The sequence below is a fragment of the Cobetia sp. MC34 genome, from assembly GCF_018340035.1.
GTDB lineage: Bacteria > Pseudomonadota > Gammaproteobacteria > Pseudomonadales > Halomonadaceae > Cobetia > Cobetia amphilecti.
Genome location: NZ_JADPPY010000007.1, coordinates 56754 through 114424 on the forward strand (window position 1 = coordinate 56754; position 57671 = coordinate 114424).

Annotated in this window: 42 protein-coding genes and 4 tRNA genes (1 of these 46 only partly in view); 29 read left to right on the plus strand and 17 right to left on the minus strand. The window is 62.7% G+C overall.

The window, feature by feature from the left end:
• Positions 1-144: 144 nt before the first annotated feature.
• Positions 145-2532, plus strand: a complete 2388-nt coding sequence (gene ppsA / locus IZU87_RS05780; protein ID WP_043331316.1) for a phosphoenolpyruvate synthase — start codon at positions 145-147, stop codon at positions 2530-2532.
• Between the two features lie 383 nt (positions 2533-2915).
• On the plus strand, positions 2916-4208 hold the full coding sequence (locus tag IZU87_RS05785) for a dicarboxylate/amino acid:cation symporter (RefSeq protein ID WP_213113965.1): 1293 nt from the start codon (positions 2916-2918) through the stop codon (positions 4206-4208).
• Between the two features lie 91 nt (positions 4209-4299).
• On the opposite strand, the gene rraA is transcribed toward IZU87_RS05785, so the two are convergent.
• Positions 4300-4800 carry a ribonuclease E activity regulator RraA gene (gene rraA / locus IZU87_RS05790; protein WP_043331314.1) on the minus strand — a complete coding sequence of 167 codons (501 nt, stop codon included), beginning with the start codon at positions 4798-4800 and terminating at the stop codon, positions 4300-4302.
• A gap of 333 nt (positions 4801-5133) precedes the next feature.
• Here rraA and IZU87_RS05795 point away from each other — a divergent pair, with 333 nt between their 5' ends.
• Positions 5134-5754, plus strand: coding sequence for a porin family protein (locus IZU87_RS05795; protein WP_213113966.1), 621 nt, complete (start codon positions 5134-5136; stop codon positions 5752-5754).
• A 160-nt stretch (positions 5755-5914) separates the two neighbouring features.
• Here IZU87_RS05795 and acnB read toward each other — a convergent pair whose 3' ends face one another.
• Positions 5915-8518: a bifunctional aconitate hydratase 2/2-methylisocitrate dehydratase gene (acnB, locus tag IZU87_RS05800; RefSeq protein ID WP_043331313.1), complete on the minus strand. Its 2604-nt coding sequence runs from the start codon at positions 8516-8518 to the stop codon at positions 5915-5917.
• Between the two features lie 420 nt (positions 8519-8938).
• Here acnB and IZU87_RS05805 point away from each other — a divergent pair, with 420 nt between their 5' ends.
• The 3 genes from IZU87_RS05805 to IZU87_RS05815 all read left to right on the plus strand — a co-directional run bounded on the left by IZU87_RS05805 (position 8939) and on the right by IZU87_RS05815 (position 14255).
• Entirely contained in the window at positions 8939-9433 is a 495-nt protein-coding gene (locus IZU87_RS05805; RefSeq protein ID WP_213113967.1) for a DUF1289 domain-containing protein, read from the plus strand.
• 16 nt (positions 9434-9449) lie between these two features.
• Positions 9450-10262, plus strand: a complete 813-nt coding sequence (locus IZU87_RS05810) for a MiaE family protein (protein ID WP_213113968.1) — start codon at positions 9450-9452, stop codon at positions 10260-10262.
• A 78-nt stretch (positions 10263-10340) separates the two neighbouring features.
• Entirely contained in the window at positions 10341-14255 is a 3915-nt protein-coding gene (locus tag IZU87_RS05815) for an ATP-binding protein (protein ID WP_213113969.1), read from the plus strand.
• A gap of 99 nt (positions 14256-14354) precedes the next feature.
• Here the strand turns inward: IZU87_RS05815 and IZU87_RS05820 are convergent, their stop codons facing one another.
• Together IZU87_RS05820 and IZU87_RS05825 are read right to left on the minus strand one after the other, a co-directional pair.
• Complete coding sequence (locus IZU87_RS05820; protein WP_213113970.1) at positions 14355-15128, minus strand: UDP-2,3-diacylglucosamine diphosphatase; 774 nt, start codon at positions 15126-15128, stop codon at positions 14355-14357.
• A 152-nt stretch (positions 15129-15280) separates the two neighbouring features.
• Entirely contained in the window at positions 15281-15775 is a 495-nt protein-coding gene (locus IZU87_RS05825; protein ID WP_043331309.1) for a peptidylprolyl isomerase, read from the minus strand.
• Positions 15776-16013: 238 nt separating this feature from the next.
• Between IZU87_RS05825 and IZU87_RS05830 the strand changes: the two genes are divergently transcribed.
• Together IZU87_RS05830 and cysS are read left to right on the plus strand one after the other, a co-directional pair.
• Positions 16014-17693: a glutamine--tRNA ligase/YqeY domain fusion protein gene (locus IZU87_RS05830; RefSeq protein ID WP_043331306.1), complete on the plus strand. Its 1680-nt coding sequence runs from the start codon at positions 16014-16016 to the stop codon at positions 17691-17693.
• A 202-nt stretch (positions 17694-17895) separates the two neighbouring features.
• Positions 17896-19278 (plus strand): cysteine--tRNA ligase, encoded by a 1383-nt coding sequence (gene cysS, locus IZU87_RS05835; protein ID WP_213114014.1) that lies wholly within the window; start codon positions 17896-17898, stop codon positions 19276-19278.
• Between the two features lie 119 nt (positions 19279-19397).
• On the opposite strand, the gene mtnN is transcribed toward cysS, so the two are convergent.
• A complete protein-coding gene (mtnN, locus tag IZU87_RS05840; RefSeq protein WP_213113971.1) occupies positions 19398-20108 on the minus strand; it encodes a 5'-methylthioadenosine/S-adenosylhomocysteine nucleosidase in 711 nt (236 codons plus the stop codon).
• Between the two features lie 85 nt (positions 20109-20193).
• Entirely contained in the window at positions 20194-21063 is an 870-nt protein-coding gene (gene folD, locus IZU87_RS05845) for a bifunctional methylenetetrahydrofolate dehydrogenase/methenyltetrahydrofolate cyclohydrolase FolD (protein WP_054555494.1), read from the minus strand.
• 605 nt (positions 21064-21668) lie between these two features.
• Here folD and IZU87_RS05850 point away from each other — a divergent pair.
• The 10 genes from IZU87_RS05850 to IZU87_RS05895 all read left to right on the plus strand — a co-directional run bounded on the left by IZU87_RS05850 (position 21669) and on the right by IZU87_RS05895 (position 31187).
• Positions 21669-21745, plus strand: a tRNA-Pro gene (locus IZU87_RS05850).
• An 86-nt stretch (positions 21746-21831) separates the two neighbouring features.
• Positions 21832-21908, plus strand: a tRNA-Arg gene (locus tag IZU87_RS05855).
• Positions 21909-22001: 93 nt separating this feature from the next.
• Positions 22002-22076 (plus strand) — tRNA-His (locus tag IZU87_RS05860).
• 68 nt (positions 22077-22144) lie between these two features.
• Positions 22145-22219 (plus strand) — tRNA-His (locus IZU87_RS05865).
• A gap of 315 nt (positions 22220-22534) precedes the next feature.
• On the plus strand, positions 22535-23887 hold the full coding sequence (gene tig, locus IZU87_RS05870; protein ID WP_213113972.1) for a trigger factor: 1353 nt from the start codon (positions 22535-22537) through the stop codon (positions 23885-23887).
• Positions 23888-24009: 122 nt separating this feature from the next.
• Positions 24010-24630, plus strand: a complete 621-nt coding sequence (clpP, locus tag IZU87_RS05875; protein ID WP_043331300.1) for an ATP-dependent Clp endopeptidase proteolytic subunit ClpP — start codon at positions 24010-24012, stop codon at positions 24628-24630.
• 84 nt (positions 24631-24714) lie between these two features.
• Positions 24715-26004: an ATP-dependent Clp protease ATP-binding subunit ClpX gene (gene clpX, locus IZU87_RS05880; protein WP_043331299.1), complete on the plus strand. Its 1290-nt coding sequence runs from the start codon at positions 24715-24717 to the stop codon at positions 26002-26004.
• 232 nt (positions 26005-26236) lie between these two features.
• Entirely contained in the window at positions 26237-28645 is a 2409-nt protein-coding gene (lon, locus tag IZU87_RS05885) for an endopeptidase La (RefSeq protein WP_043331298.1), read from the plus strand.
• A gap of 177 nt (positions 28646-28822) precedes the next feature.
• A complete protein-coding gene (gene hbs / locus IZU87_RS05890; RefSeq protein ID WP_043331296.1) occupies positions 28823-29095 on the plus strand; it encodes a non-specific DNA-binding protein Hbs in 273 nt (90 codons plus the stop codon).
• Positions 29096-29372: 277 nt separating this feature from the next.
• A complete protein-coding gene (locus tag IZU87_RS05895; protein ID WP_213113973.1) occupies positions 29373-31187 on the plus strand; it encodes a SurA N-terminal domain-containing protein in 1815 nt (604 codons plus the stop codon).
• Positions 31188-31431: 244 nt separating this feature from the next.
• Here IZU87_RS05895 and IZU87_RS05900 read toward each other — a convergent pair whose 3' ends face one another.
• On the minus strand, positions 31432-32388 hold the full coding sequence (locus IZU87_RS05900; RefSeq protein ID WP_213113974.1) for a LysR family transcriptional regulator: 957 nt from the start codon (positions 32386-32388) through the stop codon (positions 31432-31434).
• Positions 32389-32652: 264 nt separating this feature from the next.
• Here IZU87_RS05900 and IZU87_RS05905 point away from each other — a divergent pair, with 264 nt between their 5' ends.
• The 3 genes from IZU87_RS05905 to IZU87_RS05915 all read left to right on the plus strand — a co-directional run bounded on the left by IZU87_RS05905 (position 32653) and on the right by IZU87_RS05915 (position 36677).
• Positions 32653-33651 carry an NADP-dependent oxidoreductase gene (locus IZU87_RS05905; RefSeq protein ID WP_213113975.1) on the plus strand — a complete coding sequence of 333 codons (999 nt, stop codon included), beginning with the start codon at positions 32653-32655 and terminating at the stop codon, positions 33649-33651.
• 422 nt (positions 33652-34073) lie between these two features.
• The gene (locus tag IZU87_RS05910) at positions 34074-35225 is read left to right on the plus strand and encodes an iron-containing alcohol dehydrogenase (protein WP_043331292.1); all 1152 of its coding nucleotides are present in this window, start codon (positions 34074-34076) and stop codon (positions 35223-35225) included.
• Between the two features lie 225 nt (positions 35226-35450).
• Entirely contained in the window at positions 35451-36677 is a 1227-nt protein-coding gene (locus IZU87_RS05915; RefSeq protein WP_213113976.1) for a CobW family GTP-binding protein, read from the plus strand.
• A 28-nt stretch (positions 36678-36705) separates the two neighbouring features.
• Here IZU87_RS05915 and IZU87_RS05920 read toward each other — a convergent pair whose 3' ends face one another.
• From IZU87_RS05920 to queC, 4 genes are read right to left on the minus strand one after another with little or no spacing between them, the layout of a single operon-like run.
• Positions 36706-36993 (minus strand): YkgJ family cysteine cluster protein, encoded by a 288-nt coding sequence (locus IZU87_RS05920; protein ID WP_213113977.1) that lies wholly within the window; start codon positions 36991-36993, stop codon positions 36706-36708.
• Positions 36990-37889 (minus strand): 6-carboxytetrahydropterin synthase, encoded by a 900-nt coding sequence (locus tag IZU87_RS05925; RefSeq protein ID WP_213113978.1) that lies wholly within the window; start codon positions 37887-37889, stop codon positions 36990-36992. The genes IZU87_RS05920 and IZU87_RS05925 overlap by 4 nt, the downstream gene beginning before the upstream one ends.
• 8 nt (positions 37890-37897) lie before the next feature.
• Positions 37898-38590 carry a 7-carboxy-7-deazaguanine synthase gene (queE, locus tag IZU87_RS05930; protein ID WP_213113979.1) on the minus strand — a complete coding sequence of 231 codons (693 nt, stop codon included), beginning with the start codon at positions 38588-38590 and terminating at the stop codon, positions 37898-37900.
• On the minus strand, positions 38590-39333 hold the full coding sequence (queC, locus tag IZU87_RS05935) for a 7-cyano-7-deazaguanine synthase QueC (RefSeq protein WP_107336281.1): 744 nt from the start codon (positions 39331-39333) through the stop codon (positions 38590-38592). The genes queE and queC overlap by 1 nt, the downstream gene beginning before the upstream one ends.
• A 768-nt stretch (positions 39334-40101) precedes the next feature.
• Here queC and IZU87_RS05940 point away from each other — a divergent pair.
• On the plus strand, positions 40102-41829 hold the full coding sequence (locus IZU87_RS05940; protein WP_213113980.1) for a putative bifunctional diguanylate cyclase/phosphodiesterase: 1728 nt from the start codon (positions 40102-40104) through the stop codon (positions 41827-41829).
• Positions 41830-42020: 191 nt separating this feature from the next.
• On the opposite strand, the gene IZU87_RS05945 is transcribed toward IZU87_RS05940, so the two are convergent.
• A complete protein-coding gene (locus IZU87_RS05945) occupies positions 42021-42983 on the minus strand; it encodes a LysR family transcriptional regulator (protein ID WP_043331288.1) in 963 nt (320 codons plus the stop codon).
• A 452-nt stretch (positions 42984-43435) separates the two neighbouring features.
• Between IZU87_RS05945 and IZU87_RS05950 the strand changes: the two genes are divergently transcribed.
• The 4 genes from IZU87_RS05950 to IZU87_RS05965 all read left to right on the plus strand — a co-directional run bounded on the left by IZU87_RS05950 (position 43436) and on the right by IZU87_RS05965 (position 48419).
• Complete coding sequence (locus tag IZU87_RS05950) at positions 43436-44767, plus strand: MATE family efflux transporter (protein ID WP_213114015.1); 1332 nt, start codon at positions 43436-43438, stop codon at positions 44765-44767.
• Between the two features lie 397 nt (positions 44768-45164).
• A complete protein-coding gene (locus tag IZU87_RS05955) occupies positions 45165-46424 on the plus strand; it encodes a D-amino acid dehydrogenase (protein WP_213113981.1) in 1260 nt (419 codons plus the stop codon).
• A 136-nt stretch (positions 46425-46560) separates the two neighbouring features.
• The gene (locus IZU87_RS05960) at positions 46561-46944 is read left to right on the plus strand and encodes a RidA family protein (protein WP_213113982.1); all 384 of its coding nucleotides are present in this window, start codon (positions 46561-46563) and stop codon (positions 46942-46944) included.
• 248 nt (positions 46945-47192) lie between these two features.
• The gene (locus IZU87_RS05965; protein WP_213113983.1) at positions 47193-48419 is read left to right on the plus strand and encodes a LysR family transcriptional regulator; all 1227 of its coding nucleotides are present in this window, start codon (positions 47193-47195) and stop codon (positions 48417-48419) included.
• A 137-nt stretch (positions 48420-48556) separates the two neighbouring features.
• Here IZU87_RS05965 and IZU87_RS05970 read toward each other — a convergent pair whose 3' ends face one another.
• From IZU87_RS05970 to phhA, 3 genes are all read right to left on the minus strand, one after another.
• Complete coding sequence (locus tag IZU87_RS05970) at positions 48557-49750, minus strand: amino acid aminotransferase (RefSeq protein ID WP_213113984.1); 1194 nt, start codon at positions 49748-49750, stop codon at positions 48557-48559.
• A 1-nt stretch (position 49751) separates the two neighbouring features.
• Positions 49752-50090 (minus strand): 4a-hydroxytetrahydrobiopterin dehydratase, encoded by a 339-nt coding sequence (locus IZU87_RS05975; RefSeq protein WP_054555480.1) that lies wholly within the window; start codon positions 50088-50090, stop codon positions 49752-49754.
• 104 nt (positions 50091-50194) lie between these two features.
• Complete coding sequence (gene phhA / locus IZU87_RS05980; protein ID WP_249330463.1) at positions 50195-50989, minus strand: phenylalanine 4-monooxygenase; 795 nt, start codon at positions 50987-50989, stop codon at positions 50195-50197.
• 521 nt (positions 50990-51510) lie between these two features.
• On the opposite strand from phhA, the gene IZU87_RS05985 reads away from it, so the two are divergent.
• Together IZU87_RS05985 and IZU87_RS05990 are read left to right on the plus strand one after the other, a co-directional pair.
• A complete protein-coding gene (locus IZU87_RS05985) occupies positions 51511-53064 on the plus strand; it encodes a sigma-54-dependent transcriptional regulator (protein ID WP_043331281.1) in 1554 nt (517 codons plus the stop codon).
• A 346-nt stretch (positions 53065-53410) separates the two neighbouring features.
• Positions 53411-54115: a MarR family winged helix-turn-helix transcriptional regulator gene (locus IZU87_RS05990; RefSeq protein ID WP_213113986.1), complete on the plus strand. Its 705-nt coding sequence runs from the start codon at positions 53411-53413 to the stop codon at positions 54113-54115.
• Here the strand turns inward: IZU87_RS05990 and cfa are convergent.
• Entirely contained in the window at positions 54097-55275 is a 1179-nt protein-coding gene (cfa, locus tag IZU87_RS05995; protein WP_054555479.1) for a cyclopropane fatty acyl phospholipid synthase, read from the minus strand. The genes IZU87_RS05990 and cfa overlap by 19 nt on opposite strands.
• A gap of 500 nt (positions 55276-55775) precedes the next feature.
• Positions 55776-56153: a hypothetical protein gene (locus IZU87_RS06000; protein ID WP_043331278.1), complete on the minus strand. Its 378-nt coding sequence runs from the start codon at positions 56151-56153 to the stop codon at positions 55776-55778.
• 441 nt (positions 56154-56594) lie between these two features.
• On the opposite strand from IZU87_RS06000, the gene fdhA reads away from it, so the two are divergent.
• Positions 56595-57671: the 5' portion of a formaldehyde dehydrogenase, glutathione-independent gene (fdhA, locus tag IZU87_RS06005; RefSeq protein WP_054555477.1), read on the plus strand. Its footprint extends 132 nt past the window's final position; the window shows 1077 of its 1209 coding nt (coding positions 1-1077); the start codon lies at positions 56595-56597; the stop codon falls past the right edge of the window.

Genomic DNA, 57671 nt, shown 5'->3' on the forward strand with positions numbered 1-57671 from the left:
GTAGTCCTCCTCCACTGACTAGCCGGTTAGACCAATGGCTAATACCAGAGAGAGCTTGTTAGGGTGGCGTCATTGCTGAACGGAAGGCGGTTCATCGTCCTCCATCGGTCATTCGTTTCCATCCATTGGTACCAGGGGGTTCCCTTGTCACAGCAAGCCACATCCGAATACGTCGTCGATTTCGATCAGCTCGGCATGAACGATGTTGATCGCGTTGGCGGCAAGAACGCCTCGCTCGGTGAGATGATCTCCAATCTGGCCGATGCCGGTGTCACCGTGCCCGGCGGCTTTGCGACTACCTCCTATGCCTATCGCGAGTTTCTGGCCCACGAAGGCCTCGACAAGCGTATCAATGCCGCCCTCGATGCCCTCGATGTGGACGACGTGGTCGAACTGGCACGCGTCGGTGCCGAGATTCGTCAGTGGATCATCGACACGCCGCTGCCGCCGGCCTTCGAAGCCGAGATGGAACGTGCCTACGCCGAGCTTCAGGCCAGGCACCCGAACCTGAAGGTCGCCGTGCGCTCCTCCGCCACCGCGGAAGATCTGCCGGATGCCTCCTTCGCCGGTCAGCAGGAAACCTTCCTCAACATCGAAGGCTTCGACAACATCAAGCGTGCGGTTCACGAGGTGTTCGCGTCACTGTTCAACGACCGCGCCATCTCCTACCGCGTGCACAAGGGCTTCGATCACTCACTGGTCGCGCTGTCTGCCGGCGTACAGAAGATGGTGCGCTCCGAGACGGCCGCTTCCGGCGTGATGTTCACCCTGGACACCGAATCCGGCTACCGCGACGCCGTCTTCGTCACCGGCTCCTGGGGCCTGGGCGAGACCGTGGTGCAGGGCGCGGTCAATCCTGACGAGTTCTACGTCCACAAGACCACGCTGGCCGCCGGCCGCCCGGCGGTACTGCGCCGCAACCTGGGCTCCAAGCTGATCAAGATGGTCTACACCGACGACACCAGTGCGGGTCGCTCCGTCGAGACCGTCGACGTGCCGGTGCCGGACCGTCACCGTTTCTGCATCAGCGATGCCGATGTCGAGGCACTGGCGCGCCAGGCCATGATCATCGAGAAGCACTACCAGCGTCCGATGGACATCGAATGGGCGCGTGATGGTGACGACGGCAAGCTCTACATCGTCCAGGCGCGTCCGGAAACGGTCGTCAGCCAGGAAGAGGGCGGCAACCTCGAGCGCTTCCAGCTGCGCGAGAAGGGCCGCACCCTGGTCACCGGGCGTGCCATCGGCCAGCGTATCGGCCAGGGCGCAGTACGCGTGATCGACAACCCGGAGCAGATGGACAAGGTGCAGGTCGGCGACGTGCTGGTCACCGACATGACCGATCCGGACTGGGAGCCGGTCATGAAGCGCGCCTCCGCCATCGTCACCAACCGTGGCGGACGTACCTGCCACGCGGCGATCATCGCGCGTGAGCTGGGCATTCCGGCCGTGGTCGGCTGTGGCGACGCGACCTCGGTGCTCGCCGAAGGCCGCGAAGTGACGGTCTCCTGCGCCGAAGGCGATACCGGTCACGTCTATGACGGTATCCTCAACTTCGATCGCACCGTCACCAGCGTCAACGAGATGCCGGAGATTCCGTTCAAGATCATGATGAACGTCGGCAACCCGGACCGCGCCTTCAGCTTCTCGCGTCTGCCGAATGCCGGCGTGGGCCTGGCGCGTCTGGAGTTCATCATCAACCGCATGATCGGCGTGCACCCCAAGGCGCTGCTCGACTACGCCACCCTGCCCATCGATCTGCAGCAGACCATCGATGCGCGCACCGCCGGCTACGCAAGCCCGGTCGACTTCTACGTCGACAAGCTGGTCGAGGGCATCTCCACCCTGGCAGCCGCCTTCCATCCGCAGAAGGTCATCGTGCGCATGTCGGACTTCAAGTCCAACGAGTACGAGAACCTGATCGGCGGCAAGATGTACGAGCCGGGCGAAGAGAACCCGATGCTGGGCTTCCGTGGCGCCTCGCGCTACGTGTCCGACACCTTCCGCGACTGCTTCGATCTGGAATGCCGTGCCCTCAAGCGCGTGCGTGACGAGATGGGGCTGACCAACGTCGAGATCATGGTGCCCTTCGTGCGTACCACCGGCGAGGCGGAGCAGGTCATCAAGCTGCTGGGCGAGAATGGTCTGGTGCGTGGCGAGAACGGCCTGCGCGTCATCATGATGTGCGAGCTGCCGACCAACGCGCTGCTGGCGGATCAGTTCCTCGAGCACTTCGATGGCTTCTCCATCGGCTCCAACGACCTGACCCAGCTGACCCTGGGGCTGGATCGCGACTCCGGCATCGTCGCTCACCTCTTCGATGAGCGTAACCCGGCGGTCAAGCAGCTGATGTCGATGGCGATCCGTGCCTGCAAGGCGCAGGGCAAGTACGTCGGCATCTGTGGTCAGGGCCCGTCGGACCATCCGGAGCTGGCCAAGTGGCTGATGGAAGAGGGCATCGACAGCGTCTCCCTCAACCCGGATTCCGTGCTGGAAACCTGGTTCATGCTGGCGGACAAGGAGCTGGTGTAACCCAGACTCCCCAGGATGGTGACCTGACGCGCTGAGGCGCAGACGGTCGTTGTCACCCAGGGCGCCCATCGCACTCAATGTGCGGTGGGCGCTTTTCGTTTCGTGCCTGAAACCTGAATGATTGGTCAGCTCAGGTGTTAGACCAATGGGGGGGAAAGCAGCACAAAGACGTCAGTTGGTAACAAATAGCAACAAAATGATCTCGATTGCGCGACTAAATGATTATCTTTCTACCTTATGTAAAAAAGGCAGTCATTTATAATCCCAGCCACCCCGCTGACCACAATATCCATGGTGACTATGACGGCAGGCCTCACCGGTAGCCAGCACTGCGGTGGCACGCAACAACCGACCTTTCAGACACAATCCAAGGTAGTCGTAACGTGAAACAGTCTTTATGGAAAAACATCGGCGTCCAGGTAGTCATCGCCATGATCCTGGGTGCAGGTGTCGGGGCGTACATGGGCGAAGACGCCTCGATGTTCGCGCCACTGGGAGAGCTGTTCATTCACCTGATCAAGATGCTGGTCGTGCCGCTGATCGCGGTCTCCATCGTGTCGGGAGCCGCCAATCTGGGCGACAGCCCTTCTGCCGGCAAGATCGGCATCTCCACCTTCGCCTTCTTCATGCTGACCTCTGCCGTGGCCGTGATGCTGGCGCTGGTAATGGGGCATGTCTTCCAGCCGGGCAGCGGAGTGGACCTGGAAAGCGCCAAGGGCATGTTCTCCAATGCCTACGCTGACAAGGGCAGCGTGCCGGGCGTGATGGACACCATTCTGGGCATGGTGCCGACCAATATCTTCGGTGCACTCACCGATGCCAATATCCTGCAGATTCTGGTGTTCTGCCTGTTCCTCGGCATTGGCCTGTCCAAGACCGGTGAGCGTGGCAAGCCGCTGATCGAAGGCCTGAACACCGTCATCGAAGCCTTCGTGTGGATGATCAACGTGGTGATGCTGATCGCGCCGATCGGCGTCTTCGGCCTGATGGCGGACGCCGTCGGCACCTTCGGCTTCGATGTACTGACGCTGGTGATGAAGCTGTTCCTCGTTTACATGGGCGCCATCCTCATCTACGGCTTCGTGTTCTACCCGCTGGTGGTCAAGTTCGGCTCTGACGTGCCGCTGGGCCGCTTCATGTCCGCGATGAAGAAGCCGCAGGCCGTCGCGCTGTCCACGGCGTCCTCCATGGCGACCCTGCCGGTCAACATGGAAGTCTGCGAGAAGGAGCTGGGCCTCAAGAACGCCACCTCTGCCTTCGTGCTGCCGCTGGGCGCGACCATCAACATGAGCGGCAATGCCATCTATTACGGGCTGGTGGCGATGTTCTTCGCCCAGGTCTTCAATGTCGACCTCGGCTTCTCCGCCTACGCCGCCATCGTGTTCACCGCGACTCTGGGTGCCATCGGTCAGGCCGGGGTGCCGGGGCCGTCCTTCCTGGTGGTCGCCGTACTGCTGGCCGCCGGTATTCCCATCGAGGGCCTGCCGCTGCTGTTCGCGCTGGATCGTATCTTCGACATGACGCGCACCGCGCTCAACATCACCGGTGACGCTGCCTGCGCCGCCGTGGTGGACCGCTTCGCGCGTGCCGATGATGCGGCTGCGGCCTCTCAGGCCAGTGCTCAAGCCGGCTCACAGACCGACTCATCCAACGTAGAGCCTGCCAGCACTCGCTGAGTCCGCGACTTTGAACGCGAAACGCCCCCGCAACCTGCCTGGTTGCGGGGGCGTTTTCATTGCGGCGTGCACCGCGGCGCGAGACGGCGACTCAGGGAGTCGGCTGGGTACGGATCAGCGCTTCCTTGGCGGTGATGACGCCATTGTTGTCGGCGTAGAGATAGTCGCCCGGCACGATGGTGACGCCGGCGAAGGTGACCGGGATATCGCGCTGGCCTTCGCCGCGCTTGATGCTGGGTCGCGGGTAGCAGCCCAGTGCCTGCACGCCGAGATTGGTGGCGTGGATCTCATCCACATCGCGGATGCAGCCATACATGATCACGCCGGCCCAGCCACTCTTGGCGGCCTGTTCGGCGAGCATGTCGCCCAGCATGGCGCAGCGCATCGAGCCGCCGGCATCGACGACCAGGACGCGGCCTGCGCCGGGTTCCGCGACGGCTTCCTTGACCAGCGAGTTGTCCTCGAAGCACTTGATGGTCACGACTTCGCCGCCGAAGGACTCGACGCCGCCGTAGTTGATGAACAGTGGCTCGAGCACCTGCACGTCGGGGAACTCATCGCAGAGGTCGGGGGTGGAGATGGGATGCGTCATGTCGGATTCCTTGTGCTGGGCGGCCGGGGCAGGCCGCTTGAGGGACGGAGCGCTTTGATTGCTGCAATGCCACAACCCCGAGAATGCCCGATACGCCAGGGCTTTGCATCTGTGCGAAGGGCTAAGCGGGCCTCGGGCACGCGCAAGCGGGGGGAGCGGGAAGGTCATGAGGACATGTTGCTGACTGGCGACGTGACAAGTAGTCAAAACGCCACTCTTGAAACACTGTTCTATATCTACCACGATGCTCCTGCAACCCATGACAGGCGCGGTCTTGCCGTCAGTACCTGGCCGGCAGCTGCCTGTGCCGCCCATTGGATCAAGGAGCAATACATGAGCAAGTCACGTCTTCTGGCCGCCCCGTTGGCTACCGTTTCCTTCGCCGCTCTCGCTCTGGCGCTCAGTGGTCATGCTCAGGCGGCAGGCAATGCCAACGAAGGGCTCTACATCGGTGCCGGTACCGGCTTCTCCAGCCTTGAGAACGATGATTCCGATGAGGCCGGTGACTTCATCGAATCCGGCAGCGATGACTTCGATGTGGATGATGACGACAACGTCTACAAGGCCTTCGTGGGCTATCAGTACAATCCGTACTTCGCCACTGAGGCCTTCTACACCGACCTGGGGACTGTCCAGCTCAAGGGCAATGACTTCAGCAATACCGATCTCGAGTCCAAGGCCTACGGTGTCAACGTGGTGGGTATCCTGCCCATCGGTCAGTACTTCTCGCTGTTCGCCAAGGCGGGGATGGCCAAGTGGGAAACCGATGTCGATGGCAATCTGGGCAATTCCAGTGTCGATCTGAAGGACAACGACGGCTTTGATCCGGTCTATGGTGCCGGTGCACAGGTCAATCTGGACCCGTTCCTGATCCGTGCCGAGTACGAGCGCTATGACTTCGACAGCGATTATCAGGTGGATGCCTTCACCGCCTCGGTCGGCTACAAGTTCTGAGGCAGGGCGCTTGCGCCTACTGAGCTTGTCGCAGGCATGAAAAAACGGGCCGTCCCTTGAGGGGCGGCCCGTTTCGTTGTCTGGCATGACACCAGTTGGCATGACGCCAATTGCTGCTGTCAGAGGGGAGTCATGCAGTGGTGCATGACTCCCCGCCTGATCAGGCTTCCTGGGTGACCGGAATCACGTTGGAAGCGGCGTTCTGGAACTCTTCGATCTCATGGAAGTTCAGGTAGCGATAGATCTCGCCCGCCATGGCATCGAATTCGCCCATGTAGCCCTGATATTCCTCGACGGTCGGCAGACGACCGACCACGGCCGCGATGGCCGCAAGCTCGGCAGAGGCCAGGAAGACGTTGGCGCCGTCGCCCAGACGGTTCGGGAAGTTGCGCGTGGAGGTGGACACCACGGTGGACTTGGCGGCCACACGTGCCTGGTTACCCATGCACAGTGAGCAGCCCGGCATTTCCATGCGCGCGCCGGCACGGCCGTAGATGCCGTAGTAGCCTTCCTCGGTCAGCTGGTGCTGGTCCATCTTGGTCGGCGGTGCCAGCCACAGCTTGGTCTTCAGGCTACCGGCCGGCTGTTTCTCGAGCAGCTTGCCTGCGGCGCGGAAGTGACCGATGTTGGTCATGCACGAGCCGATGAAGACTTCGTCGATCTTCTGACCGGCGACGTCGGACAGCAGGCGGGCATCGTCGGGGTCGTTCGGCGCGCACAGCACCGGCTGATCGATCTCGGCGAGGTCGATCTCGATGATCTCGGCGTATTCGGCGTCCTTGTCGGCACGCATCTGGCTCGGGTTGGCCAGCCACTCTTCCATGCCCGCGATACGACGCTCGATGGTACGGGCATCGCCGTAACCGTTGGCGATCATCCACTTGAGCAGGGTGATGTTGGACTTCAGGTACTCGGTCACGCTCTCGTCGGACAGCGTGATGGTACAACCGGCGGCGGAACGCTCGGCAGAGGCGTCGGAGAGCTCGAATGCCTGTTCAGCCGTCAGATCTTCCAGACCTTCGATTTCCAGAATGCGGCCAGAGAAGGCGTTCTTCTTGTTGGCCTTGTCGACGGTCAGCAGGCCCTGCTTGATGGCGTACAGCGGGATGGCGTGGACCAGGTCACGCAGGGTGATGCCCGGACGACGTTCGCCCTTGAAGCGCACCAGGATGGATTCCGGCATGTCCAGCGGCATCACGCCAGTGGCGGCGGCGAAGGCCACCAGGCCAGAACCCGCCGGGAAGGAGATGCCCATCGGGAAGCGGGTGTGGGAATCACCACCGGTGCCGACGGTGTCCGGCAGCAGCATGCGGTTCAGCCACGAGTGGATGATGCCGTCGCCCGGACGCAGGGAGACGCCGCCGCGGTTCATGATGAAGTCGGGCAGGGTGTGGTGAGTCTCGACGTCGACCGGCTTCGGGTAGGCAGCGGTGTGGCAGAAGGACTGCATCACCAGGTCGGCCTGGAAGCCCAGACATGCCAGATCCTTCAGCTCGTCGCGGGTCATCGGGCCAGTGGTGTCCTGGGAGCCGACGGTGGTCATCTTCGGCTCGCAGTACATGCCCGGACGCACGCCTTCCAGGTTGCAGGCCTTGCCGACCATCTTCTGTGCGAGGGTGAAGCCCTTGCCGGTGTCCTTCGGCTGTTCCGGCAGGCGGAAGACGTCAGAGGCCTCCAGCCCCAGCTCGGTACGCGCCTTGTCGGTCAGACCGCGACCGATGATCAGCGGGATACGGCCGCCAGCACGCACTTCGTCCAGCAGGACCTGAGTCTTGAGGGAGAAGGTGGAGATGACTTCGTCGGTGTCGTGACGGCAGACCTTGCCTTCGTACGGGTAGATGTCGATGACATCGCCCATGGCCATCTTCTCGACGTCCATCTCGATGGGCAGGGCGCCGGCATCTTCCATGGTGTTGAAGAAGATCGGCGCGATCTTGTTGCCGATGCAGAAACCGCCGGCGCGCTTGTTGGGCACGAACGGGATGTCGTCGCCGAAGAACCACAGCACGGAGTTGGTGGCGGACTTGCGTGAGGAACCGGTGCCGACCACGTCACCGACGTAGGCGACCGGGAAGCCCTTGGCCTTCACTTCCTCGATCTGGGCCAGCGGGCCGACGACGCCATCTTCCTGCGGGTTGATGCCTTCACGCGGGTTCTTGAGCATCGCGTTGGCGTGCAGCGGGATGTCCGGACGTGACCAGGCGTCAGGCGCCGGAGACAGGTCATCGGTGTTGGTCTCGCCCGGCACCTTGAAGACGGCCAGCGAGATCTTCTCGGCCAGCGCCGGCTTGGACAGGAACCATTCGGCGTCGGCCCAGGATTGCAGCACGGCCTGGGCGACGGCGTTGCCGGCCTTGGCGCGGTCAGCGACATCGTGGAAGGCGTCGAACATCAGCAGGGTGTGCTTGAGCTGTTCGCCGGCTTCCTTGGCCAGGCTTTCGTCGTCCAGCAGCTCGACCAGCGTGGCGATGTTGTAGCCGCCCTGCATGGTGCCGAGCAGCTTGACGGCATGTGTCTTGTCGATCAGCGGAGAAGCGGCTTCGCCACGTACGATGGCGGTCAGGAAGCCAGCCTTGACGTAAGCGGCTTCATCAACGCCCGGGGGAATGCGATTGGTGAACAGATCGAGGATGAACTCTTCTTCACCGGCCTGCGGATTCTTGAGCAGTTCGACCAGCTCGGCGGTCTGCTCGGCAGTCAGCGGCTTTGCCGGGATGCCCTGCTGGGCGCGTTCTTCAACCTGTTGACGGTAGGCTTCAAGCACGTGGGAGACCCTCATCTGTAATCGTGTCGAAATGCGCGGGCCAGTCGTCTTGAAGACGCAGGGCGGGGCACCTCGAGGCTTCTTGCGGGTAATTCAAGCGTCTTATTGCGAGCGAATCAGGCGCTACGGGGCGAATGCGAGTCTACTCAACTTTGTCGACAATGTTAAGGAGCGCCCAGTGGCGGGGGCTGAGACTTTGGTCGCCTATTGCGGCATAACATTCTGATATTTCATCTGATTGTCAGGAAATCACGCTGAGCAAACACTATGCGGCAACCCTGATGACGCGCTGATGACGCCCAGCGCGGTGCTGAGGCGAGGCCCTTTGGGCACCGACGGCGCGATGCTGTCGGCTCTCAGGTACGCACGGTATGATGGGGGTTACCCCGAATCACACTTTCCGCCTCCCCCGAGGGCAACATGAGCCGTATTCTTTCTCCTTGCGTAGGTGTCTGCTCCACTACGGTCGGCGATAGCGTCTGTCGCGGCTGCCAGCGTCATGATCATGAGATCCTGGCCTGGTTCGGCTATGACAGTGACCAGCGCGCCGAGCGCATGCTGGCACTGGACGAGCTGCGCAGTCAGGTCGCCGCCCGCTGGCTGCGCGTCGCCGATGACGCCATGCTGGTCGAGCAGCTGACCCGCCATCGCATCCGTTTCCGTGCCGATCAGTCGGCGCTGTCACGCGCCGTTGAGCTGCTGCGCGTCGGGCGCACCCGCATCGAGGACCTGTCGGCATATGGCATCGCACCACTGGCCCATGCGCGAGAACTTGAGCCCGAACAGCTTTTTGCCCATATAAACGGTGAAATCATGGTGGAAGCGGCAAAGCGTGCCGATAATGATATGAACTCCGTCGTTGAGGTGTCTCCTGTCAGTCAGCAGCAGACGCAAGCGAGCGAGACAAAAGACTGACGTGACAATGAATTCAATGACCGACGTGACCGAGCGCAATGTGATTGCGCCTGAGCAGAGCAAGCAGCATGATGATGTTCATGCTGGCCAGTATGGCGAGAGTGAGGCTGGGGCGCGCGTGATCGCAGCGTCGCAGGGACCAAGCGATGAAGATACCGATGCCTTGCTGCCGGCGTCGCTGCTGGCCTTTCTGCCCTGCAGGACGCCCCTGAGCTGGGTCGAGGCGGCGCTTGAGAATCCGGAGCTGTTGCTGATCGACCATGCGCAGTGCGAGAAGAAAGCCGCCTCCACCGCCATGAGCCTGATGTACCGCTACGTGAACCGGCCACTGCTGTTGACCAAGATGTCACAGCTGGCGCGCGAAGAGCTGCTGCACTTCGAGCAGGTGGTCGGGCTGATGCAGAAGCGGGGCATCGTCTATCGGCATATCAAGGCCTCGCGCTATGCCGAAGCCCTGCGCCAGCAGGTCAGGGACGAAGACCCGCAACGCCTGGTGGACATCCTGCTGATCGGCGCCCTGATAGAGGCAAGGTCGTGTGAGCGCTTCGCGCGCCTCATCCCGTATCTGGAACCAGAGCTTGCAAAGTTCTATCGCACTTTGGTTAAGTCAGAAGGACGTCACTATGAGGATTACCTCATGTTGGCAGAGCAATACACCAATGAACCACTGGAACCCCGTCTCGCGGTGCTACGTGAAGTGGAACGAGAGCTGATCGAAACCCCCGATGCTGTCTTCCGCTTCCACAGTGGTCAGCCGAGCGCACGACGGGCAGCGCGCGCCTCGGCCAGGATGGGTCGGGACGCGATGGGTCAAGGCACGAGAGACTAAGGCAAGGATCAAGGACAGGGGATCACCGGCGCCGTGGCAGGGCTGGCGTTTCGTTCGCGACTTTGAAATGGATGACACATGACGCAGGAAACATCTGGTCAAGCTCAACTGGCACTGCTGGGACATTTCCAGCTGACGTTGGGTGATGACACGCTGACTCAGTTCAGCTACGACAAGGTCAAGGCGCTACTTCTGCATCTGCTGCTGCATGATCAGGCCGTCTCCCGTGCCGGGTTGGCGGAGTTGCTCTGGCCGGATCAGGGACTGTCCTCCGGACGGACCAACCTTCGCCACGCCTTGCACTGTCTGCGTCAGAGTCTCGGCGAAGAGGCCGACAACCTGTTGACGGTGTCGCGTCAGACCATCGCGCTCTCGCTGCCGGAACACTGGGAGCTTGATCTCGACGAGCTCAACGGCCTGCTGCTGGCGCCGCCCTCCGTCGCCATCCTGGGGGAGATTCTCACCCTGTATCGTGGCGACCTGGTCGAGGAGCTCTCCTTGACCCAGTGCCCTGACTTCCAGCGCTGGATGATCAAGGTGCGTGGCGAGTGGCGTCAGCGCGTCATCCAGTTCGCCGAGCGGGTGCTGGCCACGGACGAGCCGCTGCCCGATGACGTGCTGCGCACGCTGGTCAGCCGCTTCTCCGGTTACGGCCCCTTCCATGAGCGTCTCGTGCGTCAGCTGGCCGAAGGCGGCCAGTCGGCCGCGGCCCATGAGCAGTTCAATGCCTTCCTGCAGCAGCTGGCGCTCTCCGGTCAGCAGCCGGACCCCGGTTTCCTGCAGCTGGCGCGCTACTGGTCCGATGGCAAGAGCGAGACCATGAGTGCCATGACGCCGCAGGGCGCCATCTCACGGACCCTGTCGCTGGATAGCGCGCCGCTGCGCGAAGAGGAAATCGATCACCGTCAGCTGTCGGTCATGGCCATTCGTCTGAGCGTCAAGGACAGTCATCGTGACCGCGTCTGGGCGCGTGCCTGTCTGACGCTGCAGATCGAACTGTTGCGCTGGCTGGAGCAGCAGTGTCATCACCTGGGCGGCTTCTGGCTGCCGGGCGCCACGGGTGGTGTGGGCCTGGCATGTTTCGGCACCCACGGCCCGGCGCATCAGCTCGCCGAGCTGGTCGCGCTCTATGAGCACTGCAGCAAGGCGATCCCCGACGAGATAGCCAAGCTGTGGGATGGCGAGGGCAAGCCGCCGGCCTTCTCGCTGTCGGCGGGCCTGCACTCCGGTCAGGTCATCTACCTGCCGGAGCGTCAGCTGGGCGACCCGCTGGGTCAGGTCACGCAATATTCCCTCGAGTTGATGACCGCCGCCGAAGGCAGCGAGCTGGTGATCTCCCAGGAAGCCAGTCAGCACATGCCGCCGGCACTGGACCTGCAGCCCCGCTTGACCTCGCGCCTGTTGGCCGCTGACGGTCGCGTGCGTCTGCGTGCGCTGGTGCTGGGCAGCAGTGTCGCCACCCGCGAATCCTCATTGCCGACCTTGATCGGTCGCGAGGGCGAGCTGCGTCGTCTGCGCGATGCGCTGGCCCGCGCCAGCATCGGCCTGCGCCAGAGCGTGCTGGTCAGTGGCAACTCCGGCATGGGCAAGTCGGCCCTGATGGTCAATTTCCGTCAGCTGGAGCAGAGCCAGGATGTCGGGCTGTGCTGGATGCCGACCACGCGCCTCTCGCAGCTGGAGCCCTACAGTGTCGTCACGGCGCTGATTCGCTGGCGTCTGGACGGCAATATCGATCGCGAAAGCGTCGAGCAGTTGTTCGAGTCTTCCGAGGCGTTGCAGGGCATCAGCGAGGAAGTGCGTCTCTCTTTCCATGCGGTGCTCGGCACGGCGGAAGATACTGCAGAAGATGAAGTGCTGATCCAGTCCAGCGAGACGGTCGAACGCGTCGTGCGCGTGCTGCATCTGGTGATCGAGAAGTCAGCCAGCCTGCGTCCGCTGGTGATGATGATCGATGACCTGCAGTGGCTCGACGAGCCGTCGCTCAAGGTGCTGGCTGGCCTGCAGGCGCGTCTGCCGATCAACATCGGCTTCATGCTGGCCGCGAGCCACAACGGCCGCGACAGCCTGGCGGTCAAGCTCAACTGGGACCAGCACATCGCACTGGGTCGCCTGGACCCGATGCAGGTCTCGCGCCTGCTGTCGCACCTGTCACGTCGCTATCGCCTGCACCTGAGTCCGCGCATGCGCAGTCAGCTCATCGAGCGCTGCGATGGCGTGCCGCTCTACCTGCAGGAAATCTGCCGTCGTCTCGACATGGACCGCCGCGAAGGGCGTCCGGTGCAGCTCGACGAGTTGCCCAAGGGCCTGATCGGCCTGCTCTCCAGTCGTATCGATCAGCTGGAAGAAGGGCGCGATGTCGCCCACGCCGCCGCGGTATTGGGGCGTGTCTTCAAGCTGAGCTTCGTGCGCCAGAGCTGTGAGTTCGAGGAGGGCCGCCTCAAGCGCGCCATCGAGAACATGCAGCGCCTGGAGATCATCGAGGCCTGCAGCAGCGACAGCGAATTCGACTACCAGTTTACCCATCAGCTGATCCAGGAAGCGGCCTACCTGTCGTGTCCGCGGGATGTGCGGCGCCGGATTCACCATCAGGTGGTCGCGCTGATCGAGGACAAGTATCCTGCCTGGATCAGTCGTCACCCCGGCTACTTCGCCGTTCACCTGCGCAAGTCGCAGAACTTCAGCCGTGCCGCGCGTTACTTCGAGCTCTCGGCGCGTGAGGCGCTCAAGATCAGCGCCAACCGCACCGCGCTCAAGATGGCGGACAACGGCCTGGCCTGTCTCAAGCATGTCGATGGCCAGGAAGAGCGCGAAGTCAGCCTGCTGACGGTACGTGGCCAGTCCGGCTTCGCGCTGGAAGGCCATGGCTCACGCATCGCCCACGAGAGCTTCGTGCAGGCGCGCAACCTGCTCAGCAGCCCGGCGCTGGTCGAGGACGACGAGCCGGACCTCGAGCAGGCCTTCATCGTCAAATGGGGCCTGTGGGTCGGCTGCAGCGAGCGCCATGCCCACGCCGATGCCTTCGCGCTGGCCTCGGGCCTCAGCGAGCTGGCGGAAGAGCTTTCCGATGATCGCTATCGTCGCCTGGCTGACTATGCGCGTGCCCACTGCGAGTTCTGGACTGGTCGCGTGCGTGTGGCGGGCGAGCACCTGGATGAGATCGATCCGGTCAACCATCCGATGGTGCTCGAATGGCTGCCGTTCAGCGATCACCCACAGGTGGCGGCTTCCTGTCTGCAGAGCTGGACATCGTGCCTGCGCTGCGACTACGTGAAGGCCGAGCAGCAGGCCGAGGCGGCGATTCGCATGGCCGAGCAGATCGGTCAGCCCGGTTCGCTGGCGATGGCGCTGATGTTCTCCACCTCCCTGTATCGCCAGCTGGGTCACACCCATCTGGCGACCCAGCGCGCAGAGCGGGCCCTGGAAGTGACGCGTTCAGCGGACCTTCACCTGTGGCACATGGCCGCGCATGGCGTGCTGGGCTGGGCGCGGGCGATGAACGGCGACCGCGATGGCCTGTCCATGCTGCAGTCGAGCATGAACGAGTTCGCCGAGCTGACCGGACGCGAGCGTCATCAGCGTCCCAACCTGTGGTACATGGACGCCGTGATGGCACTGGGCGAGCACGCTGCCGCTGAGGAATACATGGAGAAGGTGCTGCTGGTCGCCCAGGAGCGCAATTCCTTCTACCTGTCAGAAGTCAGCTATCTGGTCGCGAGCCTGCGCAGTGCTCAGGGCCTGCCGCTGGAGAAGGTGCGCTCCCTGATCGAGCAGGGGCTGTCCTACTCCATCGAGCAGGAAAACACTCACCATGAGGCCATGGGGCTTGCCACTTGGCTGCGTCTGGTCGATGCCCATGATGCCGAGCGGTGTCAGCGTCTGAAGGTATTGCTGGAAGAGCTGCCGAGCGCCGATGCCCCTGCGGTACTGGGCTGGCATCAGCTGGTGGAGATCGCCGAGGGGCGTGCGCGCCGCAAGGCGTCGTCCCCGGCCTGAACGAAGCGTCTGGCGCAGCGAAGCGCCTGATACTGTGAGAGCGTAAGAAAAGCCCCGCTGCCGTGATCGGCAGCGGGGCTTTTTGGTGTGTGCAAGCGATCAGCCGTGGGTGATCGCATCCACCAGCGGCAGCGCAAATTCACGCAGCTCCGGCCCCCGGCCACGGGCGATGATGTCGAAGGCCTGAGTCGGGCGCCAGTCGCCGAGCACGATGCGGCGCGCCGGCTCGCCATCGATCTCGAGTTCATGCACCGCCGGGCGATGCGTATGGCCATGGATCAGCGTGCGCACGTCGTGCTCACGCATCTCGCGCACCACTTCCTCGGGCGTGACGTCCATGATCGCCTCGTCCTTCTCGCTGTTGGTCTCGCCGGACTGCATGCGCAGTGACTGGGCCAGCGCCAGACGCTGCTCCAGCGGCATGGCCAGAATCTGCGCCTGCCACTGAGGGTCGCGGGTCATGGCGCGGAACTTCATGTAGGCCTCGTCGCGGGTGCACATGCTGTCGCCGTGCATCAGCAACACGCGCTCGCCGTCCAGCTCGATCACGCTCGGGTCGGGCAGCAGCGTCACGCCGGCCTCGGCCGCGAAGGTCTCGCCGACCAGGAAGTCGCGATTGCCGTGCATGAAGAAGATCGCGGTGCCGCGCTCGGCGATGCGCTTGAGCGCAGCGCTCATGCTGTCGGTGAAGTCGTTGCGATAGTCATCGCCGACCCAGACCTCGAAGATGTCACCCAGCAGGAACAGGCGCTCGACGGCAGGCTGGCAGGTAGCCAGACGTGCCAGATAGTCGAGGAAGCCCTGGGCGATCTCGGGCGTGTCGGGTTGCAGGTGCAGGTCGGAGATGAAGAGGGTGGTGGCAGTCGTGTTCATGGTCGGGGTCCGCGAAGGTGGGCGGTCAGCAGGGCATCGCAAGGGCGCACTGCCGTGGGAGTTCATAACGCAAACCGCCCAGCCTGACACTCGCGATCACGAGGCAAGGCCGGGCGGCAGGCACGCCTTGCGGCGTGATCAGGCGAAATCGCTTATTCGGTGATTTCAGCGCTGGTGATGATCACGTCTTCCGCCGGCACGTCGGCGTGGCCGTCGCGACGGGTGGTCTTGACCGCTTCGATCTTCTCGACCACGTCCATGCCTTCGACGACCTTGCCGAACACGCAGTAACCCCAGCCTTGGCTGGTCTTGCTGGTGAAGTTCAGGAAGTCGTTGTCATTGACGTTGATGAAGAACTGGGCGCTGGCGGAGTGCGGGTCCATGGTGCGAGCCATGGCCACGGTGCCGCGGTCGTTCTTGAGGCCGTTGTCGGCTTCGTTCTCGATCACGCCATTGGTCGGCTTCTGGTTGAAGTCGGTGTCAAAACCACCGCCCTGAACCATGAAACCCGGAATGACGCGGTGGAAAAGGACATTGCTGTAGTGGCCTTCACGCACGTACTGCTCGAAGTTGGCCGCGGTCTTCGGGGCCTTCTCGTGGTTGAGTTCGAGGGTGATATCGCCGTAGTTGGTGTGAAGAACGATCATTCGGGCTTCCCGGTCATCTGTCTTGCTCAAGTGTCAGGCAGGCGCGGCTTCATGGCATCGCCTGCGGGCGTCGCGCTATAATAGCGGCTTTGCATCCAGACACGAAAGCCTGAGCGGGCGGCAGGCGCGTGGATGCAGCCCCGATCATCCGTCTTGTTGTCCTTGCGCACGTTCGTTCAACCACATGACGACCCGCAATACGACGCCCAGGAACCACACAGAGGTGCAGCGAAACTTCATGAGTACCGAGACCCAGAGCGCCCCGAACTTCGTGCTTAACCAGATCCGCGAAGAACTCGAGGCCGGCCGTGCCGATAAGGTTGTCACGCGTTTCCCGCCGGAGCCCAACGGCTTCCTGCATATCGGGCACGCCAAGTCGATCTGTCTGAACTTCGGTCTGGCGCAGCAGCTCGGTGGCGATTGTCACCTGCGCTTCGATGACACCAACCCGGCCAAGGAAGAGCAGGCCTATATCGACGCCATCAAGGAAGACGTCGAATGGTTGGGCTTCGAGTGGGCCGGCAAGGTGCGCTTCGCTTCCGATTATTTCGACCAGCTCTATGCCTGGGCCCAGCACCTGGTGCGTGAAGGCAAGGCCTATGTCGATGACCTGTCGCCGGACGAGATTCGTGAATATCGTGGCACGCTGAAGGAGCCGGGTCGCCCGAGCCCTTACCGTGAGCGTAGCCCCGAGGAAAACCTCGATCTGCTCGAGCGCATGAAGAAGGGCGAATTCGGCGAGAGCGAGAAGGTGCTGCGTGCCCGTATCGACATGGCGGCGCCCAACATCAATCTGCGTGATCCGATTCTCTATCGTATCCGCCATGCCAGCCATCACCAGACCGGCGACAAGTGGAAGATCTACCCGTCCTACGATTTCACGCATGGTCAGTCCGATGCGCTGGAAGGCGTGACGCATTCCATCTGTACGCTGGAATTCGAGGACCATCGTCCGCTGTATGAGTGGTTCCTGGCCAACCTGCCGGTACCGGTCACGCCGCGTCAGATCGAGTTCGCGCGTCTGAACCTGGATTACACCGTCACCTCCAAGCGCAAGTTGAAGCTGCTGGTGGACGAAGGCGTCGTCGATGGCTGGGATGACCCGCGCATGCCGACCATCTCGGGCATGCGTCGCCGTGGCTACACGGCCGCTTCCATCCGCAAGTTCTGCGACATGATCGGCGTGAGCCGCGCGGATGGCGGCATGGTCGAGATCGGCATGCTGCACCACGCCATCCGTTCCGACCTGGAAGACAACGCACTGCGGGCCATGTGCGTGCTCAATCCGCTCAAGGTGGTGCTGACCAACCTGCCGGAAGGTCACGAGGAAGTCTTCGAGGTGCCCGGCCATCCGGCACGTGACGACATGGGCACGCGCCAGATTCCGCTGACCCGTGAGCTGTGGATCGACGCCGATGACTTCATGGAAGATGCGCCGAAGAAGTTCTTCCGTCTCGCGCCCGAGAAGGAAGTGCGTCTGCGCAACGGTTACGTCATCCGCTGTGATGAAGTGATCAAGGATGAGGCCGGCGAGATCGTCGAGCTGCGTTGCAGTGTCGACCTCGATACCCTCGGCAAGAACCCGGAAGGCCGCAAGGTCAAGGGTGTCATCCACTGGGTCAGCGCCGAGCACGCGGTGCCGGTCGAGGTGCGTCAGTACGAGAACCTGTTCCTGGAAGCCGAGCCGGACCGTGACAAGGATGTCGACTTCCTTGAGCACCTCAATCCGAACTCGCTGAGCATCGTCAAGGGCTTCGGTGAGCCGAGCCTGCGCAATGCCGCGCCGGAAACGCGTTACCAGTTCGAGCGTATCGGCTACTTCGTCGCCGACCGCCATGACTGCGTCGATGGCGCGCTGGTCTTCAACCGTACCGTCAGCCTGAAGGACGGTTGGGCCAAGGCCCAGAAGAAGGGTTGATGGCAGCCAGGCCTCCTGCGGGAGGTCTGCTGGCATGACTTTTGACCCGCTTCACGGCCCGCAGGCTGATCCTGTACCTTCGATGACGAAGCTGCATGACCGGCCTGCGGGCCGCTCCATTTCGCAAGGCTGACAGCGCACTGTCAGCAAAGTAGCCAAGGGCGATGACTGAATGATTTCACTCGAAGATGCCGCGAGCACACTGTCCATCTACAGTACCCTGAGCCGGACCAAGGCACCCTTCGTGCCATTGGAAGGCAACAAGGTGCGCATGTACGTCTGTGGCGTGACGGTCTATGACCTCTGTCATATCGGCCATGCGCGTGTGATGGTGGCCTTCGACATCATCACGCGTTACCTGCGTGCGCGTGGCTATGACGTCACCTATGTGCGCAACATCACCGATATCGACGACAAGATCCTCAAGCGTGCCGACGAGAATGGCGAAGCCTTCGAGGCGCTGACCGAGCGCATGATCCAGGCGATGCATGAAGACGAGGGGCGTCTGGGGATCCTGCGCCCTGATCGCGAGCCACGGGCGACCGCGCACATCGGCGATATCATCGCGATGACCGAGACGCTGATCGACAAGGGCTTTGCCTACGCGGCCAGCAACGGTGATGTCTACTACCGTGTGCGTCGTTTCGAGGGCTACGGCAAGCTCAACAACCGTCAGCTCGATGACATGCAGTCCGGCGCGCGCGTGGAAGTGGAAGAGGCCAAGGAAGACCCGCTCGACTTCGTGCTGTGGAAGGCCGCCAAGCCGGGCGAGGCCAGCTGGCCGTCTCCCTGGGGCGCGGGCCGTCCGGGCTGGCATATCGAGTGCTCCGCGATGTCGACCTGCTGCCTGGGCAACACCTTCGATATCCACGGCGGCGGGCCGGACCTGACCTTCCCGCATCACGAGAACGAGATCGCCCAGTCCGAAGCCGCCACTGGCCAGCAGTATGCCAATGTGTGGATGCACGCCGGCGCGGTGCGTGTCGGGCAGGACAAGATGTCCAAGTCGCTGGGCAACTTCTTCACGATCCGTGATGTGCTGGAGCAGCACAACCCGGAAGTGGTGCGTTACCTGCTGGTGGCCAGCCACTACCGCAGCGCGATCAGCTATGAAGCCAACTCGCTGGATGAGGCGCGTCGTTCGCTGGAGCGCTTCTACAATGCGCTGGAGAACGTCACGCCCGAACAGGGCGAGGTGTCAGGCGACTGGCGGGCACGCTTCGTGGCTGCCATGGATGACGACTTCAATACGGCCGGTGCGCTGTCGGTGTTGTTCGAGCTGGCTCGCGAGCTGAACCGTGCCAAGAAGGAGGCACCGCAGCAGGCGCCGGCGCTGGCCTTCGAGTTGACCGCGCTGGGCGGCCTGCTGGGGCTGTTCGGCCAGGACCCGGCGGTCTTCCTCAAGGGCGATACTGCCGCATTGGCGTTGTCGGAAGACGAGATTCAGGCGCAGATCGAGGCGCGTGCTGCCGCCAAGAAGGCCAGGGATTTCGCGGGTGCTGACCGTATCCGTGACGAGCTGGCCGCTCAGGGCATCATCCTCAAGGATTCCCGCGAGGGGACGACCTGGGTGCTGGAAGGCTGATGCCGTTGGCATGACGCATTGTCGCCGCGAAAATGTCACCGCGAAAAAAACCGCCGCCCCGAGAGGGGCGGCGGTTTTTTATGGCCAGTCGGGCGGGGTCGCCGTCGGGCGGCTGCTGATCAGCTGGCGAGGCGTTTGACCATGGCCTCGACTATGCGCGAGGACTGACGCGCGGCGACGTGCAGGAATTCCTCGAAGGACTGGCTGTTGTTGTCCTTGCCGGCGATGTCAGACAGCGCACGGATGACCACGAACGGCATCTCATAGACGAAGCAGGTCTGGGCGATGGCGGCGGCTTCCATCTCGGCGGCCAGCATGTCCGGGAAGCGTGAGCGAGTCAGTGCGACCAGTTCCGGGTCTGCCATGAAGATGTCGCCGGTGCAGATCAGGCCTTCACGCGCCTTGATCTCGCCCTGGGCTTCGACGCACTCACGCGCGATCTTCACCAGTGCCGGGTCTGACGGGTAGGCGGCCGGCATCTGCGGCACCTGGCCGTATTCGTAGCCGAACACCACGGCATCGACGTCGTGGTGACGCACTTCGCTGGAGATGACCACGTCGCCGATCTCCAGATCAGAGGCGAAGCCCCCGGCGGAACCGGTGTTGATGATGGCGTCCGGCTGGTAGCGCTCGATCAGCTGGCAGGCGCCCACGGCGGCATTGACCTTGCCGATGCCGGACTGCAGCAGCACGATCTTGAGACCGTGCAGCTGGCCGACGTGGAAGGTGGAGCCGGCATGTTGAGTCGTGGTGCTGTCTTCCAGCAGCTCGGCGAGGATGGCGACTTCCTCGGCCATGGCGCCGATGATGCCAAGTGTCTTGAGGGACATGGTGAAATCCTGAAGCAGGGCCTGCGGGGCATCCTGTCATGCGATGCCCCGCGGCCGGGGGAGGTGTCAGCGAGAGGGTGCGTGCTTACTTGCCGGCCAGCTGGGCATCGTGCAGCTCGGCGGCGAACAGGGTGTTCTCCAGCAGCGAGGCAACGGTCATCGGGCCGACGCCGCCCGGAACCGGCGTGATCCAGCCTGCGCGCTCCGCCGCCGGGGCGAACTCCACGTCACCGACCAGCGAGCCGTTGTCGAGGCGGTTGATGCCCACATCGATGACGATGGCGCCTTCCTTGATCCACTCCCCCTTGACCAGGCCCGGCTTGCCGACGCCGACCACGACGAGGTCTGCCTGGCGGACCTTGCTCTCCAGGTCCTTGGTGAAGCGGTGGCAGACGGTGGTGGTACAGCCGGCCAGCATCAGCTCCAGTGACATCGGGCGACCGACGATGTTGGAGGCGCCCACGATGGTGGCGTCCATGCCGCGCACCTGCAGGCCGCTCTCGGACAGCAGCGTCATGATGCCCTTGGGAGTGCAGGGGCGCATTACCGGCAGGCGCTGCGCCAGACGACCGAGGTTGTAGGGGTGGAAGCCGTCCACGTCCTTGTCGGTACGAATGCGCTCGAGAATCGGGCGTGAATCGAGATGCGCCGGCAGCGGCAGCTGCACCAGGATGCCGTCGATGCTGGTGTCGTCATTCAGCTGGTCGACCAGAGCTTCCAGTTCCTGCTGCGTGGTGTCAGCGGACAGGCGGTGCTGGGTGGAGAGAATGCCAGCCTTCTCGCAGGCGAGGTGCTTGTTGCGGACATAGACCTCGGACGCCGCGTCTTCACCGACCAGCACGACGGCAAGCCCCGGAATACGTTCACCGGCATCACGACGCGCATCGACCTGACGGCCTACCTGTTGGCGTACGCGTTCGGCAATGGCCTTGCCATCTATCAGTTGTGCTGACATCAGCGATCATTCCTTCTCGTGGGCGATAAATGCAGGAGGGACAACGATGGCCAATTTTCGCATGCCTTGCCCTCCAGTCAACGCCGAATGACGACCTTGGTCGAAAGCTGTCATGGGTGTCAGGTCTTTCGCAGGCATTCGCAGGTCAGATGACGGCGCCAAGTCACAGGCAAGAGTGGGGTCATGCCATGCGGTTGTCGCCTTGACGCTCCCTCTGTAGAGGCGCAAGCAGAGGTAGAAGCAAGGGGGGAGACAAAGGGTGAAGCAGAGAGCGGGGTAAGGAGAAGGCTGGGGCAGATGGGAGAGGGCGGATGGCAGAGAGGCAGAAGGCGTGAAGACGATAGTCAGTCCACCGGCGGCGCTCAGCCGTCGCAAGTCATCACTGCGTCAGCGGCAGAAGCGATGACAGGCGTGGCGCCTTCTATCAGCAAGGAGAGATGTTGGAGGCTGCAGGGATGAAAGCCCATGACATGACATTGGCATGACAGCGCGAGGGGGCAAACGATTCTTTTGGAAAGAATTCACGTAAGGGCTTGACCGCAGACGAAAGTTCGGTAGAATACGCCTCGCATCGACGGGGTTCGACGGTCGGTTGAAGACGGTTTCGGGATATAGCGCAGTCTGGTAGCGCGCCTGCTTTGGGAGCAGGATGTCGGGGGTTCGAATCCCTCTATCCCGACCACTTGAATACAACGTATCGCAAGGCTTCGGTCTTCTGAAACAGTATTCAGGGCTTTGTCCGGAGGTTGACTCGCAGCATTAGTTTCTGCGCCTATAGCTCAACCGGATAGAGCAACGGCCTTCTAAGCCGTAGGTTGCAGGTTCGAGTCCTGCTGGGCGTGCCATCGAGATGACGTTTGTCATCGAAGTGGATGTCGGAATGCTCTTCATTGAGCCTGATGACTGCGACCAGACGATGTGAAGATGTTCATGCAGTGGTGGGTGTAGCTCAGTGGTAGAGCCCCGGATTGTGACTCCGGTGGTCGTGGGTTCGAACCCCATCATCCACCCCATTGCATGTCAGCTTGAGCAGTATCAACGAGATGGAGACGGCAGGCTTTCTGTCCAACCTCCAGAAGTGGTGGGTGTAGCTCAGTGGTAGAGCCCCGGATTGTGACTCCGGTGGTCGTGGGTTCGAACCCCATCATCCACCCCACGTCTCGATGAATATCAGGATGCTGCCTGGCCCACTTGGGCGGGCGGCATGCCGCAAAAGGGGGAGAAGGCCAATGGCTTTCTCCTCCTTTTTTTTGGTTTTTTCGCACTGCTCCATGCATGACGATTCCGGGTTGCCGGGCGCTCCAGGTGCCTGTCTGGCGGGTAGGTGGAGCAGAAAATGGCCGGGGTCCTTGAATAACTTGGACCAAGGCACCATATGAAAGGGTCATATCCGCGCTTGCCAGCGCGTGGCGGGGTTTCTACAATCTTCGCCTTTATGATTCGAACGCCACCAGTGGGTAGAGGAACTTTCATGCAAGCTTCTGTCGCAACGACTTCTCCGATCGAGCGCACGGTCACCATCACGGTGCCGGCTTCTGAAGTCGACCAGGCCGTCAACGCCCGTCTTCTGGAAACCGCCAAGACCGTTCGTCTGAACGGCTTCCGCAAGGGCCACGTGCCGATGGCAGTGGTGCAACAGCGTTACGGCAAGGACGTGCGCAACGAAATCGTTGGCGAGATCATGCGCCAGCATTACGTGACCGCCGTCACCGAAAACGAACTGAACCCGGCTGGCTGGCCGAAGATCGACGCGACCGTCGATGAAGCCGGCAAGGATCTGGAGTTCGTCGCGACTCTGGAAATCTACCCGGAAATCGAACTGAAGCCGATCGAAGGCGCTGAAATCGAGCGTCCGCAGGCTGAAGTGACCGACGCCGACGTCGAAGAGATGATCGAGACCCTGCGCAAGCAGAACGCCTCCTGGACCGACGTCGAGCGCGCTGCCGCCGACGGCGACCAGGTCAAGATCGACTTTGAAGGCTTCCTCGGTGAAGAGGCCTTCGAAGGCGGCAAGGCAGAAGGTCACGAGCTGGTGCTGGGCTCCAACAGCTTCATCCCGGGCTTCGAAGAACAGCTGGTCGGCGCTGCTGCCGGCGACGACAAGGAAGTCAAGGTTTCCTTCCCGGCTGACTACCAGGCCGAGCACCTCGCCGGTCAGGAAGCGACCTTCAAGGTCAAGGTCCACGCCGTCAAGGCTCAGGAACTGCCGGAAGTGAACGAGGAGTTCATCGCCCAGTTCGGTCTGGAAGCTGCCGATGTTGAAAGCTTCAAGGTGGAAGTGAAGAAGAACATGCAGCGTGAGCTGAAGAACGCGATCGAGAATCGCGTCAAGCAGCAGGTGCTGGCCGAACTGACCAAGGCCAACGACATCCTCGTGCCGCAGGCTCTGGCCGACCAGGAAATCGACGGTCTGAAGCGTCAGGCTGCACAGCAGTTCGGTCTGGGCGAAGACTTCGACGTCTCCCAGCTGCCGGGCGAGCTGTTCCAGGACCAGGCGGTCCAGCGCGTCAAGACTGGCCTGCTGCTCAGCGAAGTCGTCAGCAGCAACGAGATGGACGTCAGCGACGAAGAGCTGAATGCTCGCGTTGAAGAAATGGCTCAGCAGTACCAGGACCCGGCTCAGGTCACCGAGTACTATGGTTCCAACGAACAGGCTCGCAACCAGCTCAAGTCCGTGCTGCTTGAAGAGAAGGCCGTTGACAAGCTGCTGGCACAGGCTCAGGTTAAGGACGTTGCCATGTCCTACCAGGAAGCCCTGCAGGCTGCACAGCAGCAGGAAGAAGCAGAAGAAGAGTCTGCTGAAGCCGAAGGCGAGCAAGCCTGAAGCTTGGTTGACCCCTAGTGCTTGCTAGACCAGGACCCGGCTACGGCCGGGTCTCTGGTCAGTGGGCGGGGTAAAGTGGCATGCTCAATGGATATCAATGTCATCGGATGAAGGAAGCCCCCATGAACGACTTCGACATCAAGAATGCTGGCGGTCTGGTTCCGATGGTTGTCGAGCAGAATGCTCGCGGCGAACGGGCCTATGACATCTATTCCCGCCTGCTGAAGGAACGGGTGATCTTCCTTGTGGGTCCGGTTGAGGATTACATGGCCAATCTGGTCGTGGCTCAGCTGTTGTTCCTCGAGTCTGAAAACCCGGACAAGGACATCCATCTGTACATCAACTCGCCGGGTGGCTCCGTGACTGCAGGGATGGCGATCTACGACACCATGCAGTTCATCAAGCCCGACGTGTCCACCGTGTGCATCGGCCAGGCAGCCAGCATGGGTGCCTTGCTGCTGGCAGGCGGTGCCGCCGGCAAGCGCTACGCGCTGCCGAATTCCCGCGTCATGATCCACCAGCCGCTGGGCGGCTATCAGGGTCAGGCCACGGATATCGAGATTCACACCAAGGAAATCCTGACCATCCGTGAGAAGCTCAATCGCATTCTCGCGCACCACACTGGCCAGGACTTCGACACCATTGCCAATGATACCGACCGTGACAACTTCATGGCGGCCAATCAGGCAGTGGAGTACGGCCTGATCGATGCCGTGCTGGAACGCCGTCCCGACGTGGAGTGATCCGCGTAAACGGCTGACCTGACGTCGGCAAACATGCATTTCCGGCGGCTCCCCGGGGAGTCGCCGCCATTGAGAGGTACGCGAATGGCTGACGGCAAAGGCAAGGACGAGAACGGCAAACTGCTGTACTGCTCCTTCTGTGGCAAGAACCAGAATGAAGTGCGCAAGCTGATCGCGGGACCTTCCGTCTACATCTGCGACGAATGTGTCGATCTGTGCAATGACATCATTCGCGAAGAGGTCCTCGAAGCCGACGCCGAAGGTGATGATGATCGCCTGCCGGCGCCGCGTGAGATTCGTTCCACTCTCGACGATTACGTGATCGGCCAGGACCGCGCCAAGCGTGTGCTGTCCGTGGCGGTGTACAACCACTACAAGCGTCTGCGCGCCGGTCAGAAGGCCGCGGATGAAGTGGAACTGGGCAAGTCCAACATCCTGCTCATCGGCCCGACCGGTAGCGGCAAGACGCTGCTGGCCGAGACGCTGGCGCGCCTGTTGAACGTCCCGTTCACCATCGCGGATGCGACCACCCTGACCGAAGCGGGCTATGTCGGTGAGGACGTCGAGAACATCATCCAGAAGCTGCTGCAGAAATGCGATTACGATGTCGAGAAGGCCGAGCGTGGCATTGTCTACATCGATGAGATCGACAAGATCTCACGCAAGTCCGACAACCCCTCCATCACGCGTGATGTCTCGGGTGAAGGCGTGCAGCAGGCACTGCTCAAGCTGATCGAGGGCACCACTGCCTCGGTGCCGCCGCAGGGCGGTCGCAAGCACCCTCAGCAGGAATTCCTGCAGGTGAATACCGGCAACATCCTGTTCATCGTCGGCGGTGCTTTCGCTGGCCTGGACAAGGTGATCCGCGAACGCGCCGAGAAGGGCGGCATCGGCTTCAATGCCGAGGTCAAGAGCAAGCAGGACGAGAAGACCGTGGGTCGCGTGCTGGCAGACGTCGAGCCGGGTGATCTGGTCAAGTTCGGTCTCATTCCCGAGTTCGTTGGCCGCCTGCCGGTCATCGCGACACTGACCGAGCTGGACGAAGATGCCCTGGTGCAGATTCTGACCGAGCCGAAGAACTCGCTGGTCAAGCAGTACTCGCGCTTGTTCGAGATGGAAGATGTCGAGCTGGACCTGCGCGAAGATGCGCTGCGTGCCGTGGCTCGCAAGGCCATCGAGCGTCGTACCGGCGCACGTGGTCTGCGCTCGATCCTCGAGTCCGTGCTGCTCGACACCATGTATGACATCCCGTCCGAGGAGAGTGTCAGCAAGGTGGTGGTGGATGAGTCGGTGATTGCCGGCGACAGCAAGCCGCTGCTGATCTACTCCAAGAACGAAGAGAGTCAGGGCAAGGTGGCCGGCAAGGACGGCTGAAACGTCCGGGCCTGAGTCGCACCAACGGGGGGCCGCAAGGCCCCCCGTTGCGTTTGCGCTCGCAAACCATCCTTACTGTGATGCATTCGCGGGTCACGCACGGCTTCATTCAGCGTTGAGTTACCGCCAGGCGTGTCGGGATCATTGCAAAATCATGACCTTGCCCCCATGGTCTCAGTATCAAAGTGCCGTGTGAGGCGGCCCACCCACAGAATACCGAGGAACGTCTGCCATGGAGCAGAACGAAGATCAGACCCTGACACTTCCGCTGCTGCCGCTGCGGGATGTGGTGGTCTATCCCCAGATGGTGATTCCGCTGTTCGTCGGCCGGGAAAAGTCGATCCAGGCCCTCGAAGTGGCCATGGAAGGCGACAAGAAGATCCTGCTTGCGGCGCAGCGTGAAGCCAGCCAGGACGACCCGACGGCGGAAGACCTGTTCGCCATCGGCACCGTTGCCGACATCATGCAGCTGCTCAAGCTTCCCGATGGCACCGTCAAGGTGCTGATCGAGGGCAGTTCGCGCGCCGATATCCAGGCGATTCGCCTGCACGACGACGGCCACAGCATCGCCGACGTCGCGCTGCGTGACAGCCAGCCGCTGTCCGAGCGAGAGCAGGAAACCCTGGTGCGCGTGCTGCTCAACCAGTTCGAGCAGTATGTGAAGCTTTCCAAGAAGGTGCCCAACGAAGTGCTGGGCAGCCTGCAGGGCATTGAAGACCCGAGCCGTCTGGTGGACACCATCAGCGCGCATCTGTCGCTGGGCATCAATGACAAGCAGGCGCTGCTCGAGATGGACAAGGTGCGTGACCGCATCGAGCACCTGATGACGCTGATCGAAGCGGAGATCGACCTGTTGCAGGTCGAGAAGCGCATTCGTACCCGCGTCAAGGAGCAGATGGAGAAGTCGCAGCGCGAGTACTACCTCAATGAGCAGATGAAGGCCATCCAGAAGGAAATGGGTGAGCTGGATGACGTGCCCAACGAGGTCGAGCAGTACGAGCGTCGCATCAAGGACGCCGGCATGCCGAAGGAGGCAGAGGAGAAGGCCACTCAGGAGCTCAACAAGCTCAAGATGATGGGGCCGACTTCCGCCGAGGCGACCGTGGTGCGGACCTATCTGGATTGGCTGTGCGACGTGCCGTGGAAGAAGCGCACGCGTGTGCGTCACGACATCGACCACGCCGCCAAGGTGCTGGACGAGGACCACTACGGTCTGGATGAGGTCAAGGAACGCATCCTCGAGTATCTCGCCGTGCAGAAGCGCGTCAAGAAGCTCAAGGGGCCGGTGCTGTGTCTGGTCGGTCCGCCGGGGGTCGGCAAGACCTCGCTGGGCAAGTCCATCGCACGTGCCACCAACCGTCAGTACACCCGTATGGCGCTGGGCGGCGTGCGCGATGAGTCCGAGATCCGCGGTCACCGCCGCACCTATATCGGGGCACTGCCGGGCAAGATCATCCAGCGCATGGCCAAGACGGGCGTGAAGAATCCGCTGGTGCTGCTCGACGAGATCGACAAGCTGGGCATGGACCACCGCGGTGATCCGGCCTCGGCGCTGCTTGAGGTGCTTGACCCGGAGCAGAACGACAAGTTCGCCGATCACTACCTCGAGCTTGATTACGATCTGTCCGAGACCCTGTTCATCTGTACGTCCAACTCGATGAACATTCCGGGCCCGCTGCGCGACCGCATGGAAATCATCCGTCTGCCGGGTTACACCGAAGACGAGAAGCTGGCCATCGCGATGCGCTACCTGGCGCCCAAGCAGCTCAAGGCCAATGGTCTGAAGCCGGGCGAGCTGACCTTCAGCGAAGCCTCCGTGCTCGAGCTGATCCGTTACTACTCGCGTGAAGCCGGTGTGCGTGAACTTGAGCGCCAGCTCGCCAAGGTCTGCCGCAAGATCGTGCGTGAGCGTGTGGTCGCCGAGGCAAAGGAGGGTGCACTGTCCTCCATGCACCTTGAGGCCGAGCAGGTCGAGCGCTACGCGGGTGTGCGCAAGTACAGCTTCGGCCTTGCCGATGCCGAGGACCAGATCGGCCGTGTCACTGGCCTGGCCTGGACCTCCGTCGGTGGTGAGCTGCTGACCATCGAATCTGTCGTCACACCGGGCAAGGGCCGTGTCAGCAAGACCGGTTCACTGGGCGACGTCATGAAGGAATCGGTGAGTGCGGCCCACACCGTGGTGCGTGCGCGTGCCGAGGCCTTCGGTATCGAGGCTGAGCGCTTCGAGAAGGAAGACCTGCACATTCACGTGCCGGAAGGCGCCACGCCCAAGGACGGCCCCAGTGCGGGCGCTGCCATGGTCACCGCGATGGTATCCGCTTACTGTGGACGCCCCGTGCGCTGTGATGTGGCAATGACCGGTGAGGTCAACCTGCGCGGCGAAGTCATGCCGATCGGTGGCCTCAAGGAGAAATTGCTGGCGGCGCGACGCGGTGGTATAAAGCTTGTGCTGATTCCCGAGGAAAATCGCCGTGACCTCAAGGAGGTTCCGGATACCATCAAGGATGCACTCGATATTCGGCCGGTGCGCTGGATCGACGAAGTGCTTGAGGTGGCTCTAGCAGAAAAGTCTACTGCTGAGAAGGACGATTCTCGTTCAGACGATGCCAGTGGTCGTCAGACAATGATCAGTACACATTGACGGGATTTTTTTGGCCATGCCGCTGTCGAAACGGCGGCGTGGTGCGGTTTTGCGCGTGAGGTTGCTTGACAGTCGTTTGAGGGCGTTGCTATAAACTCCGCTTCGTCGCGATCGCGTTTAGCACCCGTAATTTTCGCGCTGATTTCTGGTAATTTTTGCAAATTCAAGGGGTGAAGAGTGAATAAATCCGAGCTGATCGAAGCCATTGCTGCATCTGCCGATATTCCGAAAGCAGCAGCTAGCCGTGCACTCGATGCGATGGTCGACACCGTCACTGATAGCCTGAAGAAGGGTGAGACCGTGGCACTGGTCGGGTTCGGCACCTTTATTGTCAAGGAACGTGCTGCACGTACTGGCCGTAACCCGCAGACTGGCGCTCCGATCGAGATCAGTGCTGCCAAGGTGCCGAGCTTCAAGGCTGGCAAGGCACTGAAAGACGCCGTCAACTGAGGTCTGCCTGCTTCGCAGGCACCCGGTGGCGCGGTACCGGTTCGGGAGTGGTCTGATGACTGCCGAACCGGCACCAGAACATCGAAGCGCATCGCCTGGCGATGCGCTTTTTTTGTGGCTGAACCCGGCCATGTCGGCAGGGCGCAAGCGCTCGATGACCCTGGCGAGTCAGTCAGTCGTGCAAAGTCACCTGCATCTGTCTGCGGCATGCGTATAATCATCAGTCACTGAGTCGCGGCCCTTGTGGCCATTCCAATCCCTGTAGTTCGAGGCCTGCATGCTGCAACGAATTCGAGACCGGTCGCATGGCTGGGTGGCCAAGACGATCGTTGGTTTCATTGTCGTCACCTTTGCCTTCTTTGGTGTTGAGTCGATCATTGGCGCCTTCACTGCCAGCAGTGACGACGTGGCCACGGTCAATGGCGATACCATCAGCCGTCAGGCGGTGGAAACCGAAGTCCAGCGTGCCATCCGTTCTGGCCAGGTAGCGCCGGAACAGGAGCGCGAAGCACGCAATCAGATCATCAACCAGATGATCGATTCCCGCCTGCTGGATCAATACGCCGAGGAAGGCGGCCTGCACATGTCCGATGCGCAGCTCGATCAACTGATCGTGAGCATTCCGGACTTTCAGGACGACAAGGGACGCTTCGATGCCGACCTGTTCCGCAATCGTCTGGCCAGCGCCGGCTATTCTCCCACCTCCTTCCGCCAGCAGCTGAGCAGCGACACCCTGCGCCAGCAGTTGACCGACGGCTTTGCCGCCAGTGCCTTCGTGCTGCCGGGCGAAGAAGAGAAGCTCAGCCAGCTGCAGCGTCAGACGCGCACCTTCCGCCATGCCACGCTGAGCAGTGCGGACCTCGATGCGCCGGTGACGGTCAGCGAAGACGAGCTCAAGGCCTGGTATGACAGCCACCAAGACAACTACCGCCGCCCGGCACAGGTCAAGCTGGCCTACGTGCTGCTGGACCAGAATGAGCTGGCCAGCGGTGGCGATATCAGCGAAGACACGCTGAAGGCTGAATATGCGGCCAAGCGTGCCGACGCGCCGCGGGAAATCGCGCACATCATGGTCGAGAAGGGTGACGATGATGCGGCGGCACGTGCCAAGCTCGAGGGCGCACGTGACGCACTCGCCAACGGCGAAGACTTCGCCAAGGTAGCGGCCGAGGTCTCCGAAGACAGCTCCACGGCCGAGGACGGCGGTGAGCTTGGCGTGATCACCCGCGGTATCTTCGGTGAAGACTTCGATGACGCGGCCTTCGCACTGGATGAAGGTCAGGTCTCGGATATCGTCGATACCGGCGACAGCCTGCACCTGATCAAGGTGACCGGTCTGGACATCGCACCCTTCGAGGACATGCGCGACGAGCTGCTGACGCAAGCCCGTCAGGCCGCTTCCCGCGATACCTTCAACGAGAAGGCGCAGCAGCTGAAAGATGAGAGCTTCGCGGCGGATGATCTGGCCAGCGTCGCCGAGGATCTGGACCTGCCGCTGAAGAAGACCGACTGGGTCGCGCAGGAAAATGATGACGAACTGCTGTCCGAGCCGGGTGTGATGGCGGCAGCCTTCGGTGACGAAGTGCTGGAAGAGGGCTACAACAGTGACGTCATCGAACTGGATGACAGCCGTCGTCTGGTGCTGCGCGTTCTCGAGCAGCGTCCGGCCACTACGCTGGCGCTGGATGAGGTCAAGCAGCAGGTTCAGCGCGAAGCCAAGGCCGACAAGACTGCCAAGGCACTCGAAGCACTGGCCGAGAAGCGTCTGGAGACGCTGCGCCAGGGTGGATCACTCGAGGGGATCGACTGGCAGCAGGCTGATGACGTCAGCCGTCAGGCCAGCACCCAGCTGCCGCAGAGTCTGGTCAAGCAGGCCTTCACGCTGGCGCACCCGCAGGATGGCCAGCCGGTCTACGGCAAGGCGTCGCTCAGTGGTGGCATCGCGCTGATCGCTCTGACCGAGATCGGCGAGGCCGAGCCGGGCGAGATGGACCAGTTCCTCTCGCGTCTGGCCACGCGTCTGCGCGCTCAGGCCGCTGTCACGGGCCTGCAGGAATCTCTGCGTGAGCGTGCCGAGATCGAGCGCAACTGATCGAGCGCAAATGAGCCAGGCTACTGGCGTGGGCAGCTTTCCCTGCCAATGAGACCGTCACCCCTTGGGGTGGCGGTCTTTTTTTGGTTCAAGCCATTGGTTCAAGCCATTGGTTCAAGCCATTGGTTCAAGTCATTGGGTTCAAGCCTCGCAGGCTCAGGTATCGAAGCTCAGGCCGCCAGGCTGCGTGCGGGTGTGGCGTCAGGTCACGAGCTTGGCGTCAGGACACGAGTCTTGTATCAAGTCACGAGCCCAGCCGCTGGCGCAGGCGCTGGGAGAGTTCGCGGTGACGGGCCTGAATGCCCGTGGAGAGCGTCTGGCGCAGCCAGCGGTGGCCAGCGTCATGATGCAGGCGTTCGTGCCACACCAGCCAGTAGGAGAAGCGGTTGAGGGTGATGGGCAGCGGACGCAGGGCCAGCGGCAGTTGATCGAGCATGCTGATGGCCAGACAGCCCGGCACGCACAGCAGCAGGTCGCTGTGGCAGCTGACGCTGAAGGCGGCCAGAAAATGGGGCTGGCGCATGACGACCTGGCGACTCAGTCCCAGTTCCGCCAGCTTGAGGTCCACTGCGCCTCGCTCATCACCACCCATGCTGATCAATTGGTGGCTGGCGGCGAGGAAGTCCTCCAGGCTCAAGGCCTCCTTCGCTGCCAGCGGATGGTCCTTGCGCATCACGCAGACGAACTGGTCATCCCCGATCTCGCGACCATGCACGCCGGCCGGCACCCTGGCGGTGGGCACGCACATCGCAAGCTCCGGCCCGCCTTCTTCCAGCTGCTGTTCGACATTGCCGCCATAGGCCTGGATATCCAGACGGATGCCGGGCGCCTGCTCGTGCAGCGGGGCGATCTGGGGCGCCACGAAGGCGTGCATGCCGTAATCGGTGGTGGCCAGCTGAAAGCGACGTTGGCTATCTCCAGGCGAGAACTCGGGCGGTGCCAGCAGGGCGCCCAGCTCCTGCAGCAGGCGGGCGAGGGGCTGTCTGAGGGCCTCTGCGCGGGCGGTGGGGCGCAGACCGCGTTGCGCGCGCACGAACAGGGGGTCATCAAAGGCCTCGCGCAGCCGGCCCAGGGTGCGGGACACCGCAGGCTGGCTCAGGTTGAGGCGCTCAGCGGCCCGCGACACGCTGCGGGTTTCCAGCAGCGTATGCAGCGCGACCAGCGTATTGAGATCATGGCGGGCAAGTTCAGCCAGGTGCATGGCAAGCGGTTCCCGGTAGTGAAGCGACCCAGTCACTGGGATGAAAGCGTGCAGTTTCAACCGCACATGATATCAGTCTCATGCATACCGGGATTCAGTTTCTGTCATTGGTGTGATATCGGGAGCGCGCGTAATCTGGGAGCACTTCGTCGCCGAGCAACGCTTGCGGCGGCCAGTCGTCACAGGGTTGAGGCCACGGCCCAGCGGCCTGATGACGGTTCTGATCACATGTCGTTTGAGCAGATCATTCGCAAGGAGCATTGCATGCAGACACGCTATTACACGATCACCGACTATCCGAAAGGCACCCCGGAACGCGACCTGTTCCAGTTGCGCGAAGAGGAGCTGAGCGAGCTCGGCGAAGGCGAGGTGCGCATTCGCAACAGCTGGCTGTCCGTCGATCCCTACATGCGTGGCCGCATGAGCGGCGTGAAGACCTATATCGACCCCTTCGAGCTCAATGAGCCGCTGCAGGGCGCAGCCGTCGGTGAAGTGATCGAGTCACGTGACTCTCGCTTCAAGAACGGCGACAAGGTGCGTCACATGGGCGGCTGGCGTGATATCGCACAGCTCTCTGGTGACCAGGTCGAGCCGCTGCCGAGCATCGAGGTGCCGGAGCAGGCCTACCTGGGCGTGCTGGGCATGCCGGGCATGACCGCCTGGACCGGCCTCAACATCATCGCCGAGATGAAAGAGGGCGATAACGTGCTGGTCAGCGCGGCCTCCGGTGCGGTCGGCTCGCTCGCCGTGCAGCTGGCCAAGGCCAAGGGCGGCACTGTCGTCGGCATCGCCGGCAGCCAGGAGAAGCTCGATTGGCTGGAAGCGCGGGGCGTCAAGGCGGTCAGCTACAAGGGCAAGGACGCCGAGCAGCTGACGAAGGCGCTCAAGGAAGCCTGCCCGGACGGCTTCGATGTCTACTACGAGAATGTCGGCGGTGACTGCCTGGTGGCGGCGCTGAACAACCTGAATGTCGGCGCACGCATCGCCGTCTGCGGCATGATCTCCAGCTACAACGATACCGAGGCGGCGCCTGGCCCCTCGAATATCTCGATGATCCTGATCCGCCGTGCGCGCATGCAAGGCTTCATCGTCTTCGATCACTGGCAGAACTACAGCCGCTTCCTCGAAGAGGTAGGGCCGCAGGTCGCCAAGGGCGATATCGACTACGAAGAGACGGTGGAAGAAGGGCTCGAGCAGACGCCGGACGCTTTCCTCAAGCTGTTCTCGGGTGCCAACAAGGGCAAGATGCTGGTGCGTCTCTGATCTTAGAACTGAGTGCTGAGAGCTGCGACAGCATTACTGAAGCTCCGGGCTGAAGACCCGAACACCTGACGCCGCGCGTATGCGCGCTGCTCAGGCAGTCACGAAAGGCTCGCTGCGGCGGGCCTTTTGCGTGGGTGGCCAAGCGTTTGCCATCACGCATTCCTGTTCATCACGCATTACTGGTCGTCAAATATCACTGGTCATCAGTATTGGTGACTCTCACGAACCAAAGACGTGCGGTCTGCGCTCTACTTTGGTCTTGTTCACTGCTCTAGAATGCAGACCATCGTTCGTGGGCAGGTGGCGTCGTCGTCGCGTTTATCTGTCATTTGCCCACATATCACTCTGTGTCAGGTGGCGCCTGACCACGGCCCTGTCATCTCATGTAGCCGTGTCGCCCCTGACTTCGCGAGGAGAGCATCATGCAGGACTTTACCTATCAGAACCCGACCCGCGTGCACTTCGGTGCCGGCCAGATCGCCAAGGTGCGTGACGAGATTCCGGCGGATGCCCGCGTGCTGGTCACCTACGGTGGTGGGTCGATCAAGCGCAACGGCGTGATGGATCAGATCGAAGCCGCACTGGAAGGCCGTCAGTGGTGGAGCTTCGGCGGCATCGAGCCGAACCCGAGCTATCACACCCTGCTCGAAGCCCTGGAAGTCATCAAGCGCGAGAAGATCGATTATCTGCTGGCCGTCGGAGGTGGCAGCGTCGCCGATGGCAGCAAGTTCCTCGCGCTCGCCGCCTGTCATGCCGGTGATCCGTGGGAGATTCTCGCCGAGGGCAAGCACCCCGAGACGGCGCTGCCGCTGGGTGTGGTGCTGACACTGCCGGCCACCGGCTCCGAGTCCAATGGCAACGCCGTGGTCACCAACTACGAGACCCACGACAAGCTGCCGATGTTCAGTGAGCTGGCCTACCCGCGCTTCGCGGTGCTGGACCCGGCCACCACCCTGACCCTGCCGGAGCGTCAGAGCGTGAATGGCGTCGTCGATGCCTTCATCCACGTCAGCGAGCAGTACCTGACTTATCCGGTCAATGCGCCGGTGCAGGACCGCTTCTCCGAAGGGCTGCTGATGACGCTGATCGAGGAAGGCCCCAAGGTGCTGAGTCAGCCGGATGATCTGGCCGTGCGCGCCAACATCATGTGGGCCGCCAACCTGGGCCTCAACGGCCTGATCGGGCGTGGCGTGCCGCAGGACTGGGCCACCCACATGATCGGTCACGAGATCACCGCACTGCACGGTGTCGATCATGGTCGCACCCTGACCATCGTGATGCCGGCGCTGTGGGAAGAATTGTTCGAGGCCAAGCGTGCCAAACTGGCGCAATACGGTCGCCGCGTCTGGGCGCTGGAGGGCGATGAGGAGAGCGTCGCGCGCGCCGCCATCGACAAGACCCGTGACTTCTTCACTCGTCTGGGCGCGCCGGTGTCGTTGAGCGAAGCCGGTATCAGTGCCGACAGCATCGATCAGCTGGTCGACAACCTGACCCGTCACGGCTTCACCGCCATCGGTGAGCACGGCGATATCACGCCGGACGTGGCGCGTCGTATCCTGACCCGCGCTGCCTGATCGCACGCGTCAGTCAGGGCCGAGTGTCAGCCTCAAACCCCTCGTCACCCCTGGTGGCGAGGGGTTTTGCGTATCTCCCTCCTTGTCTCCCCCCTTGTTGCAGCTTGCCGTCCGCCAGATCGCGTCACGCCAGAAAGCCGGATTCGCTTGACGAGACTTCGTCGCCGGCCGGTTTTTGTTACTCTATAACCTTTTGCACGTCCTTCATCTTGCGGAGATTTCAGCATGTCTGTGGCTTCACGCGGCGCCAGAAGTGGCGACGCCCCGACGGAACCAGCTCCGATTCCGGTGCATCTGATCACCGGCTTTCTGGGAACGGGCAAGAGCAGTTTCATCCAGGCATTGGTCGCGGCCAAGCCGGCGGATGAGCACTGGGCGATCCTGGTCAATGAGTTCGGGCAGGTGGGAATCGATCAGGCACTGTTTGCCGGGCGCGAGGATGTCAGCGTCAAGGGGCTGCCCGGCGGGTGTCTGTGCTGCCAGCTGGCCTTCGTGCTGCAGGCGGGGCTGGTCAGTTTGATCCATCAGACGCGACCTGATCGTCTGATCATCGAACCTTCGGGGCTGGGGCATCCGGCGGGGCTGATCGATGTGCTGCGCAGTGAGGGGCTGGCCTCGGCGCTTGCGCTCGAGGAAGTCATCACCCTGCTGGACCCGCGCGCACTGGACGATACCCGCACGCGCGAACACGGCACCTTCCAGGATCAACTGACGCTGGCGGGCGGCGTGGTGCTCAGCAAGCGTGATCTGGCGAGCGATCAGCAGCTGGCGGCCGCGCATGAGTTTCTGGCGGGGATGTGGCCGCGCAAGCGCTGGATCGGTGAACTGGGCAGAGCCGACGGCGAAAGCCAGTCGCCGCAGGCCCGCATGGCCGGTCAGAAGGTCGCACTGATCGATTGGCTGCTGTCAGCAGAACGCGCGCCTCAGCGCCAGGGCGGCGGGCAGGTAAGCGCAGCGCGTGAAGACCAGCCCGAGATCAGCATGCCGGCCGCCCATCGCGCTGCGCGGGATAGGGCGCGTCTGGCGCAGGCCAGTGATGAGACGTCCGCCTCAGACATGATGCCGCTGCCCGGCGCACCGGTGATCGAACAGGCCGAGGGGCTTGAGCATGCCAGCCTGGGCTGGCGAATCGCCGCAAGCGAGGTCTTCGATCTCGATCAGCTGACCCAATGGCTGGATGGCCTGCCGCGCGAGTGGCGCATCAAGGGCATCTTTCACACCCAGGATGGTTGGCGCAGCTATAACCGCGCCAATGGGCGTGCCGAGCTTGCGCCGTCCAGTTGGCGCGAGGATTCGCGGCTTGAGCTGATTGCACCGCTGGATGGGCAGGGCCAGGAGCAGGAAGGGATGGTGGCTGCGTTGCCGCTTGAGGATTCCCGCCAGCTGAATGCAGCCTTGCTGGCCTGTCGCAGCGACGGTGCCGCCAGGCCCTTCAACTTCTTCGGCGAGTGAGCTGAGCACCTCCCTCAGGAAGCGCTTTTTACGTCAGGCGCTCCCACTCGCCGATCAGGCGCAGGGCCTCTTCGCGGGAATCGCCACACAACTCGTGATCGAAATCGAAGTCGCCGCATACCGTCGGGCGCTGCGGCGTGCCGAACAGCTTGCACAGATTGTCGTCATCCAGCTGCACGCAACGCACCCCCGCCGGCTTGCCATTGGGCATGCCGGGAATCGGGCTCGAGATCGAGGGGGCGATGCAGCAGCCGCCGCAACCGGCACGACAGCCGGGAGCGGCAGCTTCTGCAGAAGGGGCGGCGGTCTGCGTCATGAGGTGGCGGACGTGTCTTCGTGCTCGGGAAGGACGAGCGGCTCGCGCGCCGTCTGCGGGGTATGGCGCGCGATGGCGCCCTTGTTGATGCCCTCGTAGGCTTCGACGCGGATGCTGTCACCGCTGTCGAGGGCGATCTGGCGCGCCAGCCAGTCGGCGATCCACTCGATGGTGGTCGGTGTCGGCAGCAGCCAGACCTGCTTGCGCGGCAGGCGGATGCGGAACCTGCCCTGCGGCGCTTCATAGCTGAATACCAGCTCACGTCCCGGGCGGTCGATCAGATCGCCTTCCTCGGCCAGGTAGCGGTCGTTGAGCTTCTCGGCCCACTCGGCTTCCAGCGCCGTGTCCCGCACACCATTGCGCTCGATGATCAGCGGCGAGCGATGCCCATGCGCGATACGCTGGCAGTTGCCGCTGTGATGACGCAGGCCATGACTGTAGGTGTAGGCGGCGCCGTCGATGGTCTCGTCTCGCAGACGCACACGCAGCGCCTCGACGCGCGGCGGCAGGCGGCGAGTCAGCAGCTTCTCGAAGTGATTGGCCAGCACCTCGGTGGTGACCTCGGTCACCGGCAGCAGGCAGAAGGCCTGACGCGGGCCGCGCACTTCCATGGCATAGGGCTGGGTGAAGCGCAGGCACAGTCCTTCCGGGCAGTCCGTGATGCTCACGCCTTCGGCCTGACTGGGCACGATCAGGGTGTGATCGGCGTCCTGATCGATCATACGCTTGGCCCACGGCTTGACGTCGCCGAAGTCGAACAGCATGCCGTCATGGCCGACGGCACCATCCAGTTCCAGGTCCAGATGCTGGCTGATGCCGTACAGGCCGCGGGTATTGCTCCACACCGAGGCATCCACCGCGGTGAGGGCCCTGACGAACAGGGTCTTGGGAGTCATTGCGGTCATCAATCGATACCACTGATCTTGTGAGTCTGCAGCGAGAGCTGCCACTGGGGATTGCGCATGCAGTAGCTGACGCACTGATTCATCGGCGTGTCGGACGCCAGCACCTCGCGGTAATGCTCGCGGGCCGCGGCAGGCGCGGGCAGGGCGTCGAGGGCGGCGGTATCCAGTGGCTGCAGATAGAAGTGCGCGAAGTCCAGGCTGACGAAGCGCTCCGGCAGGGCCTCCGGCTGCGGGTAGACGAGCTTGAGCTCATCGCCGCCGGTGAGGACCAGCTCGCTTGCGCCCTTGGGGCTCACGCACAGCCAGTCGATGCCGGTAGGCGGCTCGACGGTGCCGTTGGTCTCCACCGCGATCTCGAAGCCGCGGGCGTGCATCGCGTCCACCAGCTCACTGTCGAGCTGCAACAGCGGCTCACCGCCAGTGAAGACCACATAGGGCGTGGCGATGCCGGTGTGCTCCGGCCACAGGCTGGCCAAAAAGTCCGCCAGCGCGTTTGCGGTGCGGAACTTGCCGCCATTCTGGCCGTTGGTGCCGACGAAATCGGTGTCGCAGAAGCGGCAGACCGAGGTGTCGCGGTCCTGCTCGCGGCCACTCCACAGATTGCAGCCGGCAAAGCGGCAGAACACGCTGGCGCGCCCTGCGCGAGCACCTTCGCCCTGCAGGGTGTAGAACGCTTCCTTTACCGTATACATCAGAGTGTGCCTGCGCCCTTGGCCGAGTCGGTCGTTTCGTAACCGAGCGGATCGCTCAGCCCATGGGCGGCGAAGGCCTCGAGACGCTCACGGCAGCTGCCGCATTCTCCGCAGGCCAGTTCGCGGCCTTCGTAGCAGGTCCAGGTCTGGGCATAATCGAGCTGCATGGCGATGCCGGCGGCCAGAATCTCGTCCTTGCTCGCGTGCAGGAAGGGCGCGCGAATCTCCACCGGCGAGAAGTTGGCGATGGCGGCGACGGCGTTCATCTTGTCGACGAACTCCGGACGGCAATCCGGGTAGAGCACGTGATCGCCACCGTGGGCACCATAGAAGCAGACCTCGGCCTCGATGTTGACGGCCTTGGCGATGGCCAGTGACAGCAGGATCATGTTGCGGTTGGGCACCACGGTCGAGGTCATGGAGGCCTCGTCGTAGTCGGCCTTGGGCATCGCCTGGTCACTGTTGGTCAGCGCGGAGTTGTCGATCAGGCCATGGATGGCGCGAATGTCGACGACTTCGTGGGCGACGCCCAGCGACTCGCAGACCTGGCGTGCGACGTCGAGCTCACGCGAGTGACGTTGGCCATAATGGAAGGAGAGGGCATGTACCTCGAAACCTTCCTTCAGCGCCTGGTGCAGGACAGTGTAGGAGTCCATGCCACCGGAGTAGATGACGACGGCGCGGGGGCGCTCTGCAGAGGAGGCAGAAGCGGAGACAGCGGAATTCTGGACGTTGAGAGTCATGACGGAGAATTTCTTTGACCGATGGATTCGGCGCCCGGGATCCGGTCCGGGCGAAACGGGCGCCTATCCTACTCTTCCACACGCCTTGATGCCACTCGTGCACTGGTGCGGGGCGCGGATACGTCGCCTGTCGCCAGGTTCGGAAGCGGCCATGGCAGCCAAGCGTTGAGTCGGCGAGAAAATAGCCTTGGTACCCGCACCACAGGCTGGCATAGACTCGGAGTATTAGCGAAGCGTAGAGAGAGTCGTCTGCGTGCTGCACCCTTGTCCACCTGGTGCTTCGCCTTAATGGCACGAACTTCGGGATGACGGGTTGAGGAGCAGGTTGAGGAGCAGGTTGAGGAGCAGGTTGAGGAGCTGGTTGAGTGGCTTGCCGAATGGCTCCGGGAGTGGCTCTCGCAATGGCGCCTGGAGCAGCGTCAAGTGACAGGCGAGACGGGGAGGCGCTGGCGTTCAAGTGTGGGCTCAAAAGGGCGATCAGAAGAGACAAAGTGCAGCAGTCTGGCGCCTGGTGATGTCCATGGGAGGAGTAGCATGGTCGTCCGGACATTGCCGCATTAGCCATGCGGCCCGGGCCTTGCGGCAGCCAGCGGCGACAATGAAAGCAGGTGTAAGCAGATAAGCGCGAGAACAGCCGGAAGCGTGAATGACGTGTCATGTCCCGGCGGTGTTGTCCGCGTTGCGCCAGCCAACGGCCAGCATCACTGGCGACAGGCGGCCCTTGCGGGGCATCAAGCCATTTTCCTTATGACTGCAGGTGGAGTGAGCGTGCCTCTCGATATCTTGATCAAATTGCTGTCGTCCATCGAAGAGCCGTTGTGGATTCATGACCGCTTCGGCCAACTCGCCTGGACGTCGCCGCGCGCTCGACAGGAAGACAGGGTGCCGGAGCTGCCATCCCCGTTGCCCAAGCAGCCGGAGCCTTGTGGCATCAGCGGCCAGCCCGGTTTCTGGTTGATGGGCATCACTGGCGAGCTGGGTGAATGGCTGCTGGTGCAGAAGGCCAATCTGCCGTGGCGCATGGCGATCTTCGATGCCGAGTGTCTGGTGGCCAACACCTGTGGCTGGCAGGAGCTGTTCGGTACCGAGCGGCCGCGGCTCGAGCCGGTCAGCGAGCGGCGAGTCCGCCTCAAGGCGCCGTTCTCGGGGCTGGCGGAGGCCCGGGCGACCGGGGTGGATGACAAGGTCTTGATCGCCCTGCGCCGCCTGCAGCCCATCAACCTGCTGTCGCGCGATCGCTTCAATGCCCAGATCGATGAACTGCTGCTGGAAGAAAGCGTCGACGGCAGCATCGATGGCGGCATCATCTACCTGTCGCTGACCCACTTGGAAATCATCAACTCGGCGCACGGTGCCGAGCGTATCGATCCGCTGCTGGAGCGGGTGGCAGAAGCCATGTCCCTGCAGTATCGTGACGCCCTGGTCTGCCGCCCGCTGGGCAATGCCTTCGCGCTGTTCTTCGTCGGGGATGAGGCCAGCCTGATCGCGCGTGCCAACGAGCTGTGCGAACGGCTGGTGATGCTGATGCGACTGGATGGCAAGGCCCTGCCGGTCACGGCGCGGGTCGGCATCAGTCTGGCGCCGCAGCACGCGCGGCGTGCCCATCGCCTGATGCATCTGGCCGAACTCGCCATGTTGCACGGGGAATACGATGACATCGATGTCTGCGGCCCCCTGCATGTGTTCTCGCCCGGCGCGCACATGCAGCACCTCAACGACTATCGCCTGACCAGTGACCTGCGCGAGCATCTCGAAGAGCTGGATCTCGCCTTCCAGCCCCAGTTCGACCTCGCCAGTGGCGAGGCCGTCGGCATCGAGGTGCTGGTGCGCTGGGACCACCCCGAGCTTGGCACCATCGGGCCGGGGCGCTTCATCCCGCTGGCGGAGCAGTACGGCTTGATCGGCACCGTCGGCGCGCGGGTGATGGACACGGCCCTCTCGGCGACGCGTGATCTGGTGACGCCGAACGGCAAGCCGCTGTCGGTGGCGATCAATGTCTCTGCTCAGGAATTTCGTGACCCCGGCTTCCCCGAGCGCGTCTCGGAGGCTCTGGCGCGTCATGACTTCGCGCCGGAACGCCTGGAGCTTGAGATCACCGAATCCTCACGCGTGCCGGATCTCGATCGCGTCGTGGAGCGACTCACCGGCCTGATCGAACGCGGCGTGCGCCTGGCGATCGATGATTTCGGCACCGGCTTCGCGTCACTGCTCTACGTGCGCGACCTGCGCGCTTGCCGCCTCAAGGTCGATCAGCGCTTTGTCGGTAGCCTTGACCATGATGCCCGCGACCGCGCCATCGTCTCCCATGCGATCTCGCTGGCCGACAGTCTGGGCATGGAGGTATTGGCGGAGGGTGTCGAGACCGCAGAGCAGGAGCGCCTGCTGGTCGAGATGGGCTGTCATCTGGTGCAGGGCTTCCGCTATGCACGGCCCAAGCGCCTGCCGGAGCTGGTCGAGTGGCTCAAGCGCAAGCCGTCGATCCATCCCTGCCCCTGAGTGTTTCTTTTGAAGGGTGCTAGATGAAGGGCGCTGAAGTGAAAGGCGCTTGAATTGAAAGGGGCCTGAAATGAAAACGCCCGCCACGCAGTGACTCTGCATGGCGGGCGTTTTCATGCTGGGCGTTCGGGTCTGGCAGTGGCCGCGGGAGGTGACGGCGTGCGTTCAGACTCGAGAGCCGTGGCGACGTCTCATTCGCTGCAACCGCTACCGTAGCCGTACATGTTCTCGAAGCCCGGGATGCGCTGCTCCCAGACGGGCGGCGTGCCGACGACCTCCTGCAGGCAATCGCTGAAGCGACGCGTCTTCTGCGGCAGGTACTGGCGGTGCGGGTAGACCAGGTGGATCGAAGGCAGTGGCTTCATCGGCACGTTGGTCAACAGTGGCACCAGCTCGCCGTTCAGGATCTCGTCCTTGATGTTGATCGCGGACACCATGCCATAGCAGGCGCCCGACTTGATGGCGCCGATCAGCACGTCGGCATCATTGACCTTGAGGCGCGAATCCAGCGCCACCTTTTCCTCGACACCGCTCTCGGTACAGACGCGCAGGCGATCAAGAATGAAGCCATCGCGGGAATACACCGCTGCCGGCAGGCCAGACAGATCGGCGGGGGTCTGAGGCATACCGTGACGCTCGATGAAGGCCGGCGAGGCACAGATCAGGTGACGGTGTGCAGCCAGCGGACGCGCGATCAGGTTGGAGTCTTCCAGCTCCGACATGCGAATGGCCAGGTCATAACCGCCGCCGATCAGATCGGTCAGGTGGTCTTCCAGGCGCACTTCCACCTGGGTGTCCGGGTAACGCTCCATGTACAGGCGCACGGCCTGGGCGACATAGGTGCGCCCGAAGTGACTCGGGCTGGTGATCTTCAGGATGCCACGCGGGCCATCCTGATAGGCGCCGGCCACATCGTCGGTATCTTCCAGCACTTCACGCAGACGCAGTGCGTGCTGATGGATCTCGCGCCCCGCATCCGTCAGGGCCAGCGAGCGAGTCGAGCGATTGAACAGGCGAATCTGCAGTTCTTCTTCCAGACGGCTGATCTGCTTGGAGACCACCGAGCGGTTGACCTGACGATGGTCAGCCGCCTTGGAAAAACTCTGTGCTTCTACCACATCGAGAAACAGCAACAAACGGGATGCTTTATCCACGGTCTGACCTCTCGTGATGCCATGGGGAGGGGAACACTCTGCCAGCCATCCGTGAGGCAGTCAGTGCATATAAAGCGACGGTCCAACTTCGGTAGCAGTCGATAATCGGTGACATTGCATGGGTCATCATCACGAATCCAGGTGACGGAAATCCCTGACAAGGTGAGTTTATCACGGTCACTGTTTCCTCTAATACCACGCATCAACGCGTTTCTCGCTCTTCCTGTTGCCGACAATGCATCAAAGACATGTCCCACTGAGCCTATCTGGGGTCCGGCGAAATCCCTAGAATCATCCCTCCAGCGTCACGGAAGTGTTCCGACGCCTTATACCTTCATCCAACCAGCCATGCTCGACATGCTGGGAGTGAGTTCATGTCTTCTTCTATGTCCACCGACGCCTCTGCAACATCGACCCCGCCAACGTCGGAAACGCCGACGACGCGTGAGCTGATGTCACGCCTGTGGCGCAGCACCTTGCCGATGACACTCGGCATCATGGGATTGCTGGGCTTCAACCTGGTCGATGCCGCCTTCGTCTCGCATCTGGGCACCGCACCACTGGCCGCGCAATCCTTCACCTTTCCGCTGACCTTTCTGATCATCGGGGTGCAGGTCGGCATGGGCATCGCGATCGCCGCGATCGTCTCGCGTACCCTGGGCGCCGAGGATGAGGCGCGTGCCCGGCGCTTGGGCGGTGTGGTGCTGCTGGGGTCCGGTGTGTTGATGGCACTGCTGATGCTGCTGTTGTGGGTCATCCGGGTGCCGGCCTTCGAGTTGCTGGGGGCCAATGCCACTGAAATGACGCTGATCGAGGTCTATTGGGGCCCATCTCTGATCGCCAGCTGGCTGGGGGCCATGGCCTATGTGCTCTACAGCCTGTTCCGCGCCCACGGCGACACGCGTCTGCCGGGCGAGATGATGCTGATGACCAGTGTTTTCAACCTGGTGCTGGACCCGCTGCTGATCTTCGGCGCGGGGCCGCTGCCCGGTTTCGGTCTGGCGGGGGCTGCCTGGGCGACCGTGCTCTCCTTCGGGGCCGGGCTTGCCATCACGGCAGTCAAGCTCTCACGCCGTGACTGGATGGAATATCGTGGCCTGTGGGCCGAATGGCAGGCCTCGCGCCGCCAGCTGGCGGGAATCGCGATACCCGCGATTCTGTGCCAGATGATGCCGGCACTCTCCGCGATGCTGGTCACCGCCATCGTCGCGGGACTGGGCCAGACGGAGGTGGCCGCCTGGGGGATCGCCTCACGTTTGGAAACCTTCTCGCTGATCGTGGTGCTGGCCCTGACCATGTCGCTGCCGCCGTGGCTCGGGCGCTGTTATGGCGCCGGCCGTTGGCAGGAAATTCGCCGCCTGATGAACCTGGCCGCCCGCGTGGTAGTGATCTGGCAGCTGGTGCTGGGCATCATCGCGGCAGTGCTGGCGACACCGCTGGCCTATGTGCTGGTGGGCAGTGACGAGGTCTCGGCGGCACTGGCGGTCCTGCTGCCGTGGATGTTGCCCAGCTACTCCTTCCTCGGCATCTGCATGCTGGTCGTGTCGGCTGCCAACGCGCTGGGGTGGCCGCTGCGTGCCACGGCGTTGTCCTTCGTGCGTCTCTTCATCTGCTTCATGCCGGCGGTATGGCTGGGGGCACATCTGGATGGGCTGCGCGGTGTCGCCATCGGCTCGGCGATCGGCAACCTGCTGGCGGGTGTGGTGGCATGGCGCGTCTATCGTCAGGCCCTGGGCGACCGCGGCAAGTCAGTGCGTCGCCATGCCTATGTCGCGACGACCTGATCGCCCGGGGCCTCTTGGCGTTCAGCAAGAGCGCTCCCTTGAGATGTCAGGCGCTATTCAGAAAATTGTGCCTAGAAGACCCTACTGGAGACCTTGTCAGAAGCCCCGTCAGCAGTCCCGCTGAGAAGCACCGAAAGCGGCCATTCCAAAAATGGCCGCTTTTTTGTTTTTTATCACTGCCATGATGCGAAATTTACCTGTTTATTTTCTGATATATGGTCTCATAACAGAATATTAACCGTGGTTTGCGCCTCTATACTGGATGCATTCAGGTCAAGCCACTGCGAGTCGCCTTGTCGACCGGTGTTGGCCTTCATCGTCTTTATTCGCTGCCGAGTGCGCGAATACGCCTGTCATTTGCCGTGGGGCGCGGCTTGCAGTCATGGGGTAGGCCAACATGAAGATTCTTGTACTCGGTAGCGGCGTCGTCGGTGTCACCAGTGCCTATTATCTGGCGCGTCAGGGGCATGAGGTCACTGTCGTCGACCGTCAGGCCAGCCCGGCGATGGAAACCAGCTACGGCAACGCCGGTCAGGTCTCCTTCGGCTTCTCCTCGCCGTGGGCGGCGCCGGGCATTCCGCAGAAAGCCGTCAAGTGGATGTTCCAGGAGCATGCGCCGCTCAAGATCCAGCCGCGCATGGATCCGCAGATGGCCAAGTTCATGGTCAAGATGTTCGCCAACTGCAACGCCGACCGCTATGCCGTCAACAAGGAGCGCATGGTGCGGGTCTCCGAGTACAGCCGCGCCTGCATCAACGCCCTGCGCGAAGAGACCGGGCTGCGCTACGAAGACCGTCAGAAGGGACTGTTGCAGCTGTTTCGTACCCAGGCGCAGGTCGATGCCGTGCAGAGCGACATGAAAGTGCTGGCGGGCTGTGGCGTGCGCCATCAGCTGCTGGACGCCGACGCCTGTGCCACGGTGGAGCCGGCACTGACCCGCGTGCCGGGCAAGTTCATCGCCGGCCTGCACCTGCCGGATGACCAGACCGGCGATTGCCATCTGTTCACCAATCGGCTGGCGGATTACTGCCGCGACACCCTGGGCGTCAATTTCGTCTTCAATACCACCATTCAGCGCATCCAGCGCAGCGGCAGCCGCATCGAGAAGGTCATCACCGACCGTGGCGAGATGAGCGCAGACAGCTACGTGATGTGTCTGGGCAGCTACTCGCCGTTCCTGGCGCGGGATCTGGATCTGGATCTGCCGATCTATCCGGTCAAGGGCTACAGCCTGACCGTGCCGATCATCAATGGCGATGCCGCGCCGCAGTCCACCGTGATGGACGAGACCTTCAAGGTCGCGCTGACACGCTTCGATGACCGTATCCGCGTCGGTGGCACCGCCGAGCTGGCCTCGTTCGATCTTTCCTTGATCGAGAAGCGCCGTGCGACCATCAACATGGTGGTGCGTGATGTGTTCCCGGAAGCCGGTGACTATGCGCGGGCGGAATTCTGGGCCGGCCTGCGTCCGATGACGCCGGATTCCACGCCGATCATCGGTGGCACCAAGTACGACAATCTGTGGTTGAACACCGGACACGGCACCCTGGGCTGGACCATGAGCTGCGGCAGTGCGAGTCTGTTGGCGGACCTGGTGGATGGTCGCAAGCCCTCCATCGATCCCAACGGTCTCAGTCTTGGTCGCTACGCTGCCTGATGCTCAGAGCAGTGTCTGTGTCTGTAACAGTGAGAGTGTCAGTGGCTGCGCCAGGGTCTGCCAGGCAGCGCGTACTGCCGTGTAGTCGTCTTTTTTCGAGTGTCTCTCCGTCAACTGATTGAACAAGGAATTGCGCATGACCAAGCAGATTATCTCTACCGAGTCCGCACCGGCTGCCATCGGCCCGTATTCCCAGGCGGTGCGCACGGGTAATCTGGTGTTCCTATCCGGCCAGATCCCGCTGGACCCGGCGACCATGGAAGTGGTGGAAGGCGGTTTTGAAGCCCAGGCAGACCAGGTATTCCGCAATCTCAAGGCGGTGTGTGAGGCCTCCGGTGGCAGCCTGGATCAACTGGTCAAGGTCAATCTGTTCCTGACCGATCTCAGCAACTTCGCCGTGGTCAACACGCTGATGGAGCAGTACTTCAGCCAGCCGTATCCGGCGCGCGCGGCCGTCGGCGTCAAGGAGCTGCCCAAGGGCGTGCTGTTTGAAGCAGAAGGTGTACTGACACTCTCCTGATCGCTCGTCGATTGTCGGACTGAACGAGCGGCCGCACTGAACGAACGACTGGCGCGAATCGATGCCTTGTCTCTCACTCCCCTCGCTGATTCATCAGCGGGGGGAGTGTCGTTTCAGGGGGTCGTGACGTCCTGCAGGCAGCTTGAGCGTGACATTTGGTGCCAGCATGATTAGCGTAAGGCTAAATGAGCCAGCGACCAGCGCTGACTCTCGGAGCATCGCGGACGAACCCTTCAAGGAGCAACATCATGGCGCAGTCAGACACAGGCACCCGTGAACCCGGCATACGGCTGCGTCAGCTGGAAATGCTGTGGGCGGTGATCGAGTGTGGCTCGATGAAAGGCGGTGCCGCACAACTGGGGATCAGCGTGCCGGTGGTCTCGCGGGGCTTGGCACAACTCGAGCAGACGCTGGGCTATTCGTTGTTTCTGCGCGAGGGTGGCAAGCTGGTGCCGACCCCGGAAGCCGAGCGCCTGACACCATCACTCGCCCGGATGTTCAGCGCTCAATCCGAGCTCAGGCGACTGGCCTTCGGGCCGGGCAGCGGCAAGCGTCCTCGTCTCGTGCTGGCGGTCACACCTGGTCTGGAGGCCTTCAGTGCCGGTTGGCTGACACGCATCGCGGCCAGTGAAGCCTTGAGTGAGTGGCTGCCAAGCCTGGAAGTGCTCGAAGTGTCACAGCATGATCTCGCCATCCGCGAGGGGCGGGTCGCGATGGCGGTGAGCCTGGAAGCACCGCCGGAGCCACAGGGCGGCAAGCGTGCAAAGACGGCAGCGGCACGCGCCCGCGAGCTCAAGGCCAGCCTGCGTCAGCGAGCGCGCGAGGAGACGACACTCATCGAAGGCGATGACGACGAGGCAAAGCCTACCGCCAAGGCTGCCATGCCCGAACTGGGGGATACGCCGGAGCTGCCGTTTGACGTCGAGGATGATGCGCACAATGCCGAAGGGGCCGCTTCCCGGAGCGGGACAGGTGAAGAGGCCAGTGACGAGGCGCAAGCCGAGGCACCGCCCGCGCTGAAGCTGCCCTTGATGCTGCTGTGGCCCTCACGCTGGCCGCTGCTGGACAAGCCGCTGACCCTTGCACGCCTCAATGAACGCCCCTTCGTCGATCTGCCGGAAACCATCAGTCAGGGGCGCTTGATTCGTGGACTGCTCAAGCGTGAGCGCGTGACGCCAGCGAGTCTGCTGGAAGTCGCCACGCCGGCCAGCGCCGGGCGTCTGGCGCGTGCGGGCAGTGCCGCCACCATCATTGATGCGCTGTCAGCGCTGCAGGTGCTCGAGGATGCCAGAGGTGACCTGATCGGCCTGCCGCTCTCGATGCGCAGCGAGCGCTATCTGGAGCTCAAGTGGCAGTTGCCGACGGCCGAGGAAGGGGAATCGCTGCACGCGGTGCAGGCCCTGCTGATCAGTCTGCTCGAAGAGGAGGTGGCGGCGAGTCTTGCTCGCTTGCCGCTGGCGGACGAGGAAGGCTGATGGTGCAGGCGCCTGGCGGAAGCCTTGCCTCAGAGTAGAGAGCAGATCAGACAACAGGCCGGACAACCGACCATTCAAGAAAAACCCCGCCGATTGGCGGGGTTTTTCTTGTCTTTCACGACAGCGCTCGCTCGGGCTCAGCCCTTGACGACGGTCGCGATGGCCTTGGCCACGTAGGGCAGGTTCTCGGTGGAGAAGCCGGCCACGTTGGCACGCCCGGAGCGCACCATGTAGATGCCGAACTCGTCACGCAGGCGATCGACCTGTTCCGGCGAAAGGCCGGTGTAGGAGAACATGCCACGCTGCTCGGCGATGAAGGCGAACTGCTCGTCCAGACCATACGGCTTGAGCGCCTCGACGAAGTCACGACGCAGGCCGTTGATGCGCTCACGCATCTCGGTCAGCTCGCTTTGCCACTCGCCGCGCAGGGTGTCGTCCTCGAGGATGTCAATGACCACCGCACCGCCATGAGCCGGCGGATTGGAGTAGTTCTCGCGCGCGGTGATCGCGGCCTGGGAGCGCACGTCGAGCATGCTCTCCTCGTCCTTTGCGATCAGGATCAGGCAACCGGTGCGCTCGCAGTAGATGCCGAAGTTCTTGGAGCAGGAGCTGGTGATGATGGCTTCATCGACATTCTCGGCCAGCAGGCGCACGCCGTAGGCGTCTTCTTCCAGGCCGTCACCGAAGCCCTGGTAGGCGAAGTCGATCAGCGGCAGCAGCTTGCGCGTCTGGACGACTTCCAGTACCTGGTCCCACTGCTCGCGGCTCAGATCGAAACCGGTCGGGTTGTGGCAGCAGGCGTGCAGCAGTACCACGTCACCTTCCGGGATGGTCTTGAGCGTCGTCAGCATGCCGTCGAAGTCGAGGCGGTTGTTCTCGTCGACATACGGGTAGCTGTGGCGCGTGACGCCAGCGGCGTCGAAGATGCCCAGGTGGTTCGGCCAGGTCGGGGTGGACAGCCAGATATCACGGCCCTTGAGGTTGCTGGCGATGAAGTCCGCGGCCAGACGCAGGGCACCGGTACCGCCGGGCGCCTGGGTGGCGCTGGCGCGATTGGCGGCCAGCACCGGCGACTCTGCGCCCAGCACCATCGGCAGTACGACCTTGCCGAAGCGCGGGTCGCCGTGAGAACCGATGTAGGTCTTGGTGGCCTCGCTCTCGACCAGGCGGCTCTCGGCCTGCTTGACCGCACGCATGACCGGCGTATTGCCGTTGGCATCGCGATAGACGCCCACGCCGAGGTCGACCTTCTGCGGGTTGGTGTCCTTGTTGAAGGCTTCGATCAGGCCGAGGATGGCATCCCCGGGTACACGCGCAATCTGCTCGAACATCTTATTTCGCTACCTCGTCGGTTCTGGCGGCCATGATGAAATCGTTCTTGTGCAGACCCTTCATCTCGTGGGACCACCAGGTCACGGTGACCTTGCCCCACTCGGTGAGAAGTGCCGGGTGGTGCCCGACTTCCTCGGCAATCTCGCCTACGCGATTGGTGAATGCCAGTGCCTGCTTGAAGTTGCGGAACGTGAAGCACCGTTCCAGTTGCATGATGCCATCGCGATTGAGCAACTGCCACTCGGGAATGGCGGTCTTGAGCGTCTCGATGTCGCTATCGCTGACCTTGGGCGCATCGAAGCTGCAGGCTTCACAGGACTGTCTGGCGAGTTCGGTCATGTCACTATCTCCGGCTTGAGGAAAGAGGGGGCTGGTGAAAAGGCGTACCCCTTGGGGCAAGGGCGTCTGTGCGATCAGCGCCGGTGCGATCAACGTCTGTGCGATCAACGTGGTGCGAAGCGCGGCGTCTTGAGGCCGAGAGCCATGGCCTCGTGGACCAGCGCCATGATGTCGCGACTGGCGAGTTCATGCAGGTCGTCCAGTGACTCAAGGACATAGTAGAGCGGCTGCAGGATGTCGATGCGATACGGGGTGCGCAGTGCCTCGACGGCATCGAAGGGCAGATGCGCGGGGCGCTCGAGACTGTCCGCAAGCTCACCCAGGGCATAGCGGGTCTCGCGCGGCGAGGAGATGATGCCGCCGCCGTAGAGGCGCAGGGCGCGACTGCCATCGGGTTGAGTCTCGCGCAGCATGCCGAATTCCACCGTCATCCAGTAGAGGCGGGCCAGATAGACGCGCTCTTCCTTGCTGGCGGCGAGACCAAGGCGTCCGTAGGTGGCGGTGAACTCGGCGAAGGCGGGGTGGGTGAGCATCGGGCAGTGGCCGAAGATCTCGTGGAAGATGTCCGGCTCCTGCAGGTAGTCGAGTTCTTGCGGGGAGCGGATGAAGGTGGCGACCGGGAAACGCCGCTCGGCGAGCAGCTCGAAGAAGCGCGTGAAGGGGATCAGGGCCGGCACGCGAGCGGTTCGCCAGCCGGTGGCGGCCTCGAGGACACGATCGATCTCGCCAAGCTGGGGGATGCGGTCCTCCGGCAGGGCAAGGCGCTCGAGCCCTTGCCGATACTCGCGGCAGACACGCCCCTCGACCAGCGCCATCTGGCGCGCCATCAGTGTCTGCCAGGTGGCGTTTTCCTGATCGCTGTAATGGATCCGGCCCCGGGCATCCGGCTCATGGGCCATGTAGCGGGTGCCCTTGGCCTTGGCTTGCGAGCCGGGCTGAGCTTTTTGGGATGTCTGTGGCCAATGACGACCCTGCGGTGCGTTCATGCAACCTCCCCAACCAGATGGCGGCGCTGCCGAGCAGGCTGCCGTGTTGTCATTATGGCGTACATGCCAGTCCTTGCATGTCGATGACAACGCTAGGCCTTGTCGGGTGGCGTTGACCAGTGGTCAGGCGTGGCTCTGCGCCGCAGATAACGCTGCGTTGGCGCGTGTCTTGTCACATAATTGTGACACTGGAGCGGTAATCGGGCGCATCCTGTGCCATTCGGGCGTTCGTGCACTGCTGTGTCGCCGTATTTTGTAAGGAATGCTTTACGACGTTTTGATAATGCTTACGTTAACGTCACTCAGCCGCCCGTCGCGAAGCTGTCCGTCACTCGAGCGGCGCCGCCAGGCCGGCGACACCATTTCGATGACAATCCAACAAGAATTCCAACGACAATGCCAACAAGAATTCCAACGACAATGCCGAGAACGCCATGCGCCTCAAACTGACCTGCCAGAATCGAATCGGGATTCTGCGCGACATCCTGGCCCCCTTTGCCGATTATGGCCTCAACGTGCTGCGCGGTGAGGTCGGCGGAGAGGCCAACAACTCCATCTATCTGCATGTGCCCAACATGCTGCGCATGCAGCTCTCGACCCTGAAGCCGACCCTCGAGGAGATTCCCGGGGTCTTCAAGGTCAGTCGCGTCAGTCTGATGCCCACCGAGCGACGCCATCTGGAGCTCAATGCACTGCTGTCATCGCTGTCAGACCCGGTGATGTCCATCGACATGGATGGGCGCGTGGTGGCGGCCAATCGCGCGGCGGGCAAGTTGCTCGGGGTGCGCATCGATGAGGTGCCAGGGCTGGCGCTGACGCGTCATGTCCAGGATGTCGACCTGCCGGAGCTGATCCGGCGCAACAATGCCCGCGTCAATGGCCTGCGCCTGCGGGTGGGGGAGGAGACCTTCCTCGCCGATATCGCGCCACTGCATACCGAGAACGAGGATGTCGCCTCGCTGGCGGGCGCCGTGGTCACCCTGCATCGTGCAGACCGCCTGGGCTCGCGTATCTATCAGATCCAGCGCACCGAGGTGCGTGGCTTCGAAGCGATATTCCAGGCGAGCCGTCAGCTGTCGGCGGTGGTCAAGGAGGCTCGCCGCATGGCACCGCTGGATGCGCCGCTCTTGATCGAGGGCGAGACCGGCACCGGCAAGGAGCTGCTGGCGCGTGCCTGCCATCTGGCAAGCCCTCGCGGCCAGGCCCCCTTCATGGCGCTCAATTGCGCGGGGCTGCCGGAATCGATGGCCGAGACGGAGCTGTTCGGTTATGCCCCGGGTGCCTTCGAGGGCGCGCGGCCGGAGGGCAAGCTGGGCCTGCTGGAGCTGACCAGCGGCGGCACCATCTTCCTGGATGAGGTCGGCGAGATGAGTCCGCGCATGCAGGTCAAGCTGCTGCGCTTTTTGCAGGACGGCGGTTTCCGGCGCGTCGGCAGCGATGAGGAAACCTTCCTCGATGTGCGCGTGATCTGCGCCACTCAACAGGACCTGCCGGCACTGTGCAGCGAAGGGCGCTTCCGCCACGATCTCTTCCATCGCCTCAATGTGCTGTGTGTGCAGATACCGCCGCTCAGGGAATGTCTGGATGGGCTCGAGGAGCTGGCGCGGCATTTCCTCGAGCGGGCGGTGCGTCAGATCGGCGCTCGCGTACGGGATATCTCGCCCGAGGCCATGGCGCGCCTGCAGGGCTATCACTGGCCGGGCAACGTGCGTCAGCTGGAGAACGTGCTGTTCCAGGCCGTCTCGCTGTGCGATGGCGAGGTGATCGAGGCGCAGCATCTGCGTCTGACCGGTGAGGCGCGTGATGAGGGGCTGGACAACATCGACCTGACCGGCAGTCTGGGCGATATCCATGACGAGGTCGAACGGCGCATCCTGGCGCATCTCTACCCCGAGTATCCGTCCAGCCGATTGCTGGCCAAGCGTCTGGGGGTCTCACATACCACCATCGCCAACAAGCTCAAGCGTCACGGCATCGCACAGGAGTGACCCGCGGCGCAGGTGATGGCGGGAGAGAAGAGGCAACAGGGCGAGAGGAAAGCAGACGAGCAGCAAAAGAAGAAAGAGGAGAAGGGGAAGAAGACAAGTCAGAAGACAGGCAAGAAGACAGAGACGTAGAGGCGCTTGAATGCGTGTTTGAATATCGGAATTGGTGAATTGTTTTGCTCGCTAATAAAGGGTATGATTCTCATATTGTTAGCAAGCTAATATAGATGGCGTCTGATATCGCCGGCAACAGCCGCCCTGACGCTGCACCAATCAAGGCTCTCGTGGGTCTCCGCTCAGCACCGATGAGGGGGAGTGTCATGGGAGCCTTCATGTCGAGAGATGATACATGAACGCACATTCTCCGGGGACGGATTCGACACAGGAAATCCCGTTTCACGAGCAGATCAAGCCCTCGCTGGGTGGCCAGGTCGGTCGGGTCCACCGTCTATGGCGCACCGCCATCACTAGCGCGGTGCGTAGCCTGGACATGACGGAATCGCGCTGGACGGTCATGGTTCATCTGGAAAAGCTCGGCGAGGGCTGTACCCAACAGATGCTGGCCAGTGAGCTGGGCATCGAGATGCCGTCGCTGACGCGCACCCTCAACCAGCTCGAGGCTCAGCAGTTGATTGCGCGCGTGCCGCACGAGACCGACAAGCGGGCGCGTTGCCTGTGGTTCACCGAGCAAGGCCGCCAGTGCCTGACCCAGTTGACGGAGCGCATCGAGCGAGTGCGTGCCGAGCTGTACGTCGGCTTCGATGACGAAGCGCTCAATGCCTTCGCCCGCACTCTGCTCCAGTTTGAAGACAATGCCAGCGCCAGCATCGCGCGCTCGCAGGCTGAATATCAGCGGAGTCGTCAGGGGGGACATCCGATCAGCGCTTTCGGCGCTGGTCGCGGTCTGCAGCGCGATGCTGCTGATCTACCTGATGCATGCGCTGCTCAATCGCTTCGCGGCGACGCGTCTGATTCGCCCCGCCGCTTGAGACAGTCGTCGCCGGTCGAGATTGTCGGCGCTCCGCAGGCGGTGGATCAGCGTGGCGCGTCGTAGCGCCCTGCGGTGCCGTGGGTGAACACCACCTGCCACAGCTGAAGCTGGCGGGCGCGGAAGGCGCCTGCGCAGGCGCCGAGATAGTACTCGAACATGCGCTTGTCGCGCGGTGAGTAGGTATCGGCCAGCTCGTGCCAGTGCTGGTCGAGATTGGCGCGCCACGCCATCAATGTCGGGTCATAGTCGGCGCCGAAGTTGTGCCAGTCCTCCATCACCAGATGCGCTTCGCTGGCGCGTACCAGCTGACTGGCGCTGGGCAGCACGCCATTGGGGAAGATATAGCGGTTGACCCAGGGGTCGGCCGAGATATCGCTCTGGTTGGAGCCGATGGTGTGCAGCACGAAGCGTCCGCCGGGCCGCAGCAGGTGCGCGGCATGGGCAAAGTAGGTGGCGTAGTTCTTGTGGCCGACGTGTTCGAACATGCCAATCGAGGCGATGGCATCAAAGCTTCCCACCGTGCGCCGGAAGTCAGGGTCGCGATAGTCCTTGAGCAGGATTTCCACCGGTAGCCCTGCGCAATGCTCACGCGCCAGCGCGGCCTGTTCGGCGGAGATGGTGATGCCGACGACCTCCACGCCGTAATGGCGCGCGGCGTAGGCGGCAAGGCTCCCCCAGCCACAGCCGATATCCAGCAGGCGCATGCCGGGCGCCAGCCCCAGCTTGCGACACACCAGATCCAGCTTGGCCTGTTGCGCCTTGCCCAGGTTCTCCGCACTCACCGGCAGGTCTTTCCAGTAGCCGCAGCTGTAGCACAGGGTGTCATCCAGCATGCGCGTGAAGAGGTCATTGCCGAAGTCATAATGCACCTTGCCGACCACGCCGGCGCGGCGGCGGCTCTGCAGGTTGATCACCCCGGCCTGCAGGCGATAGGCGATGCGCTCGCTGGTGGTGTGGGCGCGGCTGCCCAGGCCATGTCGCAGCAGGCGACAGATCATCTCGTCGATCTGGTCGCAGTCCCACCAGCCTTCCATATAAGCCTCGCCCAGTCCCAGGCTGCCTTGCTGCAGTACCCGCCGGAAGAGGTCCGGATGGCGAACGCGAATGTCCCAGGGATCGGGCCCGTTGAGCCTGACGCCGGAACCTGCCAGCAGATGTTCGACGGTGCGTCGATGACGGGTGTCGGGGAGTGCAACGGGGGCCAGGCGTTGTTCGATACTCATGGAAAAGCCTCCTTGACGGCGCGCGGGCGCAGAGAGTCCTGATGGGTTCGTCATGGCGTATGGCAGTGATCGACAGTCCCCGAGCGATAGGGCTGTCGAACGTCTCGCATGGCAATGCGCGAGGTTCATGCTGCGAGGTTGCAGGGTCAGCGTCCGAGTCGCCACTGTCGTGCCACCCGGGCGGCGGGGGCTCTCTCTTCACCAGTTTCACATGGCGATCAGGGGCAGCGCTGGGACAGCTTTCGTCTCAGCATAGTCAAGAGTCGTCTAATGCGGTGACGCAATTGACTGATTTGTGGAGCAACCGATGGTTGCGCCCTCGGAACTCAAGTGCCGCAGTGTCGGCTCCCCTGGGTTATCGCCTGGTGTCGGAACGCAAGAAAGCCGCCCCTGGGGGCGGCTTTCTGACGGATGCTGCGCTTTCGCTTTCGCCGTCGTTGCAACTTTCGCTTTCGCGTTCGATCGCGCTGTCAGGTCACGCTACCTGACGGGGGAACGCCTCAGCGGCAGCGCACGGTCCAGACGACCTTGTAGCCTTCGCCTTCATGGGTGGCGGCAGCCATTTCGGTGTCTTCATTGACGGTGCCACCTTCCAGCTGGTCATTGCCATCGGCGGCCTTGGCGGTGGCGTCGTGCGGTCCGAAGACGCGCGAGTCGAGCACATCGTACTTGTCGCGGTCCTGCTCTTCACACACCTCGAGCGCGCGTTCCTTGACCTGCGCGATGGCATCATCGCGGTCTTCATCGACGGCGCTGACTTCGTAGCGCGTGTCCTGCTTCTCGATCACGCTGGTGTTGCCGCAACCGGCGATGAAGGCGGAGCCGACGAGGGCCAGGGTCATGCAGGAATTGCGCAGGGCATTGGATGTCAGGGTCATGATCTCTCCTTGAAGTGTCTTTCAGAGCTGTCTTTCAGAACTGTCTTCCAGAGCCGCTGTAAGCGAGCTCGGGTCGCAATGTCTGTCGTCAAGATGACGCTGACATCAGTACTGGGGGGTATGGGCGCGCGCTTCAAGTGTCGAGATGCATCGACGCTGGCTGTCGCCTGCCGCCAACAGCAGAGGCACGGGGGCACTGGCGCGTGGGCTTGCGGGCAGCCGAAGTGACACTTTGGTCGTGAACTGTCTCATTTAGGCATGTCGATGCCTCATCTGGACAGCCAACCTGTGACAACTGACCTAGTCTGCATAAGCCCTACCGGTTGGACGCCACCGACCGGGGGCTGGTGGCCGGTGCAGGAAAAGTGACGGGCGGCGCAAGCCAGCTTGTCTGCCTGTCGCCGGCCACGTGCCAAACCCCATGCCAGCCAGGAGCACGTCATGTCAGCCAATGCCAATCGCGGAGTCGTATACCAGGGAGCGGGGAAGGTGAGTGTCGAATCACTGGACTATCCGACCCTGGCGCTGGGAAATCGCAAGTGTGAACACGGGGTCATTCTCAAGGTCGTCTCGACCAATATCTGCGGCAGCGATCAGCACATGGTGCGTGGCCGCACCACGGCGCCGCAGGGCCTGGTACTGGGCCACGAGATCACCGGCCTGGTCGTCGAGGCCGGGCGCGATGTGGAATTCATCAAGGTCGGTGACATCGTCTCGGTCCCCTTCAACATCGCCTGCGGCCGCTGCCGCAACTGCAAGGAAGGCAAGACGGGGATCTGTCTGAACGTCAATCCGGCGCGTCCCGGCGCGGCCTACGGCTATGTCGACATGGGCGGCTGGACTGGCGGTCAGACAGATTACGTCATGGTGCCCTATGCCGACTTCAACCTGCTCAAGTTCCCGGATGCCGACCAGGCGATGGAGAAGATCCGTGATCTGACGCTGCTGTCCGATATCTTCCCCACCGGCTTCCACGGCTGCGTGACCGCGGGTGTCGGGCCGGGCTCCACGGTGTATATCGCGGGCGCCGGGCCGGTCGGGCTGGCGGCGGCCGTGTCCGCCCAGCTGCTGGGGGCGGCCTGTGTCATCGTCGGTGACATGATCCCCGAGCGTTTGCAGCAGGCCGAGAGCTTCGGCTGCGAGACCATCGATCTGCGTCAGGAAGGCTCGATGGAAGACAAGGTCGAGGTGATTCTCGGCGAGCGCGAAGTGGATTGCTTCGTCGATTGCGTCGGCTTCGAGGCGCATGGCTGTGGTTGTGATCACGGCCGCGAGCAGCCGGCCACGGTGCTCAACTCGGCAATGGCGCTGACGCGTGCCGGCGGCCAGATCGGTATTCCCGGGCTTTATGTCACCGAAGACCCGGGCGCCGAGGATGAGGCCGCCAAGGTCGGGGCGCTGTCGATGCGCTTCGGGCTGGGCTGGGCCAAGTCCCACTCGCTGCACACGGGCCAATGCCCGGTGATGAAGTATCACCGCCCGCTGATGCAGGCGATCCTGTTCGGGCGCGTCAATATC

Excerpts from the sequence above, each read along its gene's own strand:
- IZU87_RS05915 (WP_213113976.1), top strand. The coding sequence starts at position 35,451 with ATGTCTGTGGCTTCACGCGGCGCCAGAAGTGGCGACGCCCCGACGGAA.
- IZU87_RS05970 (WP_213113984.1), bottom strand. The coding sequence starts at position 49,750 with ATGTTCGAGCAGATTGCGCGTGTACCCGGGGATGCCATCCTCGGCCTG.
- IZU87_RS05910 (WP_043331292.1), top strand. The coding sequence starts at position 34,074 with ATGCAGGACTTTACCTATCAGAACCCGACCCGCGTGCACTTCGGTGCC.
- folD (WP_054555494.1), bottom strand. The coding sequence starts at position 21,063 with ATGTCAGCACAACTGATAGATGGCAAGGCCATTGCCGAACGCGTACGC.
- IZU87_RS05975 (WP_054555480.1), bottom strand. The coding sequence starts at position 50,090 with ATGACCGAACTCGCCAGACAGTCCTGTGAAGCCTGCAGCTTCGATGCG.
- IZU87_RS05925 (WP_213113978.1), bottom strand. The coding sequence starts at position 37,889 with ATGACTCCCAAGACCCTGTTCGTCAGGGCCCTCACCGCGGTGGATGCC.
- IZU87_RS05905 (WP_213113975.1), top strand. The coding sequence starts at position 32,653 with ATGCAGACACGCTATTACACGATCACCGACTATCCGAAAGGCACCCCG.
- IZU87_RS05990 (WP_213113986.1), top strand. The coding sequence starts at position 53,411 with ATGAACGCACATTCTCCGGGGACGGATTCGACACAGGAAATCCCGTTT.
- IZU87_RS05815 (WP_213113969.1), top strand. The coding sequence starts at position 10,341 with ATGACGCAGGAAACATCTGGTCAAGCTCAACTGGCACTGCTGGGACAT.
- IZU87_RS05920 (WP_213113977.1), bottom strand. The coding sequence starts at position 36,993 with ATGACGCAGACCGCCGCCCCTTCTGCAGAAGCTGCCGCTCCCGGCTGT.
- IZU87_RS05795 (WP_213113966.1), top strand. The coding sequence starts at position 5,134 with ATGAGCAAGTCACGTCTTCTGGCCGCCCCGTTGGCTACCGTTTCCTTC.
- IZU87_RS05810 (WP_213113968.1), top strand. The coding sequence starts at position 9,450 with ATGACCGACGTGACCGAGCGCAATGTGATTGCGCCTGAGCAGAGCAAG.
- queE (WP_213113979.1), bottom strand. The coding sequence starts at position 38,590 with ATGTATACGGTAAAGGAAGCGTTCTACACCCTGCAGGGCGAAGGTGCT.
- clpX (WP_043331299.1), top strand. The coding sequence starts at position 24,715 with ATGGCTGACGGCAAAGGCAAGGACGAGAACGGCAAACTGCTGTACTGC.
- lon (WP_043331298.1), top strand. The coding sequence starts at position 26,237 with ATGGAGCAGAACGAAGATCAGACCCTGACACTTCCGCTGCTGCCGCTG.
- IZU87_RS05955 (WP_213113981.1), top strand. The coding sequence starts at position 45,165 with ATGAAGATTCTTGTACTCGGTAGCGGCGTCGTCGGTGTCACCAGTGCC.
- IZU87_RS05805 (WP_213113967.1), top strand. The coding sequence starts at position 8,939 with ATGAGCCGTATTCTTTCTCCTTGCGTAGGTGTCTGCTCCACTACGGTC.
- IZU87_RS05830 (WP_043331306.1), top strand. The coding sequence starts at position 16,014 with ATGAGTACCGAGACCCAGAGCGCCCCGAACTTCGTGCTTAACCAGATC.
- rraA (WP_043331314.1), bottom strand. The coding sequence starts at position 4,800 with ATGACGCATCCCATCTCCACCCCCGACCTCTGCGATGAGTTCCCCGAC.
- IZU87_RS05825 (WP_043331309.1), bottom strand. The coding sequence starts at position 15,775 with ATGATCGTTCTTCACACCAACTACGGCGATATCACCCTCGAACTCAAC.
- IZU87_RS06000 (WP_043331278.1), bottom strand. The coding sequence starts at position 56,153 with ATGACCCTGACATCCAATGCCCTGCGCAATTCCTGCATGACCCTGGCC.
- IZU87_RS05985 (WP_043331281.1), top strand. The coding sequence starts at position 51,511 with ATGCGCCTCAAACTGACCTGCCAGAATCGAATCGGGATTCTGCGCGAC.
- IZU87_RS05900 (WP_213113974.1), bottom strand. The coding sequence starts at position 32,388 with ATGCACCTGGCTGAACTTGCCCGCCATGATCTCAATACGCTGGTCGCG.
- IZU87_RS05960 (WP_213113982.1), top strand. The coding sequence starts at position 46,561 with ATGACCAAGCAGATTATCTCTACCGAGTCCGCACCGGCTGCCATCGGC.
- phhA (WP_249330463.1), bottom strand. The coding sequence starts at position 50,989 with ATGGCCCATGAGCCGGATGCCCGGGGCCGGATCCATTACAGCGATCAG.
- queC (WP_107336281.1), bottom strand. The coding sequence starts at position 39,333 with ATGACTCTCAACGTCCAGAATTCCGCTGTCTCCGCTTCTGCCTCCTCT.
- cfa (WP_054555479.1), bottom strand. The coding sequence starts at position 55,275 with ATGAGTATCGAACAACGCCTGGCCCCCGTTGCACTCCCCGACACCCGT.
- IZU87_RS05820 (WP_213113970.1), bottom strand. The coding sequence starts at position 15,128 with ATGAACACGACTGCCACCACCCTCTTCATCTCCGACCTGCACCTGCAA.
- clpP (WP_043331300.1), top strand. The coding sequence starts at position 24,010 with ATGAACGACTTCGACATCAAGAATGCTGGCGGTCTGGTTCCGATGGTT.
- IZU87_RS05895 (WP_213113973.1), top strand. The coding sequence starts at position 29,373 with ATGCTGCAACGAATTCGAGACCGGTCGCATGGCTGGGTGGCCAAGACG.
- IZU87_RS05950 (WP_213114015.1), top strand. The coding sequence starts at position 43,436 with ATGTCACGCCTGTGGCGCAGCACCTTGCCGATGACACTCGGCATCATG.
- tig (WP_213113972.1), top strand. The coding sequence starts at position 22,535 with ATGCAAGCTTCTGTCGCAACGACTTCTCCGATCGAGCGCACGGTCACC.
- mtnN (WP_213113971.1), bottom strand. The coding sequence starts at position 20,108 with ATGTCCCTCAAGACACTTGGCATCATCGGCGCCATGGCCGAGGAAGTC.
- IZU87_RS05965 (WP_213113983.1), top strand. The coding sequence starts at position 47,193 with ATGGCGCAGTCAGACACAGGCACCCGTGAACCCGGCATACGGCTGCGT.